The 57,671-nt window shown below is 34.3% G+C and carries 37 protein-coding genes and 2 tRNA genes (2 of these 39 cut by a window edge); 19 read left to right on the top strand and 20 right to left on the bottom strand.

What is annotated here, in order from left to right:
* A protein-coding gene (locus tag OXU93_RS00175; protein WP_267383826.1) for a CCA tRNA nucleotidyltransferase crosses the window boundary here: on the top strand, positions 1–1,262 show its 3' portion. It extends 10 nt beyond the left edge of the window; 1,262 of the gene's 1,272 nt are visible here — the last part of the coding sequence; its start codon lies beyond the left edge, outside the window; its stop codon occupies positions 1,260–1,262.
* Positions 1,263–2,470: 1,208 nt separating this feature from the next.
* Positions 2,471–3,202: a GUN4 domain-containing protein gene (locus OXU93_RS00180; RefSeq protein ID WP_267383827.1), complete on the top strand. Its 732-nt coding sequence runs from the start codon at positions 2,471–2,473 to the stop codon at positions 3,200–3,202.
* Between the two features lie 576 nt (positions 3,203–3,778).
* Here the strand turns inward: OXU93_RS00180 and OXU93_RS00185 are convergent.
* On the bottom strand, positions 3,779–5,383 hold the full coding sequence (locus tag OXU93_RS00185) for a radical SAM protein (protein WP_267383828.1): 1,605 nt from the start codon (positions 5,381–5,383) through the stop codon (positions 3,779–3,781).
* A gap of 101 nt (positions 5,384–5,484) precedes the next feature.
* The gene (locus OXU93_RS00190) at positions 5,485–7,368 is read right to left on the bottom strand and encodes a DNA-directed RNA polymerase subunit gamma (protein ID WP_267383829.1); all 1,884 of its coding nucleotides are present in this window, start codon (positions 7,366–7,368) and stop codon (positions 5,485–5,487) included.
* A gap of 1,274 nt (positions 7,369–8,642) precedes the next feature.
* On the opposite strand from OXU93_RS00190, the gene OXU93_RS00195 reads away from it, so the two are divergent.
* A complete protein-coding gene (locus OXU93_RS00195; RefSeq protein ID WP_267383830.1) occupies positions 8,643–9,596 on the top strand; it encodes a glycosyltransferase family 9 protein in 954 nt (317 codons plus the stop codon).
* Positions 9,597–9,674: 78 nt separating this feature from the next.
* On the opposite strand, the gene OXU93_RS00200 is transcribed toward OXU93_RS00195, so the two are convergent.
* Positions 9,675–10,886: a homocysteine biosynthesis protein gene (locus OXU93_RS00200; RefSeq protein ID WP_267383831.1), complete on the bottom strand. Its 1,212-nt coding sequence runs from the start codon at positions 10,884–10,886 to the stop codon at positions 9,675–9,677.
* A gap of 302 nt (positions 10,887–11,188) precedes the next feature.
* Positions 11,189–11,890: a tRNA (guanosine(37)-N1)-methyltransferase TrmD gene (gene trmD / locus OXU93_RS00205; protein ID WP_267383832.1), complete on the bottom strand. Its 702-nt coding sequence runs from the start codon at positions 11,888–11,890 to the stop codon at positions 11,189–11,191.
* Between the two features lie 659 nt (positions 11,891–12,549).
* Here trmD and ribBA point away from each other — a divergent pair.
* Entirely contained in the window at positions 12,550–14,217 is a 1,668-nt protein-coding gene (gene ribBA / locus OXU93_RS00210) for a bifunctional 3,4-dihydroxy-2-butanone-4-phosphate synthase/GTP cyclohydrolase II (RefSeq protein WP_267383833.1), read from the top strand.
* A 531-nt stretch (positions 14,218–14,748) separates the two neighbouring features.
* Here the strand turns inward: ribBA and OXU93_RS00215 are convergent.
* A complete protein-coding gene (locus OXU93_RS00215; RefSeq protein ID WP_267383834.1) occupies positions 14,749–15,534 on the bottom strand; it encodes a TrmH family RNA methyltransferase in 786 nt (261 codons plus the stop codon).
* Between the two features lie 40 nt (positions 15,535–15,574).
* Positions 15,575–15,658: transfer RNA gene (locus OXU93_RS00220), tRNA-Leu, on the bottom strand.
* Positions 15,659–15,886: 228 nt separating this feature from the next.
* Here OXU93_RS00220 and murA point away from each other — a divergent pair.
* A complete protein-coding gene (gene murA, locus OXU93_RS00225; protein WP_267383835.1) occupies positions 15,887–17,218 on the top strand; it encodes a UDP-N-acetylglucosamine 1-carboxyvinyltransferase in 1,332 nt (443 codons plus the stop codon).
* A 743-nt stretch (positions 17,219–17,961) separates the two neighbouring features.
* Here the strand turns inward: murA and OXU93_RS00230 are convergent.
* Positions 17,962–18,033, bottom strand: a tRNA-Cys gene (locus OXU93_RS00230).
* Positions 18,034–18,197: 164 nt separating this feature from the next.
* Here OXU93_RS00230 and OXU93_RS00235 point away from each other — a divergent pair.
* The 4 genes from OXU93_RS00235 to OXU93_RS00250 all read left to right on the top strand — a co-directional run bounded on the left by OXU93_RS00235 (position 18,198) and on the right by OXU93_RS00250 (position 24,465).
* A complete protein-coding gene (locus tag OXU93_RS00235; protein WP_267383836.1) occupies positions 18,198–18,545 on the top strand; it encodes a hypothetical protein in 348 nt (115 codons plus the stop codon).
* Between the two features lie 64 nt (positions 18,546–18,609).
* Positions 18,610–21,246, top strand: coding sequence for an efflux RND transporter permease subunit (locus OXU93_RS00240; protein WP_267383837.1), 2,637 nt, complete (start codon positions 18,610–18,612; stop codon positions 21,244–21,246).
* Positions 21,247–21,581: 335 nt separating this feature from the next.
* Positions 21,582–22,925 carry a 30S ribosomal protein S12 methylthiotransferase RimO gene (gene rimO / locus OXU93_RS00245; protein ID WP_267383838.1) on the top strand — a complete coding sequence of 448 codons (1,344 nt, stop codon included), beginning with the start codon at positions 21,582–21,584 and terminating at the stop codon, positions 22,923–22,925.
* A 97-nt stretch (positions 22,926–23,022) separates the two neighbouring features.
* Positions 23,023–24,465: a DEAD/DEAH box helicase gene (locus OXU93_RS00250; protein WP_267383839.1), complete on the top strand. Its 1,443-nt coding sequence runs from the start codon at positions 23,023–23,025 to the stop codon at positions 24,463–24,465.
* Between the two features lie 255 nt (positions 24,466–24,720).
* Here OXU93_RS00250 and OXU93_RS00255 read toward each other — a convergent pair whose 3' ends face one another.
* Complete coding sequence (locus tag OXU93_RS00255; protein WP_267383840.1) at positions 24,721–25,353, bottom strand: response regulator; 633 nt, start codon at positions 25,351–25,353, stop codon at positions 24,721–24,723.
* Positions 25,354–25,586: 233 nt separating this feature from the next.
* On the opposite strand from OXU93_RS00255, the gene OXU93_RS00260 reads away from it, so the two are divergent.
* A complete protein-coding gene (locus OXU93_RS00260) occupies positions 25,587–27,821 on the top strand; it encodes an MASE1 domain-containing protein (RefSeq protein WP_267383841.1) in 2,235 nt (744 codons plus the stop codon).
* Positions 27,822–28,389: 568 nt separating this feature from the next.
* Here the strand turns inward: OXU93_RS00260 and OXU93_RS00265 are convergent.
* From OXU93_RS00265 to OXU93_RS00300, 8 genes are all read right to left on the bottom strand, one after another.
* Positions 28,390–28,947 carry a cytochrome gene (locus OXU93_RS00265; RefSeq protein ID WP_267383842.1) on the bottom strand — a complete coding sequence of 186 codons (558 nt, stop codon included), beginning with the start codon at positions 28,945–28,947 and terminating at the stop codon, positions 28,390–28,392.
* A gap of 278 nt (positions 28,948–29,225) precedes the next feature.
* The gene (locus tag OXU93_RS00270; RefSeq protein WP_267384881.1) at positions 29,226–30,149 is read right to left on the bottom strand and encodes a bifunctional riboflavin kinase/FAD synthetase; all 924 of its coding nucleotides are present in this window, start codon (positions 30,147–30,149) and stop codon (positions 29,226–29,228) included.
* A 746-nt stretch (positions 30,150–30,895) separates the two neighbouring features.
* Positions 30,896–32,035: an AZOBR_p60025 family cell surface glycopolymer formation protein gene (locus tag OXU93_RS00275; protein WP_267383843.1), complete on the bottom strand. Its 1,140-nt coding sequence runs from the start codon at positions 32,033–32,035 to the stop codon at positions 30,896–30,898.
* 1,092 nt (positions 32,036–33,127) lie between these two features.
* The gene (locus OXU93_RS00280; protein WP_267383844.1) at positions 33,128–33,421 is read right to left on the bottom strand and encodes a hypothetical protein; all 294 of its coding nucleotides are present in this window, start codon (positions 33,419–33,421) and stop codon (positions 33,128–33,130) included.
* A 64-nt stretch (positions 33,422–33,485) separates the two neighbouring features.
* Positions 33,486–34,136 (bottom strand): uracil phosphoribosyltransferase, encoded by a 651-nt coding sequence (gene upp, locus OXU93_RS00285; RefSeq protein ID WP_267383845.1) that lies wholly within the window; start codon positions 34,134–34,136, stop codon positions 33,486–33,488.
* Positions 34,137–34,214: 78 nt separating this feature from the next.
* On the bottom strand, positions 34,215–35,378 hold the full coding sequence (locus tag OXU93_RS00290; RefSeq protein ID WP_267383846.1) for a tetratricopeptide repeat protein: 1,164 nt from the start codon (positions 35,376–35,378) through the stop codon (positions 34,215–34,217).
* Positions 35,379–35,450: 72 nt separating this feature from the next.
* On the bottom strand, positions 35,451–36,218 hold the full coding sequence (gene cobM, locus OXU93_RS00295; protein ID WP_267383847.1) for a precorrin-4 C(11)-methyltransferase: 768 nt from the start codon (positions 36,216–36,218) through the stop codon (positions 35,451–35,453).
* 826 nt (positions 36,219–37,044) lie between these two features.
* Positions 37,045–38,007 carry a ribonuclease III domain-containing protein gene (locus tag OXU93_RS00300; RefSeq protein ID WP_267383848.1) on the bottom strand — a complete coding sequence of 321 codons (963 nt, stop codon included), beginning with the start codon at positions 38,005–38,007 and terminating at the stop codon, positions 37,045–37,047.
* A 161-nt stretch (positions 38,008–38,168) separates the two neighbouring features.
* Between OXU93_RS00300 and OXU93_RS00305 the strand changes: the two genes are divergently transcribed.
* Positions 38,169–39,158 (top strand): GntR family transcriptional regulator, encoded by a 990-nt coding sequence (locus OXU93_RS00305; protein ID WP_267383849.1) that lies wholly within the window; start codon positions 38,169–38,171, stop codon positions 39,156–39,158.
* A gap of 174 nt (positions 39,159–39,332) precedes the next feature.
* Here the strand turns inward: OXU93_RS00305 and OXU93_RS00310 are convergent, their stop codons facing one another.
* From OXU93_RS00310 to OXU93_RS08665, 3 genes are all read right to left on the bottom strand, one after another.
* Positions 39,333–39,905 (bottom strand): hypothetical protein, encoded by a 573-nt coding sequence (locus OXU93_RS00310; RefSeq protein ID WP_267383850.1) that lies wholly within the window; start codon positions 39,903–39,905, stop codon positions 39,333–39,335.
* Positions 39,906–40,095: 190 nt separating this feature from the next.
* Positions 40,096–40,884 carry an ABC transporter permease gene (locus tag OXU93_RS00315; RefSeq protein ID WP_267383851.1) on the bottom strand — a complete coding sequence of 263 codons (789 nt, stop codon included), beginning with the start codon at positions 40,882–40,884 and terminating at the stop codon, positions 40,096–40,098.
* A gap of 829 nt (positions 40,885–41,713) precedes the next feature.
* Entirely contained in the window at positions 41,714–41,848 is a 135-nt protein-coding gene (locus OXU93_RS08665; RefSeq protein ID WP_416378798.1) for a chaperonin family protein RbcX, read from the bottom strand.
* 1,593 nt (positions 41,849–43,441) lie between these two features.
* On the opposite strand from OXU93_RS08665, the gene OXU93_RS00325 reads away from it, so the two are divergent.
* From OXU93_RS00325 to cobS, 4 genes are all read left to right on the top strand, one after another.
* Positions 43,442–45,337, top strand: coding sequence for an NAD(P)H-quinone oxidoreductase subunit F (locus OXU93_RS00325; protein ID WP_267383852.1), 1,896 nt, complete (start codon positions 43,442–43,444; stop codon positions 45,335–45,337).
* 46 nt (positions 45,338–45,383) lie between these two features.
* The gene (locus OXU93_RS00330; protein ID WP_267384883.1) at positions 45,384–46,922 is read left to right on the top strand and encodes an NADH-quinone oxidoreductase subunit M; all 1,539 of its coding nucleotides are present in this window, start codon (positions 45,384–45,386) and stop codon (positions 46,920–46,922) included.
* A 909-nt stretch (positions 46,923–47,831) separates the two neighbouring features.
* Positions 47,832–49,499 (top strand): L-aspartate oxidase, encoded by a 1,668-nt coding sequence (nadB, locus tag OXU93_RS00335; RefSeq protein WP_267383853.1) that lies wholly within the window; start codon positions 47,832–47,834, stop codon positions 49,497–49,499.
* Positions 49,500–50,902: 1,403 nt separating this feature from the next.
* The gene (gene cobS, locus OXU93_RS00340) at positions 50,903–51,688 is read left to right on the top strand and encodes an adenosylcobinamide-GDP ribazoletransferase (protein ID WP_416378771.1); all 786 of its coding nucleotides are present in this window, start codon (positions 50,903–50,905) and stop codon (positions 51,686–51,688) included.
* Here cobS and OXU93_RS00345 read toward each other — a convergent pair.
* Positions 51,665–52,108 (bottom strand): PPC domain-containing protein, encoded by a 444-nt coding sequence (locus OXU93_RS00345; RefSeq protein ID WP_267383855.1) that lies wholly within the window; start codon positions 52,106–52,108, stop codon positions 51,665–51,667. The two genes, cobS and OXU93_RS00345, sit on opposite strands and share 24 nt — an antisense overlap.
* A 249-nt stretch (positions 52,109–52,357) precedes the next feature.
* Here OXU93_RS00345 and OXU93_RS00350 point away from each other — a divergent pair, with 249 nt between their 5' ends.
* The 4 genes from OXU93_RS00350 to ctaD all read left to right on the top strand — a co-directional run.
* Positions 52,358–52,858: a hypothetical protein gene (locus OXU93_RS00350; RefSeq protein WP_267383856.1), complete on the top strand. Its 501-nt coding sequence runs from the start codon at positions 52,358–52,360 to the stop codon at positions 52,856–52,858.
* 276 nt (positions 52,859–53,134) lie between these two features.
* Complete coding sequence (locus tag OXU93_RS00355) at positions 53,135–54,976, top strand: peptidoglycan D,D-transpeptidase FtsI family protein (protein ID WP_267383857.1); 1,842 nt, start codon at positions 53,135–53,137, stop codon at positions 54,974–54,976.
* Between the two features lie 654 nt (positions 54,977–55,630).
* A complete protein-coding gene (locus OXU93_RS00360) occupies positions 55,631–56,566 on the top strand; it encodes a cytochrome c oxidase subunit II (protein WP_267383858.1) in 936 nt (311 codons plus the stop codon).
* A 125-nt stretch (positions 56,567–56,691) separates the two neighbouring features.
* A protein-coding gene (ctaD, locus tag OXU93_RS00365; protein ID WP_267383859.1) for a cytochrome c oxidase subunit I crosses the window boundary here: on the top strand, positions 56,692–57,671 show its 5' portion. Its footprint extends 688 nt past the window's final position; 980 of the gene's 1,668 nt are visible here — the first part of the coding sequence; its start codon is at positions 56,692–56,694; its stop codon lies beyond the right edge, outside the window.

Here is a 57,671-nt window from a genome sequence, read left to right on the forward strand (position 1 = left end):
AAAATAGCTTAACTTATTTATCGATTTTATCAGCAGACTCTTTACCGTTTAGTTTAGAATGGCTACCACCAGCTGCTTGTTTGGTGGGAGGTGCAGTTCGTGATGCGCTTCTTAATTGTTCAAGAAATTATCTGGATTTGGATTTTGTTGTACCGGATTTAGCTGTAGAAACAGCTAAAATTATAGCGAATCACTATAATGCTGGATTCGTAATTTTAAATAAAGAAAGAAAAATTGCTAGGGTTGTATTTAAAGAAGGAACAGTAGATTTTGCTCAACAGGAAGGGAATAATCTAGAAACTGATTTAAAGCGGCGTGATTTTACTATAAATGCGATCGCTTATAATTTTCACGAGCAACAATTAATTGATCCTTTAAATGGATTACAAGATTTAAGACAAGGGATTTTAAGAATGATATCCCCAAAAAATCTTAAAGACGATCCCTTAAGATTATTAAGAGCATATCGTCAAAGTACTCAATTGAATTTCACTATTGATGATGAAACTATAAAAACTATTCGTCAATTAGCACCTTTAATTAAACAAGTAGCAGTAGAGAGAATAAACAATGAATTGAGTTATTTATTATCAAATATGCAAGGAAATGACAACTTGATTAGAGTGATTAAAGATGGTTTATTTAATACTTGGTTTAAACAATTAAGTAAAAAACAGATAGAGCAACTTATTAGAATTGACCAAGTATTTATCTTGCTAAAAAAAAAATTAACTAAAAATAATTTTTGCCGATTTTTTAATTGTAATTTTGACAATTTTAAATATTATCCTTTAGCTATTCAACAAGCAAAGCTGGCAATTTTAGTCTCTTCTATTCCTAGCAAAGCTGAGCGAGAATTAGTTAGTTTAAAGTATCCTCGCATTGACATTAGTACTATAACCAAAGTTTTAACATATTTTCCACTTTTACATAAAAATCAAGGTAATATGAATGTAAGAGAATTATATTTTTTTTTCTTGAATATAAGAGATGTTTTTCCAGTATTAGCTATTTTTAGTTTAGCAAGGCAGGTAGATTTTCAGTCTGTTCTATCTTTGATTAATCGTTACCTAGATCCTAAAGATAAAATAGTTTATCCTTATCCATTAGTAAATGGGCACGATCTAATCAAACAGTTGAATCTAAAACCAAGTCCTAAAATTGGGAAATTGTTGACAGAGATTCAATTAGCTCATATTGAAGGAAAAATTTCGACGGCAGAAGAAGCTTTCGAATTCGTTAAAAAAAGTCAAGAAAAATAATAAGTATTTTTTAAAAATCAAACTTCGATGTATTAAAATATTTGCTAATAAAATAATTTCAGTTGGAACATTTATATCTAATGTATAGATTCTATTAGATATATGAATAATGATGTTTGTAGCTAGTGATTAAGAATAAGACAATATCAAATTATTAAAATAATTGAAACACCCACTGATAAAATTTTAAGTAAAGATTTACTTTCCGACTAAGCCATTGTAAAGTATTCACAAATTTAGGTCAAATATTATATTAGTATATAGAAAATATAAGAAAAAATCTTTTCAAAAATCTAATATGACGATAAGAGTAATTTATATTACTACGTAAATTATTTTAGAAAGATAAGAGTTGTTATATCTATTGAAAGAGAATTAACGCAAGAAGCTCATTGATTTTCAGAACAATTTTAAAAAACAAGCTTTAATTTAGCCAACGTAGTTAAGTGTTTTAAAGACAATTTCTCTAGGTTCTTATTAACTAATACAATATTAATTCAACATATATCTATTAAATATAGAGAGATAAAACTATTGTAGTTTTAACATCTATTTAATTATATTTATAACAATTAATAAATTTAAATTATATATAAGTAAATTAAATCTAGAAAAATCTAATTTTTGTTCAAAATATGTAAAAACTCTACCAAAAAATTTAAATGTAATCAATTTGAACTTGTACGATTATTTATAGTTTAAAAAAAAGAATAGTCATCGTGTTTTTATTTTTTAGCAGATTGCAGAAAAAATTAGTTGACTTAGTTAGTTAATTATTGCCTATATAATAACTTTCAAAATTAGACATTCCAAAAGAACTAAAATATAATTTTTTTATTGTTAGTTTAGGTAGATTGTTACCAAATATTACTACCTTGGAATAATTGGTTATTTTCTTTTGGAGTCATCAAAAATAATTTACTTTGCTGATAAGGTAATACATACATCTAGTCTTTAACTACTACTCTACAGTATACTAAAAAGTAAAATAAACCAAATTTTATCGCTATGGAGAAATAGGCATGTATAACTACTCTAATAATGAGAGTAGTTATACATGTTGTATAAAACATACGTGAGAAAGTTAGAAAATTTTTATTTCTTAACTAAAATTTATTCATACATATGTATATAAACTTCAAGTCTTGAGTTTATTAATCTCAATTAGTGATATGAATAGTTAAGGTTAAGAGTCGACAGGTGATTTTATGACTGAGCAAAACATTGCTGAGGTTTGGAGTACAAAAGATAGTTCTGTACCAGAGGTAAGTAAATTTCTGGCATTCTCCAGAAAAAAACAACTTCAAATGATTCCCCAGTTAATAAACATGGGGGAAGCCAGTTGGGAAATATTGATGAAATTTTTACTTTTATCAGAGATGAGAACTCCCAATATAGTGATGGGAAAAGCATATCAAGCTCTTTACCAAGTAAAAACACCAAAAGTTCAAGAATTTTTACAGATTAATTTTCCTTATGGAGTTGTTCCCCTGAAGTCAACATCTAACATTGACTATAAGATTCTTAAAGACTTACTCATCAACCAAAAATTTAAAGATGCTGATACTGTTACACGACAAAAACTATGTGAATTGGCAGGAGAGGCGTCTGTAAAACGTAAATGGGTTTATTTTACTGAAGTTGAACGGTTCACTACTATTGATTTGCATACAATTAATTCTCTGTGGTGGGTTTATTCAGAAGGAAAATTTGGCTTTTCAGTACAACGGAAAATTTGGTTATCTGTAGGAAAAGATTTTACTAAATTATGGATAAAAATCGGCTGGAAAAAAGATAATAACTGGACCTACTATCCTAATGAGTTTACCTGGGATTTAAGTGCACCCGTAGGACACCTTCCTTTACTAAATCAACTACGAGGAGTCCGGGTTGCAGCTTCTTTATTTACTCATCGAGTTTGGTCAGAAAAGAATTGGTAACTTTAAATTAACTTTTTGTCTTTTTCTAAAAAGAAAGAATACTGAAAGATATACTATATATTATATGACTATTGATCATCAACTATTTTAATTACAAGTAGATAGATTCAGTCTATAGCTTTTCTCTTGTTAGAAATATTTACATATAATAAACAATATTTAAGATTAAAAACATATATAATACTCACACTATAATTTAAATAATTGCCTATAGTTTTTTAATAGATAAAATATTATTTTCTTTAGTTAATAACTACTATTAGTAGTTATTATATCTTTGATTGATAAAAGTTTTTTAGTAAAAAGTAATTGTCTTTACCTCAGCCAAGAAAAATAACTACATAAGATGGATAGCATAATTAAAATACCTTTTATTTCAGTTTATTTTTATTCAGAAAGCTAAGTGTATTATTAATAAATCTCATTTTTTATGGATATAATTTATATAGTTTTTAGTAAACTCACTTTTTTATAGATTTAAAATGTTTTTATTAACCTTAGTTATGAATTGATTTTCTATATCAAATAAACAAATTAACAATATCTATTTTAATAGATTTATATCTAAAATAATTTCTAGATATTATTTATAGATTTATCTAAATGTTTTATTAAAGTTTGTCTTGGTAAAGAGCTGCACAAATGATGCCAAGGTAATATTTGCTCTTTTTTCCAATCTTTATGAACATAAAAATCGAAGGGAGGTAATTTATTTTTCAATTCTTTGAATGCTCGTTTATAACTTCCTAATGTATCCCCATAATTGCGGGTCAATTCCAATAACGTTGATAAACGGCGATCTCCTCTAGAGATTAAGGCTTGAATTACTGACCAATTATAGCTTTCTGGACGAAAATTAATTCCTTTTTTTCTAAGCTGTTTCTCTAAAAATTTAAGTCTTTTTTTAGCCTCATTATTGACTCCAAAATATTGAAATGGAGTGTGAGACTTAGGAACAAAGGTACTGCATCCAAAAGTTAACCTTAATCCTGGCACAGCTTTGCCAATATCTTCTAAGATTTTAATAGTGGCTTCTATATCCGAGTCTTTTTCCCCAGGAAGTCCTACCATGCCATAAAATTTTATTGCTTTTAGTCCTCCTGCTTTCGCATTGATTGCTGCTTGAATTATCTCTTCATTAGTTAACTTTTTATTAATTACTTTACGTATTTGCTCCGATCCACTCTCAATCGCAATTGTAACTGAACGAGTGCCCCTATTAGCTAAAGTTCTAGCTAACTTTTTAGTAACTGTGTTGGTTCGAACAGAAGCAATACTAAGGCGAATATCTTCATATTGAGATTGTGATAAATAATCTAATAAAATTTCAAATTCAGGATGTTGAGTAATAGATGGTCCTAACAATCCGATTCTATTAGTTACTGACAAACCTTTTTCAATAGCAGGAATTAAAGAAGACTCCAAGCTAGCTGTTCGAAAGGGTAATGTTAAATAACTAGCAAGACAAAAACGGCACATTTCAGGACAACCTCTTACCACTTCTATCATATAAATACTTTTCCAAGCGGCTTCTTCTGTAACTACTGTAGAAGCAGATAATATATTACCTCGATAGATCCTTTTTTTGATTATATTGGGAGCGTTATTGTCAATCGGCTCAATCGATTTAATTTCACCATCAAGACTATGATAAGTGACCTCATATAAACTAGGAATATAAACCCCTGGTACACTAGCTAAATATCTTAATTTTGTTCCTCGATCTGCTGTTCTTATTTTTTGATAGGCATCAATGAAATTATCCAATAACTCTTCTCCATCTCCCAATAAAATCACATCAAAAAAAAGAGCAAATGGTTCAGGGTTAGCAGTCAACACAGAGCCTCCACCAAACACCAATGGTTGGTGATAACTTCGTTGATTACTATAAAGAGGAATTTCAAAAAATTCTAAGAGATTAAGAATGTTGATATAATCTAATTCCCAAGAAAAGGAAAACCCTAAAAGTTCAGGTGACTTAGGTAAAGGTTCATGAACATCTGTAAATAAACGACTGATATTAATATCAGATCTTAAGGCTAGTGTTCTCCAAATCAATTGATAACCCAAACTGGTAATTCCTATAGTGTATTTATTAGGAAAAGCAAAAATAGTGGGTATGGCGTCAGATTTAGGAGATGCAGGGGTGAATAATAAATGCTCTTGGTTAAATACAGTCATTCTAATTTAAATGGTAAATATAAACCATTGCAATGTAGTGGTTGAGAACCAGGTCCCCAACCACTACATTGCAAGAAGTCTATTTGCTAAAAAACAGGTGACTAAATGGAAACTAATGCGTCTTGAATAGTTTTATTATAGATAATTCTACCTGGGGTAGTACGAACAAATTGAGCTATAATTTCCCCATCTTTTTCCCTCGTTCGACGTTCTCGGTAATATTTAATCAAACTCCCATCCTCTAAAATCTCTGTTTTGAGAACCTCTTCATCAGGTTTGAGAGTAACTACTTCTTCATCTGCGTCAATCCGGAGCCAAATATAAGTATGTAAATCCAATTTTTCTTGTTCGTAAGCTTTTAGTGCATCATCAAAACTTCCAAAATAGTTACCCGCTCCTTTTTGTGCCTTTGGATTATCGGCAGTCAGATAGTAACATCCCAACACCATATCTTGAGAAGGAGCCACAATAGGCCTACCTGTGGCAGGAGATAGAATGTTATGACAGGCTAACATTAGTAATCGAGCTTCAGATTGAGATTCTAATGAAAGAGGGACATGAACTGCCATTTGGTCACCATCAAAGTCAGCGTTAAATGCTGGACAGACCAAAGGGTGTAACTGAATTGCTCGACCTTCCACTAAAATTGGTTCAAAAGCTTGAATCCCTAAACGATGTAAGGTAGGCGCACGATTTAGCATAACTGGATGGCCTGTAATAACTTCTTCTAATACATTCCATACACTAGGTTCTTCACGAACAATCAGCTTTTTAGCAGCCTTAATGTTATTAACTAATCCTAAACGAATTAAACGATGAATAACGAAAGGTTGGAACAATTCAATTGCCATTTCTCTCGGTAAACCACATTGATAAATCTTCAGCCTAGGACCAACAACAATAACTGAACGTCCAGAATAATCTACCCGTTTCCCTAAAAGATTTTGACGGAAGCGCCCTTGTTTCCCTTCAATAATATCGGAAAGAGATTTCAATGCACGATTATTAGCTCCAACAACCGTACGTCCTCGTCGTCCATTATCAATTAATGCATCAACTGCTTCTTGCAACATCCGTTTTTCGTTACGGACAATGATTTCGGGAGCTAGAATTTCCTGTAAACGGGCGAGACGATTATTTCGATTGATCACCCGTCTATAAAGATCATTGAGGTCAGAAGTAGCAAATCGACCTCCATCCAGCTGAACCATGGGGCGTAAATCGGGAGGAATAACAGGAATCACTTCTAACACCATCCATTCTGGCCGTGATTCTGTTGCAATGAAGTTATCGATGACACGTAATCGTTTAATCAATTTGGCTCGTTTTTGCCCTTTACTCTCGAGAATTTCTTCTCGGAGTTTTTCAGCAACTTCATCTAAATCAATTTCCTGTAGTAGCCGTTGAATAGCTTCTGCACCAATTCCTACTTCAATTCCTTGTAGTTCAGAGTCTTCGGCGTAAATTTGGTCTTCGATTTCAATCCATTGATCTTCGGTTAAAAGTTGTTTGTAGGATAAGTTACTAGCATTACCCGGATCAAGGACAACATAAGAGTTGAAATAAACGATTTGTTCTACATCTCGTAAAGCCATATCCAAGAGAATACTCAAATAACTTGGAATCCCCTTAAGATACCAAACGTGGGTAACAGAAGCTGCTAATTTAATGAAACCCATGCGATGGCGGCGTACACGAGATTCGGTGACTTCTACACCACACCGTTCGCAAACAATTCCTCGGTGACGTACCCGCTTATATTTACCACACCAACATTCCCAGTCTTTGGAAGGTCCAAAAATACGTTCACAAAATAAACCATCCATTTCTGGTTTTAGAGTCCGGTAGTTAATGGTCTCCGGTTTAGTGACTTCTCCGACCACCACACCGTTGGGAAGCGTTCTCTCTCCCCACTGACGAACACGCTCTGGAGAAGCTAAATTGATCTTAACGTAGTCAAACTGTGAATCTGCTTGTGGTTTCATACTTAATGCTTAAATAAGAGATCAGAAATTATAGATGCTTGAATCCAGACAAAACTTCTATTCCTAAATAGACGATTTCGCTAAAATTTGGGTATGATGATACTTTAATTCATAGACTTGCTAATCTTTATAGGGAAAATGCTAGTACTTCCTGGTCATAAACATACTTATATGACTAGAATATAGAGCACAGGACCAAATATGGGGATTATAGCTCATATAGATAATTTACTTGAATAAAACGATAATTTACTGTTTTAGTATCCTCTCGGAGGAATTGACCGAAAATAGCCATTAACTATAGGAACTGTCCCTAAAACCATAGAAATAATAATGGTACAAGGCTACCTGCATATTTTTATGGTCAACTTATAATTGTACTATTTTTTCTATTGTCTACCATAATTATTTCTATTTTGAGGTATTAAATATTTTTACTCAGGAAACGTGATGAATTGGAAACTATTTAAGCAAAAACTTGATACTTCTAAAAAAGAAGTCTTTTTTACTTATATATCCTATATATCAATGCAGTGAATATAGAGAACAGTATTCCTTATATTCACTGCATTGTACGAAGTTACTGATACTATACAAAAACTTATCTTCTTTATGGCGACAGTATTGTTATCTATGTGTAATTATTTGAATTAATTACACTTTAGGTAAATATTCATAGAGAACAAATGCATAAAAATATTTTTTATTGACTTATTATTCTTATCTTTATTATTGGTTTAACATATTAAACCAATATTTCTTTATATTTAAGTGTACTTACATGTATTTTTAAAAATTTGTTTTTATCTTTTTAGTTTTTAACAAAAAATTTTTTGGAATAGATATTTTCGTTACTGCTTAGTAAAAACCATGGCAGCTAATTGGCTTTTTAACAAAGCCTTCTGATATTTAAATTATTTTAAATATAAATTGTTATTCCATTTCTTAATATAAATCAATTATTAAACTAAAACTAAATAAATTAATTCTTATAACTTAATGTCATTTATCCTTAACACACAACAGTGCTTTATACAAAAAAAATCATATTTATTAATAAAACTATTGTTTACGATAATGTTTCCAATATTGATACGGCAAATTTAAAAACCTCTAATAAGTTAAACTTATAGTTATAGAGATAAAACAAAATATTTTTTACCTATAAAAAGAATTTATTCTGAACAGACAAGAGATTTAGGGGAATCTTACCTTAGAATAAATCTGTTACGTTGTGATTAAGCCGATAGATTACTAATCTAAGGATCGTACCTATGCGAATACTAGCCCTAGTTCCTGGGGGAATTGGCGACCAAATCTTATTTTTTCCTACCCTAGAAGACCTCAAAACTCAATATCCAAACGCTACAATTGATGTCATGGTTGAGCCTCGTGCTAAATCAGCTTATCGGGTTTGTCCCTATGTCCATGATATCCTCATCTTTGATTATCAAGCTCACAATGGATTAGCCGATTATTTGAATGCTTTGGGTATGATTCGTGATCACGAATATGATATCGCTCTCAACTTTGGACAAAAGTGGACTCTTGACTTACTTTTGTGGTTGAATGGCATTCCTTTAAGGGTTGGATATCAAAGCCAAACTTCCCAGTTTTTGTCTAATTCTGTTCCCCTTAAAACAGAACAGTATGTTCCATATATTACCCATGATTTACTAACTAGTTTGGGGATTCGATCTTACTGTCCCTCCCTAAAAATTGCTGTTCCAAAGGAAGATATTGACTGGGCACAAACCGAACAGCAGCGACTTAACCTAAAAGACGGTTATATGTTGTTTTACAATGGCTCAAGTCTAATTCCTCAAGAGCCTAAAGCTATTTATCCAATTGAGCAATGGAAAACTATTATCGATAGTATCAAGCAAAAACAGCCTAATTTGTCGATGGTTTTATTGCAAGATAGCAATAATGCAGAGCAAACTATTTTGATGAAAGAATATTACCCCATGCTCAAAGTAACTAGACCTAGTGATGTTGGTAAACTGGCAGCTATTATCGCAGGGGCTAATTCTATTCTCTGCACTGATAGCGATCCCCTTCAGTTAGCTGTCGCGGTAGGAACTTATACCTTTGCTTTGTTTGGACCTACAGACTCAGCAAAAATTTTGCCATCGGGATATGAGCGTTATATTGGTATTCAATCCCCTACTGACAAAGTAGCCGATATTTCATCAGAAACTATTACCGTCAAAATGTGGGAAGGCTAAATTCAACATAAGGACAAGAGCAGGCATCATTATATATACCAAAATATAGAGACGTTGCAAGCAACGTCTCTTCCTTATCTAATCTAAACCAATACGAGATCCCCATAAGTCTTGGGGAATAAAGGATCGATTGTCCGGTAAAGAAGCTACGGGTTCTGTCAAGGTAAACTTTCCTGCTTTAATCCATTGTTTGAGTTCTTGGGCAACTTGTCGGGAACGAGAAATACTAGCTAAAGGAGCAACTCGGACTGTTTTCCCCTCGATACTTATTTGTCCACTTTTAAGTTGAGCATAACTGACTAAGCCAAAAGTAGGGCGAACCCGACGAGGAATAGCAAAATCTACCACAGGAGCGACAATTTCATGATCATTAACTGAACAATGTTTAATTACATTGGGGGAAAGAACTGGTAAAGGAACTCCCACTCCCAACATTAAGGATGGGCCATACTTGTGGAAGTAACACCCTCGAACCCATTGAGATGACATTTCCTTGGCATCTCCGATTAAGGCTAAAGTAGCTGCTGGTCCAATGGGAGTTTTATTAGATAAACGTTTTTGTAAAGGGAAATGTTGAGTCCCTTCCCAGGCAATATAACCAATGCCACCACCAAGGAAAATACGAGTTCCGATGCCAATTACTTCTAAGTTAGGATCATTAATTAACGGTCCTATCTCTCCTGGATTGGAATAGACCGCGTTACCTAATTCCGGTTGTAAAGGACCAAGATAAGTGTAAAGAGTATTCTCCCCTCCATTGACTCCCACAATAAAATTTTGATATAAGTTGCGCGGATTATACAGATAAAACTGATTGATAGTATTACGGGTAATAGTAGTCTCAAAAGAAGTTCTAGGATAACAATCAGTAACTTGGCCAATCGCCCGTAAAGAAATGGGTTGACCAGCAATTAAATCTTCAATAACATGTCCCCCCCCTCGTTCTAATATAGCTCCCTGACGATTATCTCCATCAGAGGCTTCCCCAGTAACAGAATGGTCAATCATCGTCGTTGCACCCAAGTATAAATCAACTGCGCCAAATCCCGCATAGGCTGGAATTCCCTCAAGCCAACATTGACGAATTTTGATAGGAGGATCTGTGTGGCCTAGGTTAATAATTGCTCCAGAAGATTCCATTGGTTCAAACGTTCCCGTACAAATAATATCTACTTCCTCAAACACTTGTTCTATACTGCTATTTTGTACTCGTGTCTTCAGTTCTTCTACAGTCCATACCACCGCTTGTTGGCGAAGGATTTTTTCATTTATTTCTTGAACAGTACGCATGGCTAATTATCTATGAGAGTAGGAAGTTCGTTGAGATATTTTAGCTCTGCTACTAAAAAGCCCTGATTTATAACTTTAATATTTAATGTATAGATAACACTTCAAGATATAGTTTTTATATTAAATATAAAAATTATATCTTGAAGTTGCTTATGACTTCATATGATACCTTCTAAAATAGAGGCTGTATATATAAATATGTGTTTATTAAAGATAATAAAAAAGCTTTCATTAATAATTTCTTACAAAAGAGTCCAATAAATAAATCTAGAATGTTCAATTGATATTCGAACATTCTAGATTTATTTATTATCTCGAAAAAACTCCAACCATTTTTCCCATAAATCAGGTCGGCGTTCTTGAGTCCTTTGAAGTTGTTGTTGATACCGCCATTGTTTAATCGCTCTATGGTTTCCTGATCTTAACACTTTAGGAACTTCCCAGCTCCGAAAAATAGAAGGACGAGTATATTGAGGATAATCGAGTAGCCCATTTTCAAAACTCTCAGCTTCGAGAGATTCAACCTTACCGACTGTCCCAGGTAAAAGACGAACAACTCCATTAATTAATGCTAATGCGGGGATTTCACCACAGGTTAGAACAAAATCTCCTAAAGAAATTTCTTGATCAACTAAATACCGAATACGGTCATCTACTCCTTCATAATGTCCACAAATGAGAACCAATTGATCATACTCAGTGGACAATTTTTGTAGTAAAGATTGATTAAGAGGTTGTCCTTGAGGAGTCAGTAAAATAATACTAGGTTTAGCTAATCTCGGTAGAGATTCTACTGCCGCAAAAACTGGCTCTGGTTTGAGAAGCATTCCTACCCCTCCCCCATATGGTTCATCATCTACGCGATTGTGCTTATCAAGGGTAAATTTACGAGGGTTAATGAGGTTGACTCTGGCAATCTTTTTGTCCAAAGCTCTCCCCAAAAGTCCTTCCTGAAGAGGGGACGTGAAAAAATCAGGAAATAAAGTTATGATATCAATTTGCACAATAATAATGGATATGCTAAAAATTTAATCTGACAAGTAGTCCACCTACGGTTAGGTAAAATTGACAGCAGTTTTCATACTCATACAGTAATATCGTACTATAACTAGATTTTATAGACGACACATACGCTAATAATATGGTTTGCCGTGCAAAAAGTGTGAACTCACTCAACTCAGCATCTAAACTTCAAATTCAATTATTCGTCTATGGTATATGAAAATCACCTTTTACACGTTTGTCTCTGTTCTGGATATGTTTATTTTTCCAGAAAACTATAGGAGAAAATTACTCCTCAAGTGTTTAAATGCACTTATTGTTAAAAACGATGATTATAAATACGGACATGATTGCGGAAAGGTTCTCAATTCAATTATCAAAGAAGTTTGACATAAAATTTCTAAGCTCAAAATAAAACAATTGTTAGATAAACTTGTAGATATTAAAAGAAGTTCGGATTGCGTAGCTAAGATAAAACTGATGGCTATCTTTTTTAAAGGTATCACTCAAGCAATTTCTTGGGTTAGAAATTGTAATCTCATTGCAAAAGAAAATCTCTAAATATTTTAGAGAATATAAAGTAATAAATTTAAATAGTTCATTGGTGAAAATGTCAAAATAGAACTATTGACCAAAAACTCTATCAACACCTCAATTGCCTGTGGACGCTTCACCAAACTCAATCAACAAATTTGATTCTATCGATGCTGCTTTAGCCGATATTAAAGCCGGTCGCTCTATTGTAGTAGTAGACGACGAAAATCGTGAAAATGAAGGGGATTTAATCTGTGCTGCCCAATTCGCTACTCCAGATATGATCAATTTTATGGCGGTAGAGGCACGGGGTTTAATTTGTTTAGCTATGAGGGGAGAACGCCTTGATTCCTTAGATTTGCCCTTGATGGTCACAAAAAATACTGACAGTAATCAGACTGCCTTTACCGTTAGTATTGATGCTGCTCCTCATTTAGGGGTGACGACAGGAATTTCTGCGGATGATCGGGCCCGCACTATCCAGGTAGCAATTAATCCCCATACTAATCCTGACGACTTAACTCGTCCAGGACATATTTTTCCTATCCGAGCTAAAGAAGGTGGTGTTCTGAAACGTGCTGGACACACGGAATCAGCTGTTGATTTATCTAGGTTAGCAGGACTATATCCAGCTGGGGTAATCTGCGAAATTCAAAACTCTGATGGTTCTATGGCAAGACTACCTCAACTATTCGAGTATGCTCAAAAACACGATTTAAAACTAATTAGCATTGCTGACTTAATTAGCTATCGCCTCCAACATGATCGCTTTGTTTACCGGGAAACAGTCTGCCAATTTCCCAGCCAATTTGGAACATTTCAAGTTTATGCTTATCGCAATGTTCTTGATGGCACAGAACATGTAGCGATTGTCAAGGGAGATACTACACAGTTTATGAATCAACCAGTCATGGTGCGAATGCACTCAGAATGTTTAACAGGAGATGCCTTAGGCTCCCTACGCTGTGACTGTCGGATGCAACTGCAAACTGCCTTAAAGATGATTGAAGAGGCTGGGTTAGGAGTTGTCGTTTATTTACGTCAGGAAGGACGAGGTATTGGACTAGTTAATAAATTAAAAGCTTATTCCCTACAAGATATGGGACTAGATACCGTGGAAGCTAATGAAAAATTAGGTTTTCCTGCTGATTTACGTGACTATGGTATGGGAGCACAAATGTTAAATGATTTAGGTATTGAAAAAATTCGTTTAATTACCAACAATCCTCGAAAAATTGCAGGTTTGAAAGGATATGGTTTAGAAGTAGTGGATAGAGTTCCTTTATTAATCGAGTCTAATAATTATAACTCTAGTTATTTGGCAACAAAGGCTGAAAAATTAGGACATTTATTGTTAAATACTTATTTGATTACAGTTGCTATTGATTGGGAAATAAAGGAAAGCTCAGCTAAAGAACGTTATGCCAATTTAGAGAAACTACGAAAGTTGGGACGTTCCGCTCAATTATTTTTACAGGAAGAAGTTAGACCCGTCGCAATAGCTCTGTTTGGCAGTCCTTCTCTAATTTTTCATCTAGGGTTCGAACAAGGGAAAATGGTCAATCCCCACTGGTATCAAAACTCAAACCATCCTTACTTACAGGCAATCACTGAAATCCTTGATGAACTTTCAAGTTGGACTAGTATTCAACGCCTAGAATTTCTCATTTCGTCGGGTGATGATCCTATGCTAGGGTTACAAGTTCAATTAGATCGTCAGACTTTTCCTTTAACTCAAAAACTTTCTAAATGTTTAACAAATCTAAATATGCAAACCATCTACAGTTTTTATTAGAAAAAATAGCCTTGAAAGACTATGTTATGTGATGGTTTTATTCCACACTTTAACAATTATCTGATTTTTTCAAATTTGGGTTATTAGGACTTGTTTTGAAGTATTTTTTAAAAAATTTTGTTAACGGTGAGGACTAAGAAATGAACTAAAACAGCAAAGAATATTGTATTGGATATTTCTAGAATAAAAGAAAATTAATATGATTTCAAATCGGACTAACTTGTTTATTCTATTAATTTGCTCCATCATTGTGATAGTTTATTAGAAATTAACATAAAGCAGTTTTTATCTCCAACATACTATGCTATTTGTTAACAAAGACTTTTCTTTACTCTATTCCTTTTCTAGTACAGAGGAAACCGTTTAGGTAAAAACTTTATTTTTTAATAGTTCCTGTCGACAGTTAGGACAAAAATAAGTTCTTTAATAATTTAAGCTTTGAGTAAAATATCTAATTTATACAACAAAAAAAGAGTCTTCTTTTGTCTAATCAAAAGAGAATGAGCATACTTAGTTTATTATAAACACTATTTAAGCGTTAGCTCTTTGTCGTTTTCCCTCGTACAAAAGTATTGCACAGGCTATAGCTACATTTAACGACTCAACTTTTTTGCCTAAAGGAATGCTAACAATTTCATCAGCTAAAGTTACTAATTTTTGAGATAACCCTGCTCCTTCATTACCCAATAAAATTAGAGTAGGCTTGGTTAAATCCATTTCCCAATAAGGTTTGGTTGCGGTGGGTGAAGTTGCAACGACTTGTACCCCTGTCTGTTGATAGTTGTTAATAACAGTAGATAAATTGAAACTTACCATCATAGGAATGTGGAACCAGGCACCAGCAGAACTTCTTAATACTTTTGGATTATCAACTTCAACACTATCACCAGTTAGCCAGATTCCATTTACTTCAGTCGCTACGGCAGTCCGAATAATTGTTCCTAAATTTCCTGGATCTTGTAATTTTTCTAAAATTAATCCCAACTGAAAATTAGTTGTTGTCAATTCTGTCTGTTTGCGAAAACCCATAGTCGCAATAACACCGTCAGGACTAACAGTGGTTGCCATCGATTGCAACACTTCTGTGGTAACAAGTTCAATGTGTTGTGCCTTTTGAGATGCAAGTGTCAATAATTGAGGATTACGGACTAGCCATTGTTCCGTAAAACATAACGTCATTAGGGAACAATTAGCCTGACAAGCTGTCTGTAATAAGTGAGTTCCCTCTAAAAGCAATAAGTTCTGTTCACGCCGTCCCTTAGTACGATGTAACTTCCTAATTTGCTTAACAAGAGGGTTTTTAATACTAGTAATCATTAGGGTATCTTTAAAATACTCATCTCGAACCTAAATCTAATGCGGAACTCGGGACTTGAACCCGAAAATCCTTACGGATACTAGAATCTGAATCTAGCGCGTCTACCAATTCCGCCAGTCCCGCAATTTGCCAAAACAACCTCTCAACGGTAACTGATTTAACTAATTAAGTCAAGAATTAAAAACTACAATTATCAATGATTTTCTGTCAAGTTCAAGTAGATATATTCAAAGTTAACCTGGACTTTTTTAGCTATTTCAGGCTACATTGTAGACAAATTTTAACTAAAAACTATAAAGAATTATAGTTTTTAAAAACACAATCATAAAGACTAACTATACCTTAACGTCTATGCTCTCCCATCTTGAAAAACAACAAACAGTTTTAGAAATTCAGGGACAAACTATTCTTAAAGGAGAAGTAATCATTAGTGGAGCCAAAAATTCTGCTCTTGCCCTGATGGCAGGGTCTCTCTTGTGTTCTGAAGACTGTCGTCTGAGGAATCTCCCTTCCTTAGTTGATATCAATCGCATGACCCAAGTTTTGGCAGCTTTAGGAGTTAAGCTTCAGAGAACAGGTGATATTTTAGAAATTAATGCTAGAAATATCGGTAAATCCCAAGCCCCTTATGAATTAGTGTCCCAACTGAGGGCAAGTTTCTTTGTTATCGGTCCGTTATTAGCACGTTTGGGTATGACTCGTGTACCATTACCAGGAGGCTGTGCCATCGGAGCCAGGCCGGTAGATCTTCATGTCCGAGGTTTACAAGCTATGGGAGCCGACGTTCGTATCGAACATGGAGAAGTCCATGCTTGTGTCAAAGGAAGTCGTAGCCGCTTAACAGGAGCAAAAATTTATTTGGACTATCCAAGCGTTGGTGCTACTGAAACAATTATGATGGCGGCAACTTTAGCAGATGGGGAAACTATCATCGAAAATGCAGCTCAAGAACCAGAAATTATCGACTTAGCGAATTTTTGCTGTTCTATGGGAGCTAAAATTCGAGGTGCGGGAACTAATAAGATTGTTATTTCTGGAGTTGAGCGTTTACATAGTACAGACTATCATGTCATTCCTGATCGCATTGAAGCGGGAACCTTTTTGGTCGCTGGTGCTATTACCCAGTCTGAAATAAGTCTGTTTCCTGTGATTCCTGAGCATATAGCTTCAGCTATCGCTAAATTACGAGCTATTGGTCCTAAAGTAATTATCGAAGAGCCTAACCGCTTACGTTTAATTCCTGCACCATTACGGGCAACTGACGTTGAAACTTTACCTTTTCCCGGGTTTTCTACTGATATGCAAGCTCAATTTATGGCCCTTTTAACTCTCAGTGAAGGCAATAGTGTTATAACTGAAACTGTATTTGAAAACCGTCTGCGCCATGTGGCAGAGTTGCAACGAATGGGAGCAGATATCCGGGTTAAGGGGAATATTGCTTTAGTGCGGGGAGTTCCATTCCTCTCTGGAGCTCCAGTTATGGCAACAGATCTACGGGCTTCCGCTGCCTTAGTCTTATCAGGCTTAGCAGCTCAAGGAAAGACATTAGTGCAAGGATTACATCATCTAGATCGTGGCTACGATAGTTTAGAGGAAAAGTTACGTAAATTAGGAGCTAATATTCGTCGGGTAAATCTTGCTTCTGAAGAAGAATTAAACTCTTATTCAACAGTAACTAGTTAGTGATAAAAGATGGAAATATAACTAGCTGACATGGGGTGAATAGTTTTTACCCCAGTTGACGTGTAGCAAAACTAAAAGAGTTTTCGGGCAAATCCAAGAACTTTTTTAGAAAAAATATTTTTTTTGAATTCTCAGAATAATATATTTTGAGATGAAGTTTATGTAAAATTTGGGTTTAGATATGATTTAACTACAGGAATAGAAACTATTATAAAAGTTTACTATCAATATGGTTGTTGACAATTCAACGGTTTATTTTACTTATTTTTTAAAGCTGAGATTAATTATTTGTGATTACTTTGTTGAAGCTATCAATCATAATCATCTTATTTACCGCTTGTTTAAAATAAATAATTGGCTTGCTACTACTACTCTAATGAAACTACTTTTTAAATTGATACCAGTTCACTTGACAAAATATTTAATTCGTTACTAAGGTTTTACGAATTGTACATTCCGAGAGAAGCAACTTCATTATTGTTAACTTATTTTTATTTTTTGATATAGGAGAAATTACACTTTAAGTAGATATTGTATTAATTAATACAGTATCGCTATGTTTCCACTTTAACTGTGTCCCCAAAGCACATTTACTCAGGAATGACTAGTGGGATTCATTTGTAATCTATGATAGATAATATTCTTTTCTGTAACAAGGAGTAATCCTCTTAGGATTTCAAGAAATAACTATATGTTACGCTACAGGACAAAACAGTAGAGGTAAAGCTAATTGAGCTAATTAAAGGCGGCACCCAGATTCGAACTGGGGAATAAAGGTTTTGCAGACCTCTGCCTTACCACTTGGCTATGCCGCCATCTCTATGAACTTTGTTATTGTATCAAAAATTATGAAGTTTATGCAATTCTTAAGACTGTCATAGTAAAAGATATTTTTTAATATAAGGTAGGTATACACTTATGGCGAAGAATTAAAACCATTTTTTTATTTACTTGGTCGTTTGAAGTCGACTCTAAATTTATGATTAACAGTACTCACTATAAGTTTGCTCTATTAACCTTGTTGGTAATGAGCTTGGGCTCAATCGTTCCTGTTTCCAAAAACGTAAGTGCCGCATCAGATCCCTTTACAGACTTCTACAAAAAGAATTGCGTCCCGGAGGCACAAGCATCAGGACTAACTAAGGAGGAGTCTAGAAAATTATGTAACTGCACTGTTAATACCCTAAAAATTAAATACACATTAAATGATTTTCAGAATTTATTAGCTAGATATCGTAACAGAAATCTTAAGGCTAAAGAGATTTTAACCTCTTATGGAACAGCCTGCTTCGATGAAGTTCTCGGAGATCTCTTATTTGAAGATTAAGAAATCATCATTTAAAAAGACAACTTGCTATAACCGAAGAAGATGACAGTCAAATAGTAACTCGATGAAACAAGCTCTCCGAGAAAGTCTAAATATTTCTCGTTTTGCAATCAAACATGCACGGCTAACCCTATGCTTTTGGGGTATGGTAGTGATTTTAGGTTGTTTTGCTTTTAGTTCTTTAAAATATGCTTTATTTCCTGATGTTTCATTTCCAGTAGTCGTTATACAGGCTACCGCCTCTTTTGATACTGCAGAAGAGACAGAATTGAGGTTGACAAATCCTCTTGAAGAATCTTTGAAATCACTCAGCAAGGCTGAGCTATTTTCTTCTAGCTATCCTGGTCAAAGTATTATTAACATAGCATTTGATGCACGATTACAACTAAATAAATCTACTAAGATAGTAAAAAATGCGATCAAACAAGCTAGTATACCTTCTGATACTATCCTAAAGGTTAGAACTCTCAGTATTAATGAATCAGCAGCTATAAGTTATGCTATACAAAGTCAAATAAAACCGCTGGAGACATTAGCAGATATTGCTCGAGAGGAAATTATACCCTCACTAGAAAAATTACCGGGAGTAAGTCGGGTAGAATTGTTGGGAGATGGCAATTTTAGGAAAATAAAAGATGTTAACTCCGATGAGATAAATCCTCCAACACTGGTGCGCTTCAATAGTAAAAATGTTTTATCGGTACGAATAGTAAAACAGTCCAATGCTAATACCCTTAATGTAGTAAACCTTACAAAAAAGGCAATACATGGGTTAGAATCTGCCCTACCTGATATACAGCTGATTTTAGCAGAAACTCAAGCTGATTATATAGAGGAAGCTACTCAGTCAACTATTCAGGGATTAATTGGAGCAATTATTCTAGCAGTATTAGTTATATTTCCATTTTTACGAAATTTCCAGGCGACTTTAATTACTGCTTTGACTATCCCTGTTTCCTTATTGGGAACTGCCATTGTGATGAGGATCGCGGGGTTTAATCTCGAAATTCTTACTTTACTAGCATTGGCGTTGGTTATTGGCATTATTGTTGACGATGCCATTGTGGATATAGAAAATATTGCTCGTCACATCGACTGTGGAGAACATCCTAAAAAGGCAGCCATTAAAGGAACTGATGAAATCGGAGTTACAGTAACAGCTTCAACTATTACCATAGTGGCTGTTTTTATCCCTATTGCTTTTATTGGAGGTAATCTCGAACACTTTTTTAAACCCTTTGGATTGACAGTTTCTGCTGCAGTCTTCATTTCTTTGATGGTTGCCCGAACTTTATCTCCTGTTTTAGCTATTTATTGGATCAAACCCAGGATAAAAGGAACAAAAAATAAGAAAGTTTTTTTTTTAGTACGCCCTTATCGAAATTTACTAAATTGGTCTTTAGTAAATCGTAAAGTTGTAATAACTATTGCCATCATTAGTTTTATTTTAGGGCTTTCTTTAATTCCACTAATTCCTAAAGGATTTATTCCTAAATTAGATCGGGGAGAGTTTAATCTTATTTATACTTTGCCAGTCCCTAAAATACCGCAACGATTACTTACCAATTCTAATAGCAATACTTCTTCGTGGATTTCTAATTTAGCTCAATCACCAGAACAATTTTTATTACGAATTAATAGTCGCATAGGAACAAAATTTGAGCAATTAATTTTAGATGATCCTAACGTTAGATCTACTTATACTATTGTTGGGATACACGGTAATCCACTGATGGGAAAAATATATGTAAAACTAAATGGCAATCGTCAATTTAGTACTAGTGAGGTTCAAGAACATATTAGGGATATTTTACCCAAGTTGAGAGGAGTAACTACTAGTATTGAAGATATTTTATTTGTAGAAACAGGTGATGATAGCACTTTAAAAGTCGCCTTGTTAGGAAATAACTTTAAGTCCCTACAACAAGCAGGAAAAGAGTTGAAACTTAACATTCAAGAGGTTCCTGGATTAGTTGATGTAAAAATGTCTGGAGAGGGTGAAAAAAATCTTGCAATTGAGCATTTTCAAAGACAAAGAGTTATTTATATAACAGCAAATTTAAAAGAAGGAGTTGGATTAGGAGATGTTACCAATAAGGTAATTTCTATTACTCAGTCAAACTTGCCTAGTGATATTAGTTTTGATATTCAAGGGGCATCAGCACAAGTTCGTAAGATTTTTGGTGAATTTACCATTGCTGTAATATCAGCAGTTATCTGTATGATAGCTGTTTTATATATTTCATTTAGACGATGGTTAGAACCATTAGTGGTGCTTTTATCATTGCCATTGACTCTTATCGGCGCAATGTTTGCCTTATTAATTACCCAAAATGATTTTGGAATGATTTCTTTAATCGGGCTGATCTTCTTGTTGGGATTACTGGATAAAAACGCTATTCTATTAATGGACTATATTAACCAATTAAGACAGAGAGGAATCGATCGCCACCAAGCTATTTTAGAGACAGGAGAAGTGCGCCTCAGGCCAATTGTTATGACGACCGCCTCTACGATCTTAGGAATGTTGCCTATTGCTCTGGGACTAGGAGCAGGGTCGGAACTAAGACAGCCCATGGCTGTAGCCATTATCGGAGGATTAACGACCTCCTCTCTATTAAGTTTAATTATAGTCCCAGTTCTTTATACTTTATTAGAAGATGGATGGATTAAAATAATGAATAAAATCTTTAAAAATTAAAAATGCAGAGATTGCTCCACGGAAGACATTAAGTAAAATCGTAATGTTAGGGGAAAGAATGTCTATCAGATGTCGTTATTATGTTCGAATATGAATAAAAGTTATACTACTATCCCAGGTTATGTCCGCCCTTAAAACATATGAGAGTCAAGGGTCCCTCACAATCTTTTCTAAGTTACTTTCTTTATTGGATAATGTCTGTTAGTATAACTTAACATATGAACAGGGGCAAATCCACACCTGAACTCTAAACTATAGCCGCCGGGCTACACAGAAAGACTAGCGTGGTTTATAGCCCAAATATACAACAATGGGATGTAACCAAACAATAATTCATGGGCAGTAAGCCAACTATTGCAATTTCTCACCTAGGCTGCGAAAAAAATCGTATTGATTCTGAACATATGCTAGGCCTGCTAGGACAAGCAGGCTACAAAGTAGATAGCAGCGAAGAGTTAGCAGACTACGTGATTGTTAATACTTGTAGTTTTGTACAAGAGGCTCGTCAAGAGTCGGTTCGCACATTAGTGGAATTAGCAGAAGCCAAGAAAAAAATTATTATCTCCGGCTGTATGGCACAGCACTTTCAGACAGAACTTCTTGGTGAAATTCCTGAGGCTGTAGCAGTCATAGGGACAGGGGACTATCAAAAAATTGTTGATGTTATCCAACGGGTGGAAACAGGGGAAAAAGTAAAAGAAATCTCAGTTGAACCGACTTTTATAGCTGATGAGACGGTTCCTCGCTACCGTACTACCATTGAAGGTGTGGCCTATTTACGAATAGCAGAAGGGTGTGATTACCGTTGCACATTTTGTATCATCCCCCACTTGAGAGGAAATCAGCGATCACGTTCTATTGAATCGATTATCGCTGAAGCACAACAATTAGCCAATCAAGGAGTACAAGAATTGATATTGGTTTCCCAAACCACTACAAATTATGGGTTAGATTTATATGGAGAACCTAGGCTGGACCAGTTATTAAGGGCTTTGGGGACAGTAGATATTCCCTGGATTCGGCTCTATTATGCCTATCCCACAGGACTTACTCATAAAGTGATTGAGGCAATTAAAGACACCCCAAACGTTCTACCCTATTTAGATTTACCTTTGCAACATTCCCATCAGGCTATCTTAAAAGCGATGAATCGTCCCTGGCAAGAATGGACCAATCATGACATCATTGAACAGCTTAGGAAATCTATTCCCGACGTTGTATTAAGAACCACTTTTATCGTGGGTTTCCCAGGAGAGACCGAGGAATGTTTCAACCATTTAATTGATTTTGTCGAATATCATAAGTTTGATCACGTTGGGGTATTTACCTTTTCTCCAGAAGAAAAAACTCCTGCTTATCAAATGCCGCATCAGGTTCCGCCAGAAATAGCCCAACAAAGACGAGAAATCCTGATGCAAGTGCAACAACCAATTTCTCTCAACAAGAATCAAAATTATGTGGGAAAAATGGTTGACGTTCTAATTGAACAAGAGACTCCCCAAACTCAAGATAAAATTGGACGTTCCTGGCGGTTTGCTCCGGACGTTGATGGTCTTGTTTATATTCAGGGGGAGGCCCCCTTAAACGAAATTGTGTCTGTTAAAATCACCTATGCTGATACCTACGACCTATATGGAAAAGTTGTGCAACAACACAATGTTTTGGAAATAGATTGTTGAACGAAAACATACCATAAGTCTTTCCTCCTTAGGGAGAGCTTACTGATCATTTTGTACTAAATTAGTCTTGCAGTTAAGTTACCAACTAACATTTCTTATGACCATTTCTTTTAATAGTTTAGGACTTTCTGAGAACCGTGTTAATAAATTAGAAACTCTAGGTTTTACGAGTCCAACAGAGATTCAATCTAAAGCGATTCCTTTAATTCTCGAAGGACATGATATTCTAGGGCAATCCCAGACGGGAACAGGGAAAACAGCAGCTTATTCCTTGCCCATTATGGAGCAGATTGATACAAACGATTCCAACATACAGGCACTTATTCTAACTCCCACTCGTGAACTTGCCCAACAGGTTGCTCTCGCTCTTAAAGATTTTTCCACCGAGCGTCGACTGTATATTTTGACTGTTTATGGAGGCCAGTCGATAGAAAGACAAATTCGAAGCTTACAACGAGGTGTCCAAATTGTTGTTGGAACCCCAGGGAGAGTTATTGACCTATTAGAGCGCCAAAAACTGATTTTGGATAATCTAAAATGGGCTGTTCTCGATGAAGCAGATGAAATGCTCAGCATGGGCTTTATCGATGATGTGAAGAAAATTTTAAGACAAACCCCTGATCAACGCAACACTGCTTGTTTCTCAGCGACTATGCCTCGTGAAATCCGAGAATTAGTGAACCAGTTCTTAAAGTCTCCTGTTACAGTCACTGTAGAACAGCCTCAAGCCGCACCTGATAAAATTGAACAGCATCTTTATGGCGTTCCTCGTGGTTGGTCAAAACTCAAGGCATTACAACCAATTTTGGAAATTGAAGTTCCTGAGACGGCCATTGTTTTTGTCCGAACCAAACAAACTGCTTCCGAACTTACTAGTAAGTTACAAGAAGCTGGACAAAGTGTTGACGAATACCACGGTAATCTAAGTCAGTCTCAACGAGAACGATTAGTTAATCGATTTCGAGATGGTAAAATTAGGATCGTTGTTGCCACAGATATCGCAGCCAGAGGGTTGGACGTTGAGAATTTAAGCCATGTTATTAACTACGATTTACCAGATAATGTAGAAACCTATATTCATAGGATTGGGCGAACAGGTCGAGCAGGAAGAACAGGAACGGCAATATCCTTAATTGAACCGATTGACCGCCGTATGGTTCGTCAAATTGAGCGGAGAATTCGACAGCGACTAGAATTGTGCCGTATTCCTAATCGTTCTCAAGTAGAAGCTAAGCGATTAGAAAGATTACAAAAGCAGATCCAAGATTCCTTAGCAGGAGAGCGAATGGCTTCATTTTTACCTATTGTGCGAGAGCTTAGTGACGAATATGACCCTCAGGCTATAGCTGCCGCAGCTTTACAGATGGTTTATGATAAAGATTGCCCTAATTGGATGAAAACTGACTGGGAAGTCCCTGAGGCAGGGATATCTAAACCAATTATTAAGAGTAAGAATCGTAAAGACAATTCCAAACCCCGCCGCAATAACTCTGGAAAAAAATTGGATCGTAAGATAGTCGGCCATCATAAAGGGCGTTAAAATCACGACAAAAACTGAATTAGAACAGTGTCAAGGATATCTTGTGAGAAGTAGGCTTAAGATAACTTTGGCACTGTTTTGTTTATGTCTAGTTGTTAACAATTGACCGTAAAATAATGTAAAAATATAAAGGCAGTTCTGCAGAAAACTTGTTAGAAAAATAAAATGATTAACTTAGTACTATTATTCGTAATAAAAATAATACTAACTTAACTTACTTTACTTTTATTCTAAAAAAGTTTTAGTAAAATAATTTTAAACTAGCCCAGAACGCAAAGCAACAACAGCAGCTTGGACTCTATCATCGACCGCTAATTTATTCATTATACCCCGTACATGGGTTTTAATTGTATTTGCACTTAGATAAAGATCTTCAGCAATTTCATTATTGCTTTTTCCTTCAACAATTAACTTTAAAACTTCTAATTCCCGCTCAGAAAGCAAAGCAATATTTTGGTTGAATTCCGGAGTAGGTGGTTTTAAATTATCTAATACCAATCGAGCAATTTGAGGATCTAGATAAGTTGCACCATCCTTAGCTGCTTCAATAGCAGCTAATAGTCGTTCTAGACTCGCTCCTTTAATGCAATAGGCATCAGCTCCACTGGATAAAGCAGCAATGACCTCAGTTTGAAGCGTATGAGAAGTAAGAATCACTACATGAATTTGCGGTGATTTTTCCTTGATTTTTTTCGTTGCAGCAATGCCATCTAGACGAGGCAGTCCAATATCCATAACCACTAAATCAGGTTGTAGCTCCAAAGCTTGTTGAACTCCAACATAACCATCATCAGCTTGCCCAATAATCTCAAAATCAGGATATTCGCTTAAAGCTTGTTCCAACCCCAACTGCATTAGAGGATCATCTTCTACAATTAAAATTTGCATGTTAGACTTATCCGATATTTATGGAAAATTCATGTAACTTGTTCTGTAAATCAAGATATAAATTATACTAAAAAAATTTAGAATATACTTTGGGGTGCTTTTTGTCTATTTTCTTGGTTTTACCGCGAGTTCACCCAGGTGGGGGAAGTAAAAAGAAGATTGGATTAGGCACTCTTTATATAACTTAGATTATAGACGGATTAAGCTGTTTTTACAAGGAAAATTAAGTCTCTATGACCTCAGCCAAGAGTGCTTTTCGCTCAAATTTAGTAAAACTTGCTTTAGTAGCGATCGCTTACTGGAGTGGAGGATGGTTATGTTTACGATGGATGGGGATAGCAGCAGAGGTTTCTCCTCTATGGCTCCCGGCAGGAATTGCCATAACTGCATTGTTAATCTATGGAGAAAAAATGTGGCTCGGCATTTTTTTAGGAGATGCTATTCTAATGGTTTTTTTTGGAGAAAATTATGGAGTAGCTCTAAGTTCTGCTCTTGGTAGCACCTTATCAGGAGTTATTGCAGTTAGATTACTGCGATGCGGACAATTTTCTTCTAAACTCTCAAAGATTCAAGATGTAACAGAATTAATTCTCCTGGGGGCGATGATTGCTCCATTGATAAATGCTTCAATTAATACCTTTGTCCAACTAGCTATTGGGGACCTTTCTTGGGGCGATTTTGGTCAACGCTGGTGGTTATTGTGGTTGGGAGATTGTAGCGGGATTTTAGTAACAGCTCCCTTATTGTTACGCATTAAATTTCATGGACACCGAATCTTACGCCGTCAGAATAAATCCCGCATTCTTGAATTATTCATTTGTATAGGACTATTGTTGGTCTTGAGTTGGTTAGTTTTTATTTGTCAAGGAAGTTCTTCAAGTGTACAAGGAGGAGGATTAACTACTGCTCAATATTTAGAGTATTTGCCTTTTCCAATGGTAGTTTGGGCTGCTCTTCGTTTTCAGACTTGGGGAGCGGTGTTAGCCAATATTTTTGTAGCTATTTTAGCAATTTCGGGAACTCTTAAGGGAATTGGTCCGTTTGTTATTCAAAGTCCTAACTTGTTCCAAGCAATATTATTGCTGCAAATTTTTATTATCATAGTCAGTGCCACAGCATTACTCTTATCAGTAGCTGTCACGGAGCGCCAACGGGCTGAAAAACAATTGCGAGATGCGGTAGAACGAGATCATCTATTAGCGGAGATCGCTCTGCGAATTCGTCAGTCTTTAGAGGTGGAACAGATTTTTAAGACAACTGTCGCTGAAATTCGCAGATTAATTCATGCTGATCGGGTATTTATTGCAACTCTACACAATGACGGACGACTCGATGTAGTTGCCGAGTCAGTGATTCCTCGTTATTCAAGTATTTTGAGAGGGAGTGTAAAGGATGATTTACTTACGGATATTCAATCTCTATTTACCAGAGGTCAAACTTTCATGGTTGCTGATATCGATTCTATTAATCTATCAGAAACTATGGAACAATATACTCAACGTTACCATATTAAAGCTGCACTAATTGTTCCCCTTCATGTAGATGGTCAACCCTTAGGTTTGTTGGTAGCCCATCAATGTTCCCAAAGACGTCACTGGCAAAAAGAAGAAGTTCGATTGTTAGAGCAATTAGCAGACCAGATGATGATTGCTATGGGTCAAGCTAAATTATATCAGAAAGTGCAAAAACTTAATAGTAATTTAGAAGAACAAGTACAGGAACATACTTATCAATTGCAAGACAAGATTCAAGAGGTGCAGAAGTTATATGACATGAAAGCAGTATTTCTACAAGCTGTTTCCCACGATTTGCGAACCTCGATTATGGGCATGTTAATGTTATTAAAAAATCTCCAAAATCGTCAAGGAGAAAATCTTAGTATTTCCCATGGTATCCTTGATAGAATGATTAAAAGTAGTAATCGTCAATTAACATTGATTAATGCCCTCTCTAAAGACCATTTTGCTGAAGAGTTTCCTTTAAATATGAATTTGCAAGCAATTTCTCTCAAGAAAGTTGTTGCTAACTTAAGTCAAGGTTGGCAATCTTATTTAAGTCAAAATAAAGCTACTCTAATATTAGAAATTTCTGATAACTTACCATTTATTTTTGCGGATTCTAATCAGTTAAGTCAAGTTTTTGGACATCTTTTAAGTAATGCTCTTAAACATAATACTCCCGGAATTAATTTAGTCTTAAAGGCAACATTTAGTAATGGAATGATCCGTTGTTGCTTAATAGATAACGGAGTAGGAATGGAGGAGAAACAGTGTGCTCAAATGTTTAGACTATACCTCCGTAGTTTACACGATAGACGTAGGACAGGAATTGGATTAGGTTCTTATCAATGTCGTCAAATTATTGAAGCTCATGGAGGTAAAATCGGTGTTGATAGTTCTCCCGGAGAAGGATGTCAGATTTGGTTCACCTTGCCTATTGCTAAAAGTCAACCTTCTGCTGTTAGTTAAGAGACTGTAAATCAACAAGATTGAATCTAATATTTGAAAGTAGCTTAAATAAAAGTAGTAGTTTTAGTAGATTAAAATTAAAATACATAAAATAAATAAACAAAATTATAGATAAGTAATATAATTATTAAATTTCAATCTTTATTTATAAATAAAGATTGATGAAATATAAACTTTTAAGATCAGGAATAATTTTTAAAAACTATCTAATTCAGAGCAATATGGTCTAACTACTAATATTTATTAAGTCTTTATGGTCCTTATCTAATTTATCCTATTCTTATAAACATCCTTAATATGTTGAAGTTTTATGTCATAGATATAAAATATATTGGCAAGGTAGATAATAGGTAAATAGCATTGTCTTTTTATTGTAGCATTAACTACTAATAATTATTGTTTGGGATAGTTGTATACTTAACTTTATATTAATTTTAACTATATCTACAATAACATCATTTTAATTTTTTTAAAAAATATTTTACTTCTTCAACGATGATTTTAGTGTACTAAATATTGCACCAAGAATTATATTTATAATACTAAATACAACTAAAAAAGTTACTATCTAGGGTGAGTTTTTCCATTCTGGAGTTAATGTCCGAAAATCAAAATTCTCTACTCCTGGGTGGCAAATAATACAATTTTTATTGCTAACAGTTTCCTGAAACTTAACTCGAGGATGAATAATCTTAAAATAACGCGACTGCTCCACATAAAAAGGAATTGGTTCATCCTTACTCGATAAACTACGAGAACAAGTTTGTAGATAATCCCAAATTAATAGTTGTCCCAGACGAATTAAATTAGGAACTGAAGTACCATAATGTTTATTAGGATTTTCTAGTAATTTCTTCCAAGTTTCACGAGGTAGAACCTCTGGAGGTAAAGCGATATGACAAGCTGCACAAGTCTTAATATAAAACTCCTGCCCTACATGGTTTCGTGTAGAAACATCATTATTAGGAGGTGCAGCAATCGCAGCAGAAACGTTTCCGGTGAATTTATTTAAAACATAAGTCATTCCCCAACCGATACTAATAGACCAAAAAGAGATTGCCAACACAATAACTACAGAGACCAAATTAAATCGAGAAAAGATAGATAACCAAGAAGTCTTAAACATTAGTTACTCTAAGCCACAATAGATTAACCATAACTGATCTTAGCAATCTCTTTACAATTATTTTTCTCTAAAAACTAATCTCGATAATTAGATAGCAGTGAGATGAATAAGTATTTATAAATTAACACTAAAGCCAAAGAAAAAGCTACTTTGCATTTTTGTACCAGAATATTTAAAGTTGGCGATTATTTCTTAATATAACAATTGTATCTGTTGTCGGAATTTATGCGAGGGGTCCTTTATATCTTTTCTAAATTTGTAGATAAATTCAATGTGTGTTAACAGAGGATTTCTCTGGCAATACGACAATCTTGAACGATTTGCTCTTTGAGTTTACCAAGAGAAACAAACTTTTGTTCAGGGCGTAAGAATTCCTCTAATTCGACCGTTAACAGTTGTTGATATAAATCTCCTGACCAATCTAAGATGTGAATTTCTACTGTAGGAGTTTCTCCTGCGACAGTAGGGCGACAACCAAAATTCATTACGCCTTTTAGTCGTTTACCTCGGTTTATTTTTACTCGAACTGCATATACACCCTGCCGAGGTAATAATTTATCTGAAGGAAGCTTAAGGTTAGCTGTTGGAAAGCCAATAGTTTTCCCCAATTGTTGCCCTCTAACCACTATTCCTATCAAAGAATAAGAATAGCCCAACATCTGTTTTACTTTTATTATCTTTCCTTCCGCAAGATATTGACGAATGAGAGAACTACTAATACGCTTTTGTAGACTTGAATAAGTTTCTAAAGGAGTAATATGAACTGGAATACCAAAAGAAGCTGCAATTTCACTTAAATCTTTAGTGTTTCCAATTCTTTTATGTCCAAAGCGAAAATCCTCTCCAACACTAATCTGTTTAGCCTGGAGATGTTTTACTAATATCTGCACTACAAATTCCTGGGGACTTAAGGCAGACAATTGTCGATCAAAGGGTAACCTAACCAATTGCTGTATTCCTAAATCTTCTAGCCGTTGTATTTTTTCAGATAGGGGAGTAAGAAGTTGCCGAGCTTGTCCAGTGAAGAATTCTTGAGGATGGGGAGTAAAGGTAACAACAGTAGAATAAGAAGAAATTATTTCAGTTGGAGGAAGACAAATGGGTTGTAGAACACTTCTGTGTCCTAAGTGGAGACCATCAAAATTACCAAGAGCGATTACAGTAGGTGTTAGGATGTTAGCAGTTGATGAAGTCACCCACACACTTGATTGAGTATACATTATTGCTAAAATTTAAGCTAGTAGCGAACACCGAGAGCACCCCTGCAAGGGATGCAATCTAGATCGCTTTCTCAATAGTTTATCCCAGTTTCACTAACTAGCTCCTACTTAAGTCATTAAGACTTAGATTCTCTTTATAAATCATTTTGAAAAAGTTAATTTCAAGAAGTGTTAAATAAAAAAATAGTAAAAAAAACTAAGCTAAATACCAGTACTCTCTTTAAGAGTACCAGGAGCATTAGAATGCTAGCAATTATCGAAATTAAACTATAACCAGAAAATTATCTCTAAAACTAAAACAAGTCCAAAAAAACTATATTTAAATATACCAAGTTTAAAAGTTAAATCAATTGCAAATTGATTTAACTTTTAGAGAACATAATAAAAATATAATTACCTATTATTAACACGTATTTTATATTTCAAAATACTTGATTGATATTAAAGAGTATTTAAATACTAATAGCTTAGTAAGCATCCAGTAATTACACTAAATATTTTAAAAAATATAGAATCTAAATTACGAAAGTCTAATTTTAAGGAAAATAGCTTATTAAACTCGGCAACAAATAAATGTATACCTTAAATTCAATTAAAACTATAAGTAATAACAAATCTATATTTAGATCTATATAAAATATTTGAGAAGTATTGTTATTTGCACAAAACAGTTAATAAAAAAATTATGTAAAAATTTCATAGTCAATTTATAAAAATAAAAATCAACGTTAAGAATGCAAAAATAAAAAAGAAAAACTTCCTACTCCCAAAGCAAAGAATAAAATTAATGTAATAGGATGTTTTTTAATATTGATGGTTAATAATAATAATAAGTAGACGTCTATAAAAACCCGTGAATAATCTAAATAATAATTTAGTATAGTCATGCTACTCATTGCAAACATCATACTATATAGCATAGTACTTAGTCGAATTAACTGGTTATCTTTGTGATTACGTGCATTAATTACAAATATAGTCACAAAAACAATAATAATTAAAATAAATGAATAGGCTTCAAATAAATTTTCTCCTTGAAATCCTTTCATTAACAGAGACATTAATTTGTTGTAAATACCTATAAAAGGATAACCAAAATTGGCTTTTACTCTAACTTTACCTGGCAAGTTCAAAAAACCGATATAAATTGTCCATAAAAATGGAGGAAGCCAGGCCCATAGCAATGGTTTGATTTGTTCTTTTTTGTTTTGAAATATACTTGTCAACAAAATAGCTAACCAAATCAATAGTAAAGTTTCTCTTGTTAGACATGCCAAAGAAATAGTACACGCTGTCCAAATCGGCTTATTGTAACGATAACAATAAAATGAAGCGATTAGTAAAAAACTACTGAGTAAATCAGCAGTACCTAAAGAAATAACCATCCAAATACCAGGAATACATAACGTTAATAAAGGTTGCCATTTTTGCTCTTGATTTAATCTAAAATATAAGCTAGTTATATAGACAATACCTATAATTGATAGATAATTAATGACAATCATTATGTAAGGGACTAAAGTCCGATTGCCAAAGCTGAAGAGATAACTAATCAGAGGATATAAAATTCGGCGATAGCGATAAATTGGGTGATCGAGAGTGGCAATAGTTTTCGAATTTTGCAGCAACGGGTCAAGGGCTAAGCTGAGAAATTGTTGTCCATCGTATCCAATTTCTCCTTGATAAATTTTAGTAGCTTCCGAGTCAAGAAAAGGAGACAGCTCTAAGATTGAACCAATACGAAAAAATCCTGTAATATTTCCTTGAAATTTAACAAGATACAAATAAATAATTACTGTATTTAAAATTATAATAGTAATTATTAAATTGATAATTTTAGGAGATAATTTATTTGAAAAGCATTTCATGGAGAATAAAGTTAAGTGTATTGAATTAAAATTAGACCATCAATTGAGTAAGACTTATAAAAGAATAAAGTCTTAATATTCTATGATTATTTTATCTACATTTATAAATAATACGACATCCATTATACGATTTTTACTTAGTTAATACAAAAATTTTTCTTCTCTATGAAAATGGAACATCTTCATAGAGAAGAAAAAAGCTTAATTTAAATAAACTGAAATACTTTTTGATCTGGTATTTTAGATACTAAACTCTAAACTATTTATTTACTTAACTGAGATAATTAAGATTATTAATATTGAGTTTTAATCAGAAAATATTCTTATAAAGTTCCTATGATTAGGTGATTAATATATTTATTTTAGTAACTAAAATCACTTCAATTATTTAACTATTTAAAAAATATTTAAGTTTATATAGAATATAGATATTTTTACAATTATTTGTCCTATGAATTAGCTATGAATACATTGAACTTTAATGTTATGTGTGCAATATATTTTTTGTGTATCTTTTTTATGTTAAAAAGTATTTTTTACTAAAAATATAATTTTAATTTGCCATTTAACTCAGGAAACAAAAGTATTTTCAAACAATAATAAGCCAATTTTAGGTATTCTATATTAATTTAATTAATATTTTTTGTCTAATTCACTTGTATTACACAATTGATTAGTTTTATTTATAAAGCTTACTTAAGCAGTATATTAACAGTCTCAATTAAATTTAAAATTCTTTTAATATATAATGCAAGTTAAATAACTGGATCTAATATCCAAATGGATACTGATATACTAAAAATCATTATTAAATGCAAAAGTATGGAACATAGATAAAACATGAGATATGGGTTTTCCTAAAACTACTTTAGATTTCAAAAGAATTAAATATTACGGGTAAAGGATATCTAGACTAAAAATCTTAGTACTACTTATATATTTCACTGGGGTAATTTTTTTAGACTGTTAATTAAAGTTCAATATTTGAGTAACTGATAGGAAATTATCATAAAATTAAATGGGAATAAATTTTGAAGAAAATACAGGTTGTTAAGCCTGAGCTCAAGAAGATATAAATTTGACTGAGAATCATTAGCCCTCTTCAAGAGACGTTTCTGATTCAATGGCTTGTTGTTCAACTTGTCCAAATTGCTCTCTTACATCATCAATAACTAAATTAAGTTGAGCTATCTTATTTTCTAGGCGACGACGTGCCATTTCAATATTTGCTTCAGTATCCAATTTATTATCCTTGGCCGATTTAAGTAAAGAGGATCTATCTTCTTGAGAATTATTATCAAGGCGAGATCCCACTAGCGCCCCGATAATACCACCAACAATTATTCCCGTTAAAAATCCACCAGTAAATCCATCTCGTTGACTCATAATATATAACCTTTATAATGTTCAAGCTCTGAAAAGATTGGGTTAAATAAACTCTTCATCATTCTTAAGTGCCAAAAGCACGATTGCCTGCATCTCCTAACCCGGGAACAATATATCCTTTGTCATTAATTCCCTCATCAATAATAGCGGCATAAACATTCAAACTAGGATATTGTTTACTTAGTTTTTGCAACGCAGGTGGAGCTGCCACTACAGAGATAATTCGTATTAGCTCTGGATTCGCCCCCCGTTTAGTTATTTCCTCTATTGCAAGAGTGATTGATTGCCCAGTAGCCAACATTGGTTCTAGAACAATAATTCTAGTCTCGGGGTGGAATTGTTGAGGTAATTTATTGAGATAACAACTGATGCCTAGGATTTCTTCGTTGTAAGTTAACCCTAAATGATAGGTTGAAGCTAGGGGCAGAATGGTCTGTGCTCCATCTAACAAAGCCAATCCTGCCCGTAAAATGGGAACAACAGCCATGGGAACTTGAGGGTTAATAAAAGTGGCTTGAGAGTCAGTAATGGGAGTTCTTATTGTAGTTTCTAGGGTGGGCAACCAATGGCGAGTCGCTTCGTAAGTCAACCAACGTCCTAGCTCTGCCATTGCTGTTTTAAACAGAATATTCGGAGTATTAGCATCACGAGCAACCCCTAACCAATGTTTAATCAACGGATGATCGGGAACATAAATACGTAGTTGGAAAGTCATGTGAGGTAAATTAAACTGTTGAAAGGTTCAACCTAAGTCATCATAACCTGTTCTGACAAACATTTTAAGTCTTAAGTATCAACTCCTCTCGGATAACTCATTAAGTCGAGATTGAGCAAGCCTGAAACCAGGTTCAATTTCTAAGGCTTTACGATAACTAATGACAGCCTCTTCTATTTTACCTAATTTGCTCAGAGCGCTGCCGCGATTATACCAACCTTGATAGTAATTTGGTTGCAGTCTTAACCCCTTATCCCAGCAAGTGATTGCCTCTTCCCATTGTTCTAGCTTGTATAGGACATCTCCTTTAGAGTTCCAAGCTTCAAGATTGTCGACATCGAGAAAAATTGCCCGATCAAAACTATCGATCGCTTCATGTAGCCGTCCTAAATCACTCAGAGCGCTACCGCGATTATGCCATCCTTGGAAGAGAGAAGGATTAATTTCTAAAGCTTTATCCCAACTAATGATAGCCCCTTCTAAATCTCCTTGATTAGCTTGTTTTAATCCTTGATTTAACCATTCTTGTTCTGTTTGAGGGTATTTCCCTTGTTTCAGTTTAATAGCTTCACTTTGAACCGAATTGAGTAAATAATCAACTATTTGTTCAGGCTCACCCGATTTTATCTTTGCTTGAGGGACAATTTCCCGAGCTAAGGTCGCGTCTTGCTGTAAACGTTCACGCAGTTCTTCTATTTCTATAGTTAAGGTTTGAGTAACTTCGTTAGGAGAGTCCGTTTGAAAATGAGTACTGTTATTTTGGACACTATCTTTTAAGACGATTTGCTCATCAATATCAGGACCCTCGTATTCCCAAATTCCACTTTTTGCTTCTTGATTATAAATTCTTTTGCCAATCTCATAAGATTTTTTACCAATTATTTCAGTTTCCCGAAAAGATTGTCCTAATTCTCCTAAACGCATCATTCTGGCAGCTAATTGTAGATTAGGAGCTGAGGATGCTATCGCTTTGTCCCCGAAGCGTTCTAACCAAGCTACCCAAAGTTTTGATTTCCCTCGTATTCCTAAATCTTCAAAATATTTGAGAACTCGCCCTTCGTGCCAGCCGTGGGCAATACCTTCGAGCAACTGGTTAAACAAAAACTCGTAATCCGTATCTGTCAGAGGACGATTTGACTCTTGCGAGTTGCCCCCAATACTGGTGTTGGATGATCGTTTTCCAAAAAGCTTCTCAAAAAATTCTTGAATCCACTGCCAGATGCGTTTGAGTAAACCCTGCATAATAATCTTTTTTATCGACGATTATAAATATTTTTATTGCACCCTTCATTCTAATACTATTCCCCTCTAGATTTACGGACGAAATAAGTGTGAATATTGAGGATGGTACAGACGAGATCGACTTGAAAAGCCAGATTTTAATGCTGGACTAATCAGATAAAGGGTTGTTCTAATTAACTTTTCTTCTCGCGTAACTTGTGCCATTTTTTCTAGAGGAATCAACCAAATTTTTTCATTTGGCCACCCAATACGAAAACACACTGCTGTAGGTGTGTTAGGCGGATAATGGTCTAGTAATTTTTCCTGGGCTGTTTCGACGTGACGAGCAGCTAAGTATAAACATAAACTAGCTTGATGAGTGGCTAAACTAGCTAATTCTTCAGCTTCTGGAACTGATGAGGCACAACCACTAATACGAGTTAAGATGATGGTCTGTACTAAATCAGGAATAGTCAATTCTGCTCCTAACTTAGCGGCTGCTGCTTGAAAGGCACTAATTCCAGGAATTAATTCAAAGGGAATATTCTTCTCTGCTAAAATACGCATTTGCTCGTGAATAGCACTATAAATACTTAAATCCCCAGAATGCAGACGAACAATAATATATTTACTCTCTAATTGTTCTTGAATTAAAATCATAATTTCTTCTAGAGTTTTGTCGCCTGTAGGGATTAATTGAGTATCAGGGCGAATATCTTGTAGGATTTCCACGGGAATTAGAGAGTCTGCGTAGAAAATAACATCAGCTTGGGTAATAATTTTATGTGCTTTTATGGTTAACAAGTCTGGATCACCCGGCCCAGCACCAATGAAATAAACAGCAGGTTTGAAAATAGTCATTACAAATAAATTAATAGCGAATATTGGTTAATGAAGTCGAAATCTTAAGTTTAAGACATTATTGAATATTCAAGAAAAAGATTAGATCATTTAGAATAAAATCCATAATTATTAGTAGTGATATTTTTACAATAAACGAAAACACAATACCCCATTTTTTATTATTTCAATATTAGGTTTTCAAAAATGGTAGTAGTAATTCAGACAATAAAGTTGAAATTCGATAAAACTTAATTGCATTTATACCCAAACAATTACATTATATTATAATATCTCTATCTGCGAAAGATGATAATTTAATTTATTAAATATTCTTTGTGAGAATAAAATGTATCTGATTTTTTAGAGATAAATAATTGCTGTTTATTAAGTAAAGTTACTGTCTCTCTATCTACAATTTTTGTATTTCTATTAATACGCTGATAATAACTAAAATTTTAACTAACAATAATTAGAGTTGCCTTATGTATGAGTAAAAAATAGTAACTTTATATTTTATTTGTCCTCTAATTTGGATGTTGATTATTTTGAGTTTATCTATTTTGACACTAAATTTAAACTATTTTTTAAAAATTTCACTGTTTAATCGTAAACTCTTATCTTTTTAAGACTACTAACAATACACATCTAGGCTGACAAATTTTATCTAAAATAAAAAATAAAAAGATTACAGATTAATACACATTTCACTTAAAGCATCAAAAATATGCTTAATGAAAAGTAATAAAAACTTTCATGGTGAAGTATTATAAGCATTTGTTTGAGAGATAATTTTAGTGTCTAAAGTATTTTCTATTCAAAAATATTGTCTGTCTTTATTGGTTTATCAATGTTTTGAAGATTCCATTAGTTTATGAAAACGTTCACGTCCTTTATCATAATCTTTACTTTCATATCCCATTATTTTACGAATAATCCATTTTTGAGGAATACAATCTTTGGTAAGTAATGTTATTAATTCACGCCAAATTTTATCTTCACTGATACATTTATTAGCCCACCAACTTCCTATTTCTCGAAAGCTTATTTTACTATTTTGCTTATCAAAGTAAAAATAGATAGCTACTAATAGACTAGTAAATGATTTTTTAGATATTTTTTCATTTTCAGTATCAATAATTTTCCAGTCTTCTGGAGTAAATCTATCAATGTATTTCTTTTGTTGTTCTTTAACTACCATCCCTTTGGTAATTTTATTTAATTTAGTGGGATTAACATAGGGAAAAAGTCGATATAAATAATCAGCGATTATTGCCTTAAACAGAGCATCTCCAAAAAATTGTAGTTGTCTTTCAGGGTCTACTCTGTCTTTGATTGTTTTTAAGTGATGGGCTAATAATGGAGCTATTAACTGTTTTTCAACCCACTTAGAAGACTGAAGGAAACCACGATCAAGATATATGGCTCCTACTAATGCTTTGAAAGCTTTTTCAAAAGGATTATTTCGTTTGACACGGAGGCGATGTCGTTCATCTTTTACGGATAAAAGGGGAAAACTTTCTCCTAACCCTAATCTAAACCAAAGGTTAGTTAATCTTTCTCCTTCCTCTAATTTATTACGTAGGGTAATTAATTTGCTTACTGCTAGATAGGGGCAGTTATTATAAAGATATTTTGTAATAATCAATCCTAAAATCTTTTCCCCTAAGTATTCTAGTCGTTCATTATCATTTTCAGATTGGTTAATATTTTGAGCATAAGACGGATGAATCAGAGACTCAAAAAGAAGATCTTTATTTCTGAAGTGAATACCAATTCTATCTTGTAGGGAAGCAGATTGCCAATCCATTTTTATATATCATCCAAACTTATTTTCTTTTTTAAAATTCTAATACATTTATTGTATCGGTTTTTCTATTTTATCAAGTATATTTTTGCGGAACTATTCATGTTAGAATAACGTCTTCTAAGTCCATATGTCTTATTGACTCTTTCCTCGACTCAGTTGGCATGCTTCAATTTCAAATACAGTCTGATAGTGATATCCCATCTTCTAAACAATTATTTGACCAGATTCGCTTTTCTATTGCTTCTCGTCAATACCCTCCTGGTCATCGCTTGCCCAGTACACGACAATTAGCTACTATCACAGGACTTCATCGCAACACGATTAGCAAAGTCTATCAACAATTAGAGGAAGCTGGCTTAGTGGAATCCATTGCTGGATCAGGGATTTACGTTAAAACTCAAGGGAATGAGAGGGAAACACTCTCTGGTTCTCCTCTATTTGTTCAATATCCTGAAGCTAGTCAGTTAGTCCAAAAAAGTCTTGACGAGTTGTTGTGGCAAGGGCTAACAATTTCTCAAGTCAAGGAGTTGTTTTTAGCAGCTCTTGACTGGCGCTTGCTTTGTAGTGCGCAGGTATTAGTCACAGTTCCTACTAAGGATTTAGGGGCAGGAGAGTTGATATTACAAGAACTAGAAAAAGCTTTAGCGATTCCTGTGCAGTTAGTGCCTCTCGAAGAATTGGCTAAGGTTCTAGCGAAGACTAAATCAGGAACCGTAGTTACAAGCCGCTATTTTTTTACTGAAGCTGAATCTATTGCATCTCCACTATCCATTAGAGTTATTCCTTTAAATATTTATGATTATAGTCAGGAACTAGCTATTATTAAAGACTTACCTTTAGATACCTGTTTAGGTATTGTGAGTATAAGTTCAGGAATATTAACTGTGGCAGAAATTCTTATTCATAGCTTGCGAGGAGATGATTTACTATTAATTTCAGCTCAGGCAAGTGATAACGTTAAGCTTAGAAGATTAGTTCGTTCAGCCCAAACAATTATCAGTGATCCTGCTAGTTATCCTCTTGTTAAACAAGCTATTCGAGCTATCAGAGATGACATTATTCGTCCTCCCCATGTAATTTGTTCTGAAAATTATATTGGAGATAAGTCAATTCAATTACTTAAACTAGAATTAGGATTGGGGGAAGAATGATAAATAATTATTAAATATATGACACTCGTTAATTGAATATATATCTATCGGTAGTTACTAAGCTAAACCTTCAATAGGCTTATGAACATCGTAATATCTTTTATAAAACAAATATTATTACTAAATTATTAATATCTACTAGAAAAAGTCTTGAAAATTCTATTAGTTTTTAGTTTAGTAAAGACAATTTACCCATAGCGGAAGACTTCCTTTTGTGATCGCTTTAGCACAAGCTGAATACCTATTGACAATTGAATAAGACTTACTTTCACTAGCATCAATCCAGGTTTGAATCTTTTCAAAGTTTATTTGTCGATAATCTTCAATTAGCATAAGTTTAATAAAAGCGTGATTTAGCAGCTTCAAACTGTTTAACTCTGACCAACCTATTATTAGTAAATAATCATGGCAATAAGTATCCATTATTTGATAAACTACAATTCCTTGATTTTTTTGAAGAGAGTTCTTTCTGATATCGAAGGTAACTAATTCTCCTGGATTAATATCCTGTGGTATTTGATAAACTCCTGCCTGTCCATTCCAATATTTACTATCTTTTAAAGATAGTTTTACAGAACTACTATTTTCAATAATAATTGTTATTATGTTATGATTAAATTTCTTAGTATTTTTAGTATAACTTAAACTTTTTTTTCTCTCTGTAAAGCAAGATAATTTAGAAAAAATTAATGAAAGAGATAAATTTTTAATTTTAGGAAAACGTATGACCTTGTTTTTATTCCACATTTGTCTTAGATCCTTAATATTATTTCCACTTCGAGAATATTAAAATTTGAAGTAGATATTCAGTATCTTAGAATATAGGAAAATATCTTATCTACTGGTGATTAAATTTCAATGGTTAGAGTTAATTTAGAGAAACAAATCCAGAACTAGTAGATGGTGCGAAACGGGGGTAGACTAACAACTTATTCAATCAGACTCCCATTCCAGAATATTGTTTAATTCCCCGCCGCCATAGCCAACGATTAACAATAAAAAAAATAAAACACCATCCTATCATAATCAATAAACCATAAATAATATTTACAGGTAATGCTATTAATAAGGCTGTTGGAAAATAAGCAGTATAGGGAATAGGCGTCCACATAACTATCTCACGAACTCCATCAGGAAAAACATCTAGGGGAGCTGTCATGCCTGACAGGAAAATATAAGCTAGACTCCAGAATTGTTGGATGGCACTGGCTCTTTCTGTCCAGAAAGCAAACATAGCGAAAGTATATTGAATTAAAAAATTTAGGGCAAATGCAATAACCGTGACTAAACAGGCTAACAGAAGATGAAATAAATCAGGTATCCAAAAAGCTTTAGGATACAACAGAAAAAATAAAATAGTACAAAATATGAATAAAGGTAATCTGGTTATTTTTTCTGTAATGTGTCTTGCTACATGATGCCAGCCTGGATCAAGAGGATATAATAATTTAAAAGATAGTCTGCCCTCTAAAATTTCCTTTTCAAAATCCCAAATCACCCAAACATTAGTAAATTGTCTCACCTGAAAAATACAAAAAAAATAACGAGCAAATTCAACTGTACTTAGTTCAAACTCACTTTGAGTAGCCGCTTCTATCCAAGCTCCCATTAATATAATAGGTAATGCCCCTGATAAAACCCAAAGAAATATCTCGGCGCGATACTCTATCATATAAGCATAGTAAACTGATAGAAAAGTAAAGGTTTTTTTTATTATCCAGTGCATTTATTTAGCCTCACTCAAGGTTAAGTAAACATATATTTTTAATATCAATTTATGTAACATAATACACTTTTTAAGTATTTTAAGCTTGTTTAGTTATTAATATTACTTAATGCCAAGCTATTTTTGATAGGCACTCTTCTTTTATAAATGCCAATAACTCAGAATCCATTTAATATTTCAGTAGATAGCTTCTGAGATACTAGTCTAAAAGATATCTCACATTAATTTCAAAAATTAATATTCGTGAGTGTCAGATTATGGACTTTATTGTTCATAACCTGATATTGTTTCATATAGTCAAAACTAAAAACACAAATAAAGGAACTAGGATATACAGAGTAATATTTACGTAATTCTGCTAATATTTCCGTGAAAAAATAGACATTGAACAGAGATAATTTCTACTTTGTCTAGAAATAGATTATGGAATCAGGATTTTCTTCAAATTCAATCTCAGGAGTAGACTCTTGGTGTAGAATATCCTCAGTTTGCTTGACAATTTGTTGATAAGTTAGTTAATCAGTTAATAGAAGTAAGTAAGAAAGAGTCTTGTAACAAGGCTCTCTAGATGAGTTTTTATAGTTTATCTATTTACTTTGTTCAATTAACTAGTTGAAGGATTATTCAGGTTGTCTATCTCAGATTCATAAATTTATATTCTATTATTAGAATTATAAATATCATCTCTGCTTGGAACAGTTTTGTTAACGTTAGTGTTAGTGTTAATAACCAACTATGATGTTTGATATTTGTTTAGCTAATTTTAGCTATTATCGTTCTTGGTAGAGTCACAGTAGCGCCTCTATCAGATGCCATAATGCTGCAACTATTATACTAATTCCTTATTTCTAGCTATTAACTTTTCCAAATATACTTCTCTCCTTTGAATATTATGGGATGACTTATATTTAGTGAGCCGAATTGTCTGAGTTTGATTAGTTTTCGATAACTCATTGATAATGATACTAACTGTTTAGTAAATAAGATAATTTTATAAAACTTAAACTGTTTCCTCGTTAACTTATTTATATTTCATAGATAACTCCTGATCTTAATTGAAGACATAATTATAAGTTATAAATACTTTTTATTTATTCAAACGTGGAGACCAGATACTATCAGAGGAGAAACAACAGCTATGATTCCAGGTATAGATGCATAGTCTTGGTTGGAGAGTATTCCTCGAGTGTGCTATTCTCCAATATGATCTTCACTTCTCCAGTTAACAAACCCTATGGGGAAGAGAATGTCATAGTTTTTTGACGTTCATATATTTTTCTTGACGGTAGAAGTGCCAATTTTTTTAGTAAAGTTTGCTCGTTTAAGTATTTTTTCCCGATTGCCAGCAGTAACATTGAGATAGTGACTTTTAATCTCATTGGTTTTCACTTGTTCTTTTATGATTGTGTCTTAGACGAAAAGGCAGCGATCAAGTCGACACATAAAGGATTGATAGTTAATATTTTTGTTATCTTTGTTAAAATCTAAGCGGTTACGTAAATACTCGTAAACACTACGTGCTTTTTAGCAGACAGACCAAGTTTGAGCTACCTACTGCTGTTGTGATAAAACCAAGATCGTTACTCAACACATTCGTGTCTAAGACACAGTATTTTGTGTGGAAATATATCCATTTGCTGGGGATATATTCCCCTAAATAAGCCTCTGAAACTACGACTTCAGATTCTACTCTTAATGGGAGCGCAACTCTGCCCCAATAATTGGCACGAAAACGATGTTTGCTAGTATTTTATGTACAAATTAGTTGTATTTAATCATAAATAAGCGTATTTAATTGATTATTCTGACTTTAAAGTTTGCACTAAAACTTATCCTACTAATTAGTCTCTAATTACGACGCTTTGTTGCTTTTGAAACAGCAAATTGAATTTGCAAGGTTTTCAGCTAATAGTTTTTGGTGTTCCTTGTTTGGGCATTGGGCCCAATCTTGACTAAACGCATATATTTCACATTATGCTCAGACATATTAACACGAGAATAAAAAAATAACTGATTCTATCAGCTTCCTATCAGTTAAAATCCACTCTTTTTTACCTATTATATTGTTAATTCAAGGACGCCAGTAAAAGAAATATGGCAAAAGCAGTAAATGTATAAACCATAAAAAATAGGCAATTGGTAACCATTCTATAAAGGAGAATAGTATTTTGTTTTCTGATTTATTAGTTAACAAAGATTGATAAATAAAACTAATAATAAGTTTCAGTGATAAATAACAATTAGTGCACTATATATATTTTTTAATTAAGTTTGATGACAATTGAGACATTATATTGATTACTTAGATTTATTTATTATCATTATTATATATAGCTAATTATACTTATTAAGTGTTTAAATAAATTAAATAACTATAGGTTAAATAATACTTAAAAAATCTTTGATATTTTTTTATTAATATATCCAAATTAATTGGAATATATTTTGTTCTATTTACTCTTCAAATTCATAACTTACTGGTCATAATAAAGTAGAAACTAGAAATAAAAACTGATATGCTCTATAAGAGTAAAGACACCTGAATAATCTACTTCAGATGAGCAGTTTTATTATACACAGTAGTTGGTTAATCCCGATTTACAGTCTAATCGGTTCTGTGTTGACTCTACCCTGGTCTTCGGGGATTATTCGTCACACAGGACCTAGGCCAGCCGCCTACTTAAATCTGTTAATGATAACATTGGCATTTATCCATAGTTCATTTGCTTTTTCTATTATTTGGCAACACGAGTCTGAACAGTTAATGTTTCAATGGCTTCAGGTAGCTGGTTTAGATTTCTCCTTAACTATAGAATTATCTCCAATTAGTCTAGGGGCGTTAGGATTAGTCAATGGGATTAGTCTACTTGCTCAATTTTATGCTTTAGGTTATCTGGAAAGAGATTGGTCTTTGGCTAGATTTTTTGGATTAATGGGGATATTTGAAGCCGCTTTAGGTGGAATTGCTCTTAGTGATTCTTTGTTGCTTAGTTATGGTCTTTTGGAAATTCTCACTTTGTCTACTTACCTTTTGGTAGGATTTTGGTACGCTCAACCGTTGGTGGCAACTGCGGCCAGAGATGCGTTTTTAACCAAACGTGTTGGGGATATCATTTTATTGATGGGATTAGTTACTCTTTCTAGTTATGGAGAAGGATTGACATTTTCTGAACTTACAAACTGGGCAAATAGCTCTAATCTAACTCCTTTGACTGCAACATTATTGGGAATATCATTGATTGCTGGACCCACAGGCAAATGTGCCCAGTTTCCACTAAATTTATGGCTTGATGAAGCAATGGAAGGACCAACTCCTGCAGGGATTATGCGAAATTCAATAGTAGTTTCTGCTGGAGCATATGTGTTAGTTAAATTACAGCCCGTGTTTACCCTTTCTCCTGTATCTTCTGAAATACTAATTATCTTGGGGTCAATAACAGCAGTGGGAACCTCGTTAATGGCATTGGCACAAATTGATATTAAACGAACTCTATCCCATTCTACTAGTGCCTATTTAGGTTTAGTCTTTATTGCAGTTGGGTTGGGTCAAGTCGATATTGCTTTATTACTAGTTTTTACACATGCGATCACCAAAGCCTTGTTATTTATGAGCGCCGGTGCGGTTATTCTAACAACTTATAATCAAAATATAATGGAGATGGGAGGAATTTGGTCAAGAATGCCCGCTACTACCACTAGTTTTATTACAGGTGCTGCAGGATTGGTTGCATTGTTACCTTTAGGGATGTTTTGGACATTCCAACGCTGGTTTAACGGAGATTGGAACATACCTATATGGTTATGTGCGATTGTCTTGTTTGTAAATTTATTGTGTGCTTGGAATTTAACCCGTGTCTTCCGTTTAGTGTTTCTGGGCAGTTCTCAATCTAAAGCCCGTCGAACTCCCGAAGTTTCTTGGTCGATAGCTCTTCCAATGATAACGTTAACTCTAACAACTCTAATTGCTTCAATTGTTCCAATTCGCTGGCCATTTTGGCTATCGACTATATCACCTTTAACTGATAAAGGGATCACAGTTGTTCAATGGGCAATACCTCTTTCAGTTGGATCAGGAATTGTTGGTTGTTTCCTTGGGATTATTAGTCCCCTACGACGATCTTGGACTAGGCCGACCCAATTCTATCTACGATTTTTCCAAGATTTATTTGCTTATGATTTTTACCTAAACCGTTTTTATGAAGTAACGGTGGTAACGACATTAGAAAGAATATCTTGTTTAATTATTTGGTTTGATCGATATGTAGTAGATGGAGTCGTTAATTTAGTGAGTTTAGCTACTATTTTTAGTGGCAATATTTTAAAGTATAATGTGTCTGGACAATCACAATTTTACATCTTGACTATTTTAGTTGGAGTGAGTTGTTTGATGTGGCTTGTTCTTGGCGAGAAGTGGGGAATAATAGTCAATTATTGGTCGTCTTTAATCTCTTGAATTCAGTTCAAACTTTTAGTAACAGTAAGGAGTTGATACATTAATGATACTCAGTGCCTTGATTTGGATTCCATTGGTAGGGGCTATCCTAATCGCTTTGTATCCAGGAAAATTGAATTCAATCCACTGTCGCTTATTGGCTATAGTAATTGCAAGTATACCTTTCATTATCAATATTGTTCTCGGCTTTAATTTCGACCCTACTAATCCAAATATCCAGTTTACTGAATATGTACCTTGGATTAAGAAGATTGGATTGAATTATCATTTAGGGGTTGATGGACTTTCATATCCTCTAATTTTTCTCAACAGTTTATTGACCTTAATTTCTATCTATGCTAGTAGTCAAACTATTAAGCGATCTCGGTTTTATTATATCTTGATTCTAATACTCAATAGTGGGGTAATGGGGGCACTCATTGCCCAGGATGTTTTACTTTTTTTTCTCTTCTTTGAGTTAGAAATTATCCCACTATATTTCCTCATCGGAATTTGGGGAGGAGCAAAGCGAGGTTATGCCTCAATGAAATTTCTTTTATACACAACAGTTTCAGGAATTTTGATTTTAACCTCTTTCTTGGGATTAGTATGGCTCTCAAAGTCATATAACTTTGATTATGAGGCATTACGCACCCATACGTTACCTTTATCAACTCAATTGATTTTACTAACTCCACTTGTCATTGGGTTAGGAATTAAAATACCCATTTTTCCTTTCCATACCTGGTTACCTGATGCTCACGTGCAAGCCTCGACTCCTATTTCCGTTTTGTTGGCAGGAATATTATTGAAATTGGGGACCTACGGATTATTACGTTTTGGAATAGGATTATTTGTGGATGCTTGGGTATTTATAGCTCCTTGGTTAGCTACATTAGCCGCTATTAGTGTTTTGTATGGGGCATCATGTGCAATCCTTCAAAAAGACATGAAAAGAGTGATCGCCTATTCTTCCATTGCTCATATGGGCTATATTTTATTAGCTGCGGCAGCTGCAACTCGTTTAAGTATTACTGCTGCGACCTTTCAGATGGTCAGTCACGGGTTAATTTCTTCTCTATTGTTTCTATTAGTTGGGGTTGTTTATAAGAAGACCGGAAGCCGTGATGTGGACTTTTTACAAGGGTTGCTCAACCCTCAACGGGGTTTACCAATTACGGGAAGTTTAATGGTTTTAGCTGTAATGGCGAGCATGGGAATCCCAGGTATGGCTGGTTTCATTGCAGAGTTTTTGGTATTTCGCGGAAGCTTTTCTATTTTTCCGATTCAAACTCTATTATGTTTGATTGGAAGTGGTTTAACAGCAGTTTATTTTTCATTAATGGTTAACCGTGTCTTTTTTGGCAGACTAACTTCTGAACTAGCTCAATTACCCCGTGTTTTATGGACAGAGAGAATTCCTGCTTTTATCCTCTCTTTTTGTATTCTAGTTTTAGGACTTCAGCCTTCTTGGATGATTCGTTGGAATGAAACTCAAGCAGGTTTTTTATTAAAAGGAAAACCAGATATCGCTGTTGTAATGCAACAATGGCAAATGGAAAGACAATGGAAGAAAAAAATTGAGACATTTAGAGTAATTGATTAATTTTATTGGTCTTCAATATACCGATCGTAACAAATTAGTAACTGAAAACTTCCAAGACTGTTATTTTGACTTTTTTCTCAAATTATTAGTATATATCTATAAAAAAACATAAATAATTTTATACTTCATTTTTAGGTAAATTACTTTTTTAATTGGTATTGTTTTTACTTACAAAATACCCTTCACTGTTTGCAACATTAACTTTTTTATCTCTTTATTTTGAGCTAGGATAAGTATTAATTACAGACTATATAAATTCATGATTTATACTTGGACTTATATTAAAAAATATCATTAATAAAAGCAGATAAAATAATTTTAAACTATTTTATATTTTTAAAATTATTATGGTATTTATACTAGTTAATCAGTTTGAAACTTGTCTATTTTATTCCTAATCTGATACTAATTTTAGTATATTTATTTCCAGTAAAAAGAATTAATTTAATGAAAGTTTCGGTTATCGTTGTTTTGAGCATAATAATTAATTATTTAAGATTAAGGAATTAAATCCTAGCTGTACCAACTCTTAACCCAGTAGATATCAAGTTAACCCCATACACTCATAAATGGTGTAAACAATAACAATATTCGTAAGTTTTACAAAAATGGCTTTTATCCTAACTGAGTCAGTATCACTGCTGTTCAATTTCCCTAGCGATGAATGTGGATAAAATTTTAAATATCTTTAAACTCAGTGAAAAAGAAGAAAGCAGTTTACAAAGAAATTTGCCAAAATATGAAGCAAATCTTTTAATTTTAGAATTTATAATAAAAAATACTTAATCTCTGATGCTTACTAAAAATGACTTAGAAAAAGAGAAGGCCTTTGTTAGGATAAAAAAGTTAAAATCAGAGAAAGTTTATAGATAATCATTTTTTACTACCTTGATATCACCAGCTAATTCTATGCCTGCTGACTTTCCGACAACCCGATTTGATATTTTAGTGGTGGGTTCAGGGGCTGCTGGACTGTATGGTACCTTATGTTTGCCACCAAAGTATCGAGTTGGATTAATTACCAAAGATACCCTGAAAACAGGAGCCAGTGATTGGGCACAGGGGGGAATCGCAGCAGCAATCGCTCCTAATGACTCTCCACAGTTTCATCTAGAAGATACCCTTAAAGCCGGTGCTCAATTATGTGATTATAGTGCTGTCGAATTCCTTGTTAATGAGGCTCCCAGTGCAATTGATTCTTTAGTAAAAATGGGGGTAGCATTTGATCGAAAAAATAGTCAGTTGGCTATGACTCTAGAAGCTGCCCATTCTCATGCTCGCGTACTTCATGCAGCAGATACTACAGGACGAGCAATCATTAATACTCTCACAGAGAAAGTATTGGAACGCCCCAACGTTACAATACTTTCTCAAGCAGTTGCTTTGAAATTGTGGCTTGATTCCCTGCAAAAACAATGTCTAGGAATCAGCGTTCTATATAAGAGCCAAATCCATTGGATTCGTTCATCTGCAGTCGTTTTAGCCACCGGTGGAGGCGGTCAGGTGTATGCTCAAACAACTAATCCTACTGTTAGTACAGGAGATGGTGTAGCTTTAGCTTGGCGAGGAGGAGCAGTTCTCAAAGATCTAGAGTTTTTTCAGTTTCATCCAACAGCCTTAATTAAACATAATGCTCCCCATTTTCTTATTAGTGAAGCGGTGAGGGGAGAAGGAGCACACCTGATTGATCACCAAGGACAACGCTTTACTTTTGAGTATCATCCAAAGGGGGAGTTAGCTCCTAGAGATGTAGTGAGTCGTGCTATTTTTAGCCACTTAGAAAAGACTGCAGTGGATCTTGCTCATGGCTATGTATATCTTGATTTACGTCCTATTGAGTCTGAACGAATTCTCCGTCGTTTTCCTAATATTCTTCAGGTCTGTCGAAATTGGGGTATAGATGTGCTTAAAGAGCCAATTCCTGTGGCTCCAGCTGCTCATTACTGGATGGGAGGTATCTGCGTAAACCTCAAGAATGAGACTTCTATTGAAGGACTCTACGCAATTGGAGAGACTGCTAGTACAGGAGTTCATGGGGCTAATCGTTTAGCGAGTAATTCTTTGTTAGAGTGTTTGGTATTTGCAGCTCAGTTGTCTAAAATAGAAGTAAGTTCGCCACCGGTAATTAACCCAGATAAAATTTCGGTTGTAAGAAAAAAAGGGGAGTGGGGTGCAGAAATAGAATTAATTAAGAATATTAACCGAAATTTACCGATTTTACTATGGAAAAGTGCGGGTATCTGTCGTGAGAAAAATTTGTTAGAAACAGCCCTAGATCAAGTGCAAGACTGGCGAGAACAGTTAAAGTATATCGACAGTAGCCAATACATATTAGACCTAGAACCAGGTCAGCAGATAGTATTTGACTCTCATACAGCACACACTAATTTACGAATCTGTGCAGAAACTTTAAACTTATTGGATATTGCTTACTTAATTTTAAAAAGTTCCTTGTTTAGAAAAGAAAGTCGTGGAGGACATTTTCGAACTGATTATCCTGAATCGTCTCCCCAATGGCGGGTACACACTCTGATATATGGTAACAAATCTAGAACTAATCAAGTCGAATCGATTTAATCGTCTTAAACATAAAAATAATTATTTCTGTTGTCCAAAAGAGTTACAGCATCCAGATTAGAATTCAATTTTAGGGTTTAACAAAAATGAGTAGTAGTAGTCAATCTTAGATAACAACGATTTTAAATTAGATAACAGGAAGTATTTTGAGTATATGAACGATGTAATTATCAATAGTCAAAATTTTGAATATTTAAGATATAGGGAACTATCACTAATGATAGTTTCCTATTTAGGATCACTAAAAATCTCAATAATTCATCATAATATCTTCGTCGTTGACGATAAGACTAAAGTTAATAATGCAAAGAGTATATAATAGTAGTTATAATTCATAGCAAACTGCCCATAAGCATGATTACTAGTCTAGTCTAATAGTAAATACTTAATGAAAAAGGATATATAAGCAAAAGTAATTGTCTCTCATACGGTCTTGGCTCAAAATTCCATGATCATCTCATCAAGCTTAAAGATAACCCAATGTAGTCTTTCCTTCACGCTATTACCTACTTGTTAATTAACAAGTAGGTAATAGCGTGAAGGAAAGAATCATTTTATATTTTTACACTCAAGCAATAGCAATTATAGTTAGGTTTTTGTTGATTTCATAAAATTATATGCCATTCTCTTACCACAAAATCTTTTCCTTCTCTATAAGTTAACATGAAATTGTACATGTAACTTTTTTTATTTTTATTACTTAAGTGAATCTTTCACTAAGCCACTTATATACACTAGTTTATTATCAATAATAATTACTATATCTGTTACTTATTACAAAAAATATATCGGGGACTTATTTACTTGTTTGTCTAAAATCATATTCTTTAGCTTGTTTTTATTTATGATATAGGTTGATCTTTGTTTGTTTACTTATAGTCTTTTGTGAAAATAATGTATATTATTCTGTTATTTTACTTAGCTTTTTTGTTTTTCCAAGGAGATTAGGTGTTTAAAAGATATTTGATATACATTATTTCTATCTTTCTCTCAAGCGGTTTTTTCGAACTACTTTATATAATTTTACAAGTTTTTTATATTTGTTAAACTCACTTAGTAATTTTTAAAAATATTTATGATAGTTTTATCTGGTAAACTATTTATTTGACTTGTATTTTTTTGTTTTTACATAGGATCATTATTCTTGTTCTCATGATAATTTGTTTGCGCAGATTAATTTTAATAACCTTTATTATCCTAATAGTGTAAGCATAATTTTTATGTAGACTCGTATTCAATAATCTCTTTTTTTAATTTCAGTTGCTTTAAACTGGAGCTGTGTAAAGGCTAATCTATATTAGGGTTCAGGTAATAAAAAAGCTATAGTCCCCCAATTGCTAATAATTAAGTTAACTTACTAGCATTTAAACAAATTATCTCAGTCAATACTGAACGGTATCTAAATGGTCAAAAAAATGGTTCAGCATCTTGAGTATGAGCTAAAAACATTTTTAGGCGCAATTACATTTTATACAATTATTCCTCTTCCTTCTCAATGGCCACAGTTGTTTCAACAACTGGCTCGATGGTCTCCATTGCTAGGAATAATACTTGGAGGAGGATTAGGACTGACAGATATAGGCTTTTGCTTTTTAGGGTTCCCCATTGCCATCCGTAGTGCTTTAATTGTCGCTGTTTGGCTTGTTTTAACAGGGGGATTACACTTAGACGGGGCTATTGATACAGCTGATGGATTAGGGGTAACTGATTCTGCTCGTCGATTACAAGTTATGCAAGATAGCGTGACTGGAGCTTTTGGTGTAATGGCCGCAGTAGTTATATTAGGGTTAAAAACTATTGCTTTAAGTGAAATAACTAATTATCGTTGGTTTGCGTTGATGATAGCTGCAGGATGGGGTCGATGGGGACATGTTGTTGCTATCATTTTTTATCCTTACTTAAAACCTACCGGTAAAGGCGCATTTCATAAACAGAGTATTCAGTTACCCCACGATGTGTTTTTAGGATTAGGAGGATTATTAACCCTCAGTGGATTATTAATCTTATTTAATATTCATTGTTTGTGGTTAGGAGTTGGAGTTGCTGTAGTTGGAAGCACCATTGCCATCATTACAGGGTTCTGGTTTTATAAGCGCTTAGGTGGACATACAGGAGATACCTATGGTGCAGTGATAGAATGGAGTGAAGCTTTAATCTTAAGTATCTTAACTTGCTGGTTTGCTACGTAAGTTTTTAACTGGACGTAGGCGATCTAATTTAAGAGTAAATTTACCTCCTCCTGTCTCTCCAAAAGCACGGATTCGGATAATATACTTTCCACTTTCAGTAATCCGAGCAAACAATAGGGAATTAGTAGAACCGTCAGGTCCATCATCATTCTCCGCAATGGTAGACCCGTCAGCTGCTAATAATAAGACAACACTATCGAATTCTTCAGACATCAGATCAATTGCTACCTGATCTCCATGTTCAAGCTCTACCAAATAATCACGAGCAAATCCTCCTTCTCCAGTGGGAATATCTTGAGCAGAGAGAGTATCTATAACTTTATTATTAGAGGCTAAGGGAATGGGATTGTACAATTGTGGCTGTCCTTGAACAGGTAAGATATAAAATCTGAAGTTAAGGAAAATTGTTGTGAACATCATGAAGCTAAACCAACATCTCTTCGAGAAATAGACCATAAAAAATCACAAAGATAATCATTAAAAAGATAAGTATAGACTCTCATATATGATAAGTCTTCTGTTTCAGAACAGTTGGGTTGTTATGCAACATAAAGAAGGTTGCTCTCGTCTCAATAGTACATACGAGGCACTATACGGATTAATCGCCAATATTGGTTGCTCGGAATTCCCTTGAGTCATTTCTTGTCCAATAAAAATGCAAACTAGATTATGATTTCCGCACGTGATTATCAATCCATCCCTGAATCCTCACGTTTGAAGAAATCACGGAGGGCTTTATCGACTTATTCATCGGTTTCATCAGCTAATTTCCGAGAAATTGCAAAAATACCAAGAAAAAACGATAAAGTACATTATGATTTACAGTTTCTTCTACTTATTAATAAAGTTTCTGTTACTATTGCTTTTATTCTAGTGACTTTAACTTTAAGTGTTTATGGATGGACAGTTCGGGTTCCAAGCCTCTGGAGTCAAGAGTTTAGAAAATTGACAAAACTACAGCAGGAAGAACGCTATTTGGTTGGAGCTAACGAAGTCTTAAAACACCAATTAGCTCAACAAGCCCAAAAACCAGAAGTAGGTTTAACTCAACTTCATCCAGAAGATTTAATTTTTATCCCAGATGTCAAGGTTGTCCCCTCTTCTGTTACTGATACTACGATTTCCAATAGGAGTAACCTTTGGTTTGCTGAAGGTCCTATAGCTTATTAACTTGTGACGTAGTTGTTTTAATGCTTCAATAGGTTGAGTATTATAAATAATTACAGGTATGTACTTAAACATCATCGATTATTTATCCTAAATGTGTTCAAATATAATTGTTTATGGTGTATTAGCCAACTGGACCGATTAGGTTTTTAGGAAGTTAATAATATATAGGAATACCTAAGCCTTATCTATGGGGTTGTGTATTTGCCGTCGTAATAGCTTAAAGTACGGAGAATATCGAAATTATCCACTTCCTAATGCCAAACTTCCTACAACTCAATGAGTAGATCTAACTTCAAGCGGTTTTCATCTGGATCTAAGCATCCAGACAGAAAAAGTCGTTTTCCTCAAAAATCGGACTCGTCTAGTCGTGGACCACGACGTTCTCCGCCAGCTCTTAGTTCTAAAAAAAGGACTACCCTACCCCAGTTGAGACTCTTATTAGTATGGGGAGTATTAATAGGGGCAATGATTGGCCTAGGAGTAAAATTATACCAATTACAAATTGTTCAAGCACCAGAGTTGCAAAAAAAGGCGAGATCACAACAAACGGTTAATTTAAGACCTTATATTCCACGAAGATCTATTATTGACAGTCAGGGTAATGTGTTAGCGACTGATCGCCTCGTACATATTCTTTATGTCCACCCTGTTCAATTTAAAATAACTAAAAAAGAAGTAGCCATTAAACTTAGTTCAATCCTAAAGGATAAAACCCCACAGCAACTTATTAAACAGTTTGAACAACGTGATACGGGCATTCCCATAGCCCGTGACTTAACAGAAGGCCAGGCGACTAGAATTGACAAATTACGTCTAGATGGGGTCGAGCTGAATGAGTCCTATGCTCGCTTTTATCCTCAAGAAAAAATGGTGTCTGAGATTATAGGTTATGTTGATAGTGATCGCAATGGACAAGCAGGAATTGAACGCAGTCAGGAAAAGCTGCTGGAAAGAGATCTACTAAGTTTATATGTACGTCGTACGGCTTTAGGAGAGATTGTTCCTGCATTTTTACCCAAAAACTTACTGAAATCTAATGATCTACGGGTACAACTAACCTTAGATATGCGAATACAAAGAGCTGCACGGGCTGCTCTCCGACAGCAACTAGACAAATTCAATGCTAAACGGGGAGCAGTAATTATTATGGATAGCACTGATGGCTCATTGATATCTTTAGTGTGTGAACCTACGTTCGATCCTAACCAATATTATAAATCTAGGATAGAATTATTCAAGAATTGGACTGTCACTGATCTTTATGAACCAGGCTCTACTTTTAAACCACTTAATGTTGCTTTAGCCCTTACAGCTGGAGTAATCCAGGCAAATACAATAATTCACGATTCCGGATCAGTTCAGGTAGATGGTTGGAACATCTACAATGCCACTAAGACAGGGCATGGAGAGATTAACATTGCTGAGATTTTACAAACCTCTAGTAATGTAGCTATGGTTCATATGATGCGGCGATTGGGTCGCAACGATTATTATCAACGGTTACAGCAATTACAAATTAATAGAAAAACTGGAATTGATTTACCAGGGGAAGTGGGTGGTTATCTCAAAAGTGAAGAAATATTCACTAAAAGAGGAATTGAAGTGGCTACAGCCTCATTTGGACAAGGTCTGTCTTTAACTCCTATCAAATTAGTTCAATTACATGGAGCGTTAGCCAACGGAGGAAAATTAGTTACTCCTCATCTAGTTCGGGGATTAGTTGATGTTGATGGTCATCTACACTGGAAACCCAAACATAAAGTTACACAAATTATGTCATCTAATGTAAGTCAGCAAGTAGTAGAGATGATGGAAACTGTTGTTACTGATGGTTCGGGGAAAGCATCCCAAATTTTGGGGTATCGGATTGGAGGCAAAACAGGAACAGCCCAAAAAGCAGGTCCTGGGGGAGGATATTTACCTAATGTGAAAATAACAAGTTTTGTAGCGATTTTACCGGTAGACAATCCTCGCTATGTGGTGATGACAGTGATAGACGAACCCAAAGGGTCAAATACTTACGGCTCAACAGTAGCTGCGCCTATTGCGAAAAAGGTAATTGAAGCGTTAATTTCTCTGAAAGGAATTCCTCCCTCTTATTCCTCTCAGTATAATTAAATATTATATTCGTTTTCTATTATTACCAATACGGAGATATCAACTTATTTACAATTGTTTCTGAGAATTACTTAACTATTTAAGTATAGAAAATGCATGTCTAATCTATAGACATTGTGTTTGGAAACCTTTTTTTAAAAAATTAGCTTAAATTTTTAATTAAAAATATTACATATTAAAAAATAGCATGGTTTTTATCTCCAACAATTAATTATATAAGACTTAGATTTTCTATGCATGAATAAAAGATTAGTGTTTGATCTAGCTATTTGGATAGCTAAAATACTTGTATTGATATATTATTGTTGACGCAATAAACATTAATTAAGTTATATTATTGATTGATGTTGAGATTAGAATGATATATAAAATACAACCATACGATACGATCCATATGTGAAGAACTTATAGCTTTTCTGATTTTAATTAAAGAATTGAGTTTCGTTATTATGTACTTGGTTTTTGCACAAAATGTTTGTTAGTGTAATTTTATTTAAAATAAATAAAAATGTATGATGTATTAAGATTTTGTTACTTTCCAAATTCTAAAGTAAAACAAAAGATTCGTTGAAGATCTCATAAAGATACCCGCTATTTTGAGAAGTATGTCTTACCGTTGATTAAGTAGCGAATTGTATATCCTTATCAACAACCGTGAAGATTCCCAGTAATATCATTACCCTGATTGTTGGTGTCGTAATCACTCTCATTAGCCTATGGTTTGGTCAAAATCACGGGCTTATGCCAGTGGCTGCTTCTTACGATGCCACACAAGTGGACGGCATTTTTAACTTTATGGCGAGCATTGCCATGGGCCTTTTTTTACTAGTAGAAGGGACCCTTGTGTTTTGTTTAATCAAATTTCGCCGTCGTCCCAACGATCAAACTGACGGACCACCTATCGAAGGAAATGTCCCTTTGGAAATTTTTTGGACAGCTATTCCTACCGTTATCGTTTTTATCCTTGCTCTCTATAGTTTTGAGGTCTATAGCAACATGGGGGGACTTGATCCCATAATTTCTAGTGATACCCCACCTCAACAAATTGCGATGGATAGTAATCACAAGCAAGTTGCCTTAGGAATCGGGACCTCTGCTAATGAAAGCGGAGAAATTGCTCCTCTCATGGTAAAAGTTCAAGGAATGCAATATGCTTGGGTCTTTACCTATCCTGAGACGGGAATTATTTCAGGAGAACTTCATGTCCCTAAAAATCGTCCTGTTCAATTGACTATTGCTGCAACTGATGTTCTCCACGCCTTTTGGGTTCCTCAATTACGTCTCAAACAGGATGCGATTCCTGGAAGAAATGCAGTTCTAGCATTTACTGCAAATAGAGAAGGGGACTATCCCATTGTCTGCGCCGAATTGTGTGGAGCTTTCCATGGTGGGATGAAATCCGTTCTTCACGTTGAAGACGAAGAAACTTATGCTCAATGGGAAGAAACAAATAAACCTATCCAAAAAGCAAGCTTGGATGAAACAGTAGCAGTCAATCCAGAAAATATCTCTCGAGAAAAGTTTCTTCGCCCTTATGCCCACAAAATGGGTATTAACAAGGAAACCCTAGCTCGGGTGCATCATCCCTAAAGGACTAGGCAAAAGACAAGGGGGAAAAAGTTGGATACAACAATTTATTGACCTTAGTGTATATTGCCATATACCTTACAACTTAATTGTTCTCTAAGTCATTGTAAAGTATCATTCAATTTCCTATGACAACAGTAGTCGAATCAAACCATACGGTACATAAAGAAAGGAAGTGGACGGACTATTTCACCTTTAGCACCGATCATAAGGTGATTGGGATCCAATATCTCGTTACTTCTTTCATTTTCTACTTTGTTGGTGGGGCTTTTGCAGAAGTAATTCGTACGGAATTAGCCACCGCCAACCCCGATTTAATTACCCCGGCTGTATATAACCAAGTTATGACCATCCACGGAACAATTATGATTTTCTTGTGGATTGTTCCAGCGGGGGCTGCTTTTGCCAATTATCTAATTCCTCTAATGATAGGGGCTGAAGATATGGCTTTTCCTACTCTTAATGCAGTAGCGTTTTGGTTAACCCCTCCAGGGGGTATCCTACTACTAGCCAGCTTTTTTGTTCCTGATGGGGCTGCCCAGTCTGGTTGGACTTCCTATCCTCCCCTGAGTTTAGTTAGCGGGTTGTGGGGACAAGAAATTTGGATTTTGAGTGTTTTATTGGTGGGAACCTCCTCAATTTTGGGAGCAATCAATTTTGTTACTACCATCTTTAAAATGCGGATTCCGAATATGGGTCTCCACAGTATGCCTCTGTTTTGTTGGTCAATGTTGGCGACTTCTGCATTAATTCTGCTTTCTACCCCTGTTTTGGCTGCAGCATTAGTACTTCTCTCTTTCGATCTCATTGCCGGCACTGCATTCTTTAATCCTACAGGGGGAGGAGATCCAATCGTTTACCAGCACATGTTCTGGTTCTACTCCCATCCAGCTGTATATATCATGATTCTACCCTTCTTTGGGGTCATTTCTGAAGTATTACCTGTCCATTCACGTAAACCGATTTTTGGCTATAGAGCGATCGCTTATTCTAGTTTAGCTATTAGCTTTCTGGGATTAATTGTTTGGGCACATCATATGTTCACTAGTGGAACGCCAGGTTGGTTACGGATCTTCTTTATGGCGGCTACTATGCTGATCGCTGTTCC

This window comes from Cyanobacterium sp. uoEpiScrs1 (assembly GCF_947331815.1).
Lineage (GTDB): Bacteria > Cyanobacteriota > Cyanobacteriia > Cyanobacteriales > Microcystaceae > Rippkaea.

What these genes read in the sequence shown, in the direction of transcription:
- OXU93_RS00180 (WP_267383827.1), top strand. Translation starts at nt 2,471, where the DNA reads ATGACTGAGCAAAACATTGCTGAGGTTTGGAGTACAAAAGATAGTTCT.
- OXU93_RS00185 (WP_267383828.1), bottom strand. Translation starts at nt 5,383, where the DNA reads ATGACTGTATTTAACCAAGAGCATTTATTATTCACCCCTGCATCTCCT.
- OXU93_RS00190 (WP_267383829.1), bottom strand. Translation starts at nt 7,368, where the DNA reads ATGAAACCACAAGCAGATTCACAGTTTGACTACGTTAAGATCAATTTA.
- OXU93_RS00195 (WP_267383830.1), top strand. Translation starts at nt 8,643, where the DNA reads ATGCGAATACTAGCCCTAGTTCCTGGGGGAATTGGCGACCAAATCTTA.
- OXU93_RS00200 (WP_267383831.1), bottom strand. Translation starts at nt 10,886, where the DNA reads ATGCGTACTGTTCAAGAAATAAATGAAAAAATCCTTCGCCAACAAGCG.
- OXU93_RS00215 (WP_267383834.1), bottom strand. Translation starts at nt 15,534, where the DNA reads ATGATTACTAGTATTAAAAACCCTCTTGTTAAGCAAATTAGGAAGTTA.
- murA (WP_267383835.1), top strand. Translation starts at nt 15,887, where the DNA reads ATGCTCTCCCATCTTGAAAAACAACAAACAGTTTTAGAAATTCAGGGA.
- OXU93_RS00235 (WP_267383836.1), top strand. Translation starts at nt 18,198, where the DNA reads ATGATTAACAGTACTCACTATAAGTTTGCTCTATTAACCTTGTTGGTA.
- OXU93_RS00240 (WP_267383837.1), top strand. Translation starts at nt 18,610, where the DNA reads ATGAAACAAGCTCTCCGAGAAAGTCTAAATATTTCTCGTTTTGCAATC.
- rimO (WP_267383838.1), top strand. Translation starts at nt 21,582, where the DNA reads ATGGGCAGTAAGCCAACTATTGCAATTTCTCACCTAGGCTGCGAAAAA.
- OXU93_RS00250 (WP_267383839.1), top strand. Translation starts at nt 23,023, where the DNA reads ATGACCATTTCTTTTAATAGTTTAGGACTTTCTGAGAACCGTGTTAAT.
- OXU93_RS00255 (WP_267383840.1), bottom strand. Translation starts at nt 25,353, where the DNA reads ATGCAAATTTTAATTGTAGAAGATGATCCTCTAATGCAGTTGGGGTTG.
- OXU93_RS00260 (WP_267383841.1), top strand. Translation starts at nt 25,587, where the DNA reads ATGACCTCAGCCAAGAGTGCTTTTCGCTCAAATTTAGTAAAACTTGCT.
- OXU93_RS00265 (WP_267383842.1), bottom strand. Translation starts at nt 28,947, where the DNA reads ATGTTTAAGACTTCTTGGTTATCTATCTTTTCTCGATTTAATTTGGTC.
- OXU93_RS00275 (WP_267383843.1), bottom strand. Translation starts at nt 32,035, where the DNA reads ATGAAATGCTTTTCAAATAAATTATCTCCTAAAATTATCAATTTAATA.
- OXU93_RS00280 (WP_267383844.1), bottom strand. Translation starts at nt 33,421, where the DNA reads ATGAGTCAACGAGATGGATTTACTGGTGGATTTTTAACGGGAATAATT.
- upp (WP_267383845.1), bottom strand. Translation starts at nt 34,136, where the DNA reads ATGACTTTCCAACTACGTATTTATGTTCCCGATCATCCGTTGATTAAA.
- OXU93_RS00290 (WP_267383846.1), bottom strand. Translation starts at nt 35,378, where the DNA reads ATGCAGGGTTTACTCAAACGCATCTGGCAGTGGATTCAAGAATTTTTT.
- cobM (WP_267383847.1), bottom strand. Translation starts at nt 36,218, where the DNA reads ATGACTATTTTCAAACCTGCTGTTTATTTCATTGGTGCTGGGCCGGGT.
- OXU93_RS00300 (WP_267383848.1), bottom strand. Translation starts at nt 38,007, where the DNA reads ATGGATTGGCAATCTGCTTCCCTACAAGATAGAATTGGTATTCACTTC.
- OXU93_RS00305 (WP_267383849.1), top strand. Translation starts at nt 38,169, where the DNA reads ATGCTTCAATTTCAAATACAGTCTGATAGTGATATCCCATCTTCTAAA.
- OXU93_RS00310 (WP_267383850.1), bottom strand. Translation starts at nt 39,905, where the DNA reads ATGTGGAATAAAAACAAGGTCATACGTTTTCCTAAAATTAAAAATTTA.
- OXU93_RS00315 (WP_267383851.1), bottom strand. Translation starts at nt 40,884, where the DNA reads ATGCACTGGATAATAAAAAAAACCTTTACTTTTCTATCAGTTTACTAT.
- OXU93_RS00325 (WP_267383852.1), top strand. Translation starts at nt 43,442, where the DNA reads ATGAGCAGTTTTATTATACACAGTAGTTGGTTAATCCCGATTTACAGT.
- nadB (WP_267383853.1), top strand. Translation starts at nt 47,832, where the DNA reads ATGCCTGCTGACTTTCCGACAACCCGATTTGATATTTTAGTGGTGGGT.
- cobS (WP_416378771.1), top strand. Translation starts at nt 50,903, where the DNA reads ATGGTCAAAAAAATGGTTCAGCATCTTGAGTATGAGCTAAAAACATTT.
- OXU93_RS00345 (WP_267383855.1), bottom strand. Translation starts at nt 52,108, where the DNA reads ATGATGTTCACAACAATTTTCCTTAACTTCAGATTTTATATCTTACCT.
- OXU93_RS00350 (WP_267383856.1), top strand. Translation starts at nt 52,358, where the DNA reads ATGATTTCCGCACGTGATTATCAATCCATCCCTGAATCCTCACGTTTG.
- OXU93_RS00355 (WP_267383857.1), top strand. Translation starts at nt 53,135, where the DNA reads ATGAGTAGATCTAACTTCAAGCGGTTTTCATCTGGATCTAAGCATCCA.